52 protein-coding genes and 1 riboswitch (1 of these 53 running past the window's edge) are annotated in these 55571 nt (G+C 67.4%); of the genes, 30 read left to right on the forward strand and 22 right to left on the reverse strand.

The features are described from left to right. Positions 1-140: 140 nt before the first annotated feature. From ACSFBM_RS13475 to hppD, 5 genes are all read right to left on the reverse strand, one after another. Complete coding sequence (locus ACSFBM_RS13475; RefSeq protein WP_435484804.1) at positions 141-1076, reverse strand: MBL fold metallo-hydrolase; 936 nt, start codon at positions 1074-1076, stop codon at positions 141-143. Further along, the gene (locus ACSFBM_RS13480; RefSeq protein WP_435484805.1) at positions 1077-2768 is read right to left on the reverse strand and encodes an AMP-binding protein; all 1692 of its coding nucleotides are present in this window, start codon (positions 2766-2768) and stop codon (positions 1077-1079) included. A gap of 125 nt (positions 2769-2893) precedes the next feature. After that, entirely contained in the window at positions 2894-3769 is an 876-nt protein-coding gene (gene phhA, locus ACSFBM_RS13485) for a phenylalanine 4-monooxygenase (RefSeq protein WP_435484806.1), read from the reverse strand. A 23-nt stretch (positions 3770-3792) separates the two neighbouring features. Next, positions 3793-4617 (reverse strand): transporter substrate-binding domain-containing protein, encoded by an 825-nt coding sequence (locus tag ACSFBM_RS13490; RefSeq protein WP_435484807.1) that lies wholly within the window; start codon positions 4615-4617, stop codon positions 3793-3795. A gap of 32 nt (positions 4618-4649) precedes the next feature. Beyond that, entirely contained in the window at positions 4650-5777 is a 1128-nt protein-coding gene (gene hppD / locus ACSFBM_RS13495) for a 4-hydroxyphenylpyruvate dioxygenase (RefSeq protein WP_435484808.1), read from the reverse strand. Between the two features lie 156 nt (positions 5778-5933). Between hppD and ACSFBM_RS13500 the strand changes: the two genes are divergently transcribed. The 4 genes from ACSFBM_RS13500 (at position 5934) to lnt (ending at position 9820) form a co-directional block, all read left to right on the forward strand. Further along, positions 5934-6407, forward strand: a complete 474-nt coding sequence (locus tag ACSFBM_RS13500; RefSeq protein ID WP_435484809.1) for an Lrp/AsnC family transcriptional regulator — start codon at positions 5934-5936, stop codon at positions 6405-6407. A gap of 108 nt (positions 6408-6515) precedes the next feature. Beyond that, on the forward strand, positions 6516-7244 hold the full coding sequence (locus tag ACSFBM_RS13505; protein ID WP_435436713.1) for a GNAT family N-acetyltransferase: 729 nt from the start codon (positions 6516-6518) through the stop codon (positions 7242-7244). 99 nt (positions 7245-7343) lie between these two features. Next, positions 7344-8222, forward strand: a complete 879-nt coding sequence (locus tag ACSFBM_RS13510) for an HlyC/CorC family transporter (RefSeq protein ID WP_435436714.1) — start codon at positions 7344-7346, stop codon at positions 8220-8222. Further along, complete coding sequence (lnt, locus tag ACSFBM_RS13515; protein ID WP_435484810.1) at positions 8222-9820, forward strand: apolipoprotein N-acyltransferase; 1599 nt, start codon at positions 8222-8224, stop codon at positions 9818-9820. Before ACSFBM_RS13510 ends, lnt begins: the two co-directional genes overlap by 1 nt. A 3-nt stretch (positions 9821-9823) precedes the next feature. Here the strand turns inward: lnt and ACSFBM_RS13520 are convergent, their stop codons facing one another. From ACSFBM_RS13520 to ACSFBM_RS13555, 8 genes are all read right to left on the reverse strand, one after another. Then, positions 9824-11194 carry an FAD-binding oxidoreductase gene (locus ACSFBM_RS13520; protein ID WP_435484811.1) on the reverse strand — a complete coding sequence of 457 codons (1371 nt, stop codon included), beginning with the start codon at positions 11192-11194 and terminating at the stop codon, positions 9824-9826. A gap of 8 nt (positions 11195-11202) precedes the next feature. After that, complete coding sequence (locus tag ACSFBM_RS13525; protein WP_435436717.1) at positions 11203-12021, reverse strand: ABC transporter permease; 819 nt, start codon at positions 12019-12021, stop codon at positions 11203-11205. Beyond that, positions 12018-12854, reverse strand: a complete 837-nt coding sequence (locus ACSFBM_RS13530; protein WP_435484812.1) for an ABC transporter ATP-binding protein — start codon at positions 12852-12854, stop codon at positions 12018-12020. The genes ACSFBM_RS13525 and ACSFBM_RS13530 overlap by 4 nt, the downstream gene beginning before the upstream one ends. A 70-nt stretch (positions 12855-12924) precedes the next feature. Beyond that, positions 12925-13908, reverse strand: coding sequence for an ABC transporter substrate-binding protein (locus tag ACSFBM_RS13535; protein ID WP_435484813.1), 984 nt, complete (start codon positions 13906-13908; stop codon positions 12925-12927). Between the two features lie 72 nt (positions 13909-13980). Further along, positions 13981-14844: a creatininase family protein gene (locus ACSFBM_RS13540; RefSeq protein WP_435484814.1), complete on the reverse strand. Its 864-nt coding sequence runs from the start codon at positions 14842-14844 to the stop codon at positions 13981-13983. A 31-nt stretch (positions 14845-14875) separates the two neighbouring features. Continuing rightward, positions 14876-16189, reverse strand: coding sequence for an amidohydrolase family protein (locus ACSFBM_RS13545; RefSeq protein WP_435484815.1), 1314 nt, complete (start codon positions 16187-16189; stop codon positions 14876-14878). Next, a complete protein-coding gene (locus ACSFBM_RS13550; RefSeq protein WP_435436722.1) occupies positions 16186-16773 on the reverse strand; it encodes an NAD(P)H-dependent oxidoreductase in 588 nt (195 codons plus the stop codon). The genes ACSFBM_RS13545 and ACSFBM_RS13550 overlap by 4 nt, the downstream gene beginning before the upstream one ends. A gap of 156 nt (positions 16774-16929) precedes the next feature. Next, positions 16930-17517, reverse strand: coding sequence for a Dps family protein (locus ACSFBM_RS13555; protein WP_435484816.1), 588 nt, complete (start codon positions 17515-17517; stop codon positions 16930-16932). Between the two features lie 205 nt (positions 17518-17722). Here ACSFBM_RS13555 and ACSFBM_RS13560 point away from each other — a divergent pair, with 205 nt between their 5' ends. After that, a complete protein-coding gene (locus ACSFBM_RS13560; protein WP_435484817.1) occupies positions 17723-18058 on the forward strand; it encodes a hypothetical protein in 336 nt (111 codons plus the stop codon). A 14-nt stretch (positions 18059-18072) separates the two neighbouring features. Here ACSFBM_RS13560 and ACSFBM_RS13565 read toward each other — a convergent pair whose 3' ends face one another. Then, positions 18073-18750, reverse strand: coding sequence for a TetR family transcriptional regulator C-terminal domain-containing protein (locus ACSFBM_RS13565; RefSeq protein ID WP_435436725.1), 678 nt, complete (start codon positions 18748-18750; stop codon positions 18073-18075). A gap of 171 nt (positions 18751-18921) precedes the next feature. Here ACSFBM_RS13565 and ACSFBM_RS13570 point away from each other — a divergent pair, with 171 nt between their 5' ends. Beyond that, positions 18922-19992, forward strand: a complete 1071-nt coding sequence (locus ACSFBM_RS13570) for an asparaginase (protein WP_435484818.1) — start codon at positions 18922-18924, stop codon at positions 19990-19992. A 114-nt stretch (positions 19993-20106) separates the two neighbouring features. Here ACSFBM_RS13570 and ACSFBM_RS13575 read toward each other — a convergent pair whose 3' ends face one another. From ACSFBM_RS13575 to ACSFBM_RS13585, 3 genes are all read right to left on the reverse strand, one after another. Further along, positions 20107-20811 carry a phosphatase PAP2 family protein gene (locus ACSFBM_RS13575; RefSeq protein ID WP_435484819.1) on the reverse strand — a complete coding sequence of 235 codons (705 nt, stop codon included), beginning with the start codon at positions 20809-20811 and terminating at the stop codon, positions 20107-20109. A 148-nt stretch (positions 20812-20959) separates the two neighbouring features. After that, positions 20960-21781 (reverse strand): metallophosphoesterase family protein, encoded by an 822-nt coding sequence (locus ACSFBM_RS13580; RefSeq protein ID WP_435484820.1) that lies wholly within the window; start codon positions 21779-21781, stop codon positions 20960-20962. After that, a complete protein-coding gene (locus ACSFBM_RS13585) occupies positions 21778-22749 on the reverse strand; it encodes a diacylglycerol/lipid kinase family protein (RefSeq protein WP_435484821.1) in 972 nt (323 codons plus the stop codon). The genes ACSFBM_RS13580 and ACSFBM_RS13585 overlap by 4 nt, the downstream gene beginning before the upstream one ends. A gap of 225 nt (positions 22750-22974) precedes the next feature. Here ACSFBM_RS13585 and glyQ point away from each other — a divergent pair, with 225 nt between their 5' ends. The 6 genes from glyQ (at position 22975) to ACSFBM_RS13615 (ending at position 29052) form a co-directional block, all read left to right on the forward strand. After that, a complete protein-coding gene (glyQ, locus tag ACSFBM_RS13590) occupies positions 22975-23883 on the forward strand; it encodes a glycine--tRNA ligase subunit alpha (RefSeq protein WP_435436730.1) in 909 nt (302 codons plus the stop codon). Positions 23884-23904: 21 nt separating this feature from the next. Then, on the forward strand, positions 23905-24456 hold the full coding sequence (locus tag ACSFBM_RS13595; RefSeq protein ID WP_435484822.1) for a metal-dependent hydrolase: 552 nt from the start codon (positions 23905-23907) through the stop codon (positions 24454-24456). A gap of 95 nt (positions 24457-24551) precedes the next feature. Beyond that, on the forward strand, positions 24552-26684 hold the full coding sequence (gene glyS, locus ACSFBM_RS13600) for a glycine--tRNA ligase subunit beta (protein WP_435484823.1): 2133 nt from the start codon (positions 24552-24554) through the stop codon (positions 26682-26684). A 36-nt stretch (positions 26685-26720) separates the two neighbouring features. Further along, a complete protein-coding gene (gmhB, locus tag ACSFBM_RS13605) occupies positions 26721-27299 on the forward strand; it encodes a D-glycero-beta-D-manno-heptose 1,7-bisphosphate 7-phosphatase (RefSeq protein ID WP_435484824.1) in 579 nt (192 codons plus the stop codon). Beyond that, positions 27299-28066: a lysophospholipid acyltransferase family protein gene (locus tag ACSFBM_RS13610; RefSeq protein WP_435436734.1), complete on the forward strand. Its 768-nt coding sequence runs from the start codon at positions 27299-27301 to the stop codon at positions 28064-28066. Before gmhB ends, ACSFBM_RS13610 begins: the two co-directional genes overlap by 1 nt. 20 nt (positions 28067-28086) lie before the next feature. Next, positions 28087-29052 (forward strand): M48 family metallopeptidase, encoded by a 966-nt coding sequence (locus tag ACSFBM_RS13615; RefSeq protein ID WP_435484825.1) that lies wholly within the window; start codon positions 28087-28089, stop codon positions 29050-29052. 615 nt (positions 29053-29667) lie between these two features. Here ACSFBM_RS13615 and ACSFBM_RS13620 read toward each other — a convergent pair. From ACSFBM_RS13620 to ACSFBM_RS13635, 4 genes are all read right to left on the reverse strand, one after another. Then, the gene (locus ACSFBM_RS13620; protein WP_435436736.1) at positions 29668-30438 is read right to left on the reverse strand and encodes an SDR family oxidoreductase; all 771 of its coding nucleotides are present in this window, start codon (positions 30436-30438) and stop codon (positions 29668-29670) included. 68 nt (positions 30439-30506) lie between these two features. After that, entirely contained in the window at positions 30507-31427 is a 921-nt protein-coding gene (locus ACSFBM_RS13625; RefSeq protein ID WP_435436737.1) for a pseudouridine synthase, read from the reverse strand. Next, complete coding sequence (locus ACSFBM_RS13630; RefSeq protein ID WP_435484826.1) at positions 31424-32731, reverse strand: leucine-rich repeat-containing protein kinase family protein; 1308 nt, start codon at positions 32729-32731, stop codon at positions 31424-31426. Before ACSFBM_RS13630 ends, ACSFBM_RS13625 begins: the two co-directional genes overlap by 4 nt. 53 nt (positions 32732-32784) lie before the next feature. Then, on the reverse strand, positions 32785-33843 hold the full coding sequence (locus ACSFBM_RS13635; RefSeq protein WP_435484827.1) for an MBL fold metallo-hydrolase: 1059 nt from the start codon (positions 33841-33843) through the stop codon (positions 32785-32787). A gap of 128 nt (positions 33844-33971) precedes the next feature. Here ACSFBM_RS13635 and ACSFBM_RS13640 point away from each other — a divergent pair, with 128 nt between their 5' ends. The 10 genes from ACSFBM_RS13640 to ACSFBM_RS13685 all read left to right on the forward strand — a co-directional run bounded on the left by ACSFBM_RS13640 (position 33972) and on the right by ACSFBM_RS13685 (position 45207). Then, positions 33972-34409 carry a MerR family transcriptional regulator gene (locus ACSFBM_RS13640; protein WP_435484828.1) on the forward strand — a complete coding sequence of 146 codons (438 nt, stop codon included), beginning with the start codon at positions 33972-33974 and terminating at the stop codon, positions 34407-34409. Between the two features lie 29 nt (positions 34410-34438). Beyond that, complete coding sequence (can, locus tag ACSFBM_RS13645; protein ID WP_435484829.1) at positions 34439-35230, forward strand: carbonate dehydratase; 792 nt, start codon at positions 34439-34441, stop codon at positions 35228-35230. Positions 35231-35257: 27 nt separating this feature from the next. After that, complete coding sequence (gene aceK / locus ACSFBM_RS13650; RefSeq protein WP_435436742.1) at positions 35258-37078, forward strand: bifunctional isocitrate dehydrogenase kinase/phosphatase; 1821 nt, start codon at positions 35258-35260, stop codon at positions 37076-37078. Positions 37079-37134: 56 nt separating this feature from the next. After that, on the forward strand, positions 37135-38319 hold the full coding sequence (locus ACSFBM_RS13655) for an acetyl-CoA C-acyltransferase (RefSeq protein WP_435484830.1): 1185 nt from the start codon (positions 37135-37137) through the stop codon (positions 38317-38319). A gap of 91 nt (positions 38320-38410) precedes the next feature. After that, positions 38411-39667 (forward strand): glutamate carboxypeptidase, encoded by a 1257-nt coding sequence (locus ACSFBM_RS13660; RefSeq protein WP_435484831.1) that lies wholly within the window; start codon positions 38411-38413, stop codon positions 39665-39667. Positions 39668-39710: 43 nt separating this feature from the next. Next, positions 39711-40841 carry an acyl-CoA dehydrogenase family protein gene (locus ACSFBM_RS13665; RefSeq protein ID WP_435484832.1) on the forward strand — a complete coding sequence of 377 codons (1131 nt, stop codon included), beginning with the start codon at positions 39711-39713 and terminating at the stop codon, positions 40839-40841. 99 nt (positions 40842-40940) lie between these two features. After that, positions 40941-41372: a YchJ family protein gene (locus tag ACSFBM_RS13670; RefSeq protein WP_435484833.1), complete on the forward strand. Its 432-nt coding sequence runs from the start codon at positions 40941-40943 to the stop codon at positions 41370-41372. 26 nt (positions 41373-41398) lie between these two features. Further along, positions 41399-41504, forward strand: a riboswitch (TPP riboswitch). A gap of 93 nt (positions 41505-41597) precedes the next feature. Further along, on the forward strand, positions 41598-43484 hold the full coding sequence (gene thiC, locus ACSFBM_RS13675) for a phosphomethylpyrimidine synthase ThiC (RefSeq protein ID WP_435484834.1): 1887 nt from the start codon (positions 41598-41600) through the stop codon (positions 43482-43484). Between the two features lie 641 nt (positions 43485-44125). Next, entirely contained in the window at positions 44126-44818 is a 693-nt protein-coding gene (locus ACSFBM_RS13680; protein ID WP_435484835.1) for an HAD family hydrolase, read from the forward strand. Between the two features lie 62 nt (positions 44819-44880). Continuing rightward, entirely contained in the window at positions 44881-45207 is a 327-nt protein-coding gene (locus ACSFBM_RS13685; protein ID WP_435484836.1) for a thioredoxin family protein, read from the forward strand. Between the two features lie 4 nt (positions 45208-45211). On the opposite strand, the gene ACSFBM_RS13690 is transcribed toward ACSFBM_RS13685, so the two are convergent. Further along, on the reverse strand, positions 45212-46240 hold the full coding sequence (locus ACSFBM_RS13690) for an AraC family transcriptional regulator (protein WP_435484837.1): 1029 nt from the start codon (positions 46238-46240) through the stop codon (positions 45212-45214). A 139-nt stretch (positions 46241-46379) separates the two neighbouring features. Between ACSFBM_RS13690 and ACSFBM_RS13695 the strand changes: the two genes are divergently transcribed. The 8 genes from ACSFBM_RS13695 to ACSFBM_RS13730 all read left to right on the forward strand — a co-directional run. Continuing rightward, positions 46380-47552: an isovaleryl-CoA dehydrogenase gene (locus ACSFBM_RS13695; protein ID WP_435436751.1), complete on the forward strand. Its 1173-nt coding sequence runs from the start codon at positions 46380-46382 to the stop codon at positions 47550-47552. A 143-nt stretch (positions 47553-47695) separates the two neighbouring features. After that, positions 47696-49384, forward strand: a complete 1689-nt coding sequence (locus ACSFBM_RS13700; protein ID WP_435484838.1) for an AMP-binding protein — start codon at positions 47696-47698, stop codon at positions 49382-49384. Further along, the gene (locus ACSFBM_RS13705) at positions 49381-51015 is read left to right on the forward strand and encodes a carboxyl transferase domain-containing protein (RefSeq protein ID WP_435484839.1); all 1635 of its coding nucleotides are present in this window, start codon (positions 49381-49383) and stop codon (positions 51013-51015) included. The genes ACSFBM_RS13700 and ACSFBM_RS13705 overlap by 4 nt, the downstream gene beginning before the upstream one ends. 21 nt (positions 51016-51036) lie before the next feature. Next, positions 51037-51900, forward strand: coding sequence for an alpha/beta hydrolase family protein (locus tag ACSFBM_RS13710; protein WP_435484840.1), 864 nt, complete (start codon positions 51037-51039; stop codon positions 51898-51900). 22 nt (positions 51901-51922) lie between these two features. Continuing rightward, positions 51923-52726, forward strand: coding sequence for an enoyl-CoA hydratase/isomerase family protein (locus ACSFBM_RS13715; protein ID WP_435484841.1), 804 nt, complete (start codon positions 51923-51925; stop codon positions 52724-52726). Between the two features lie 5 nt (positions 52727-52731). Then, positions 52732-53232 (forward strand): SMI1/KNR4 family protein, encoded by a 501-nt coding sequence (locus ACSFBM_RS13720; RefSeq protein ID WP_435484842.1) that lies wholly within the window; start codon positions 52732-52734, stop codon positions 53230-53232. 9 nt (positions 53233-53241) lie between these two features. Beyond that, positions 53242-53916, forward strand: coding sequence for a DUF4126 domain-containing protein (locus ACSFBM_RS13725; protein ID WP_435484843.1), 675 nt, complete (start codon positions 53242-53244; stop codon positions 53914-53916). A 110-nt stretch (positions 53917-54026) separates the two neighbouring features. Beyond that, on the forward strand, positions 54027-55571 hold the 5' portion of the coding sequence (locus ACSFBM_RS13730) for an acetyl/propionyl/methylcrotonyl-CoA carboxylase subunit alpha (RefSeq protein WP_435484844.1). It continues 459 nt past the right edge of the window; the window shows 1545 of its 2004 coding nt (coding positions 1-1545); the start codon lies at positions 54027-54029; its stop codon lies beyond the right edge, outside the window.

Here is a 55571-nt window from a genome sequence, read left to right on the forward strand (position 1 = left end):
AGTGAAACGACTCAGCGCCGATGATAGTGCGGGTTCCCGTGTGAAAGTAGGTCATCGTCAGGCTCTTACAGCCCAGAAAACCCCAGTCAGCTTTGACTGGGGTTTTTTGCTTTGCGCCTCTGAAAGGCAATGCTGAGAACTCAGGCGTTATGAACAAATGAGTGGTCCATTGAAGCCGCACCAACGGCAATCAATTCACCCAGGATATCGCCTGTCAATAAATCCAATTCAACGCCGCTGAAAAAGCGCGCGTGAATGCTCGCAAGATAAGGCGTGCTTCTGAGCCAGCCGTTCCACTGCTCAAGACCGATTGACTGCAGTTCAAGCAACTTGAACTTCATCAGTACCTTGATGGCGTGGCGAGCGTGCTTCACAGGAGCCCGGCGCAGACCATCGAGTCGGCGACGAGCCACCGAGAGAGATCTTTCAACGTCACCGAAGATTGCGCCGTGCCCAGGAATGACCTGGCGCGGCGCCAAGGTCTCGATCAAATCCAGCGTGGCCGCCATATCCCCGAAAGAGGGCTCGCCGGCCAACTCCGGAAATGCCACCCCGAACCCGTTCTCCCACAAGGCATCTGCGGAAATCAGCGTCCGTGACACCGGCTCGAACAGAATGACCGAGTGAGGATCGTGTCCTGGCGCTGCATGAATCTGCCAGCGCCGGTCACCCAGCAAGCAATCCGTTCCCGGTTGCAGCAAGCCCGTCAGCTCAAAACGCGGACAAACCTGCCCGGTCGCCACAAAACTCAGGGCCTCTTCGTCCCACCGTTCGACGAGCTGCGCCTCTCCCGGAGGAATGTCGGTGCGAACGCCAGGGTAGCGCGCCTGCAATGCGGCGTTCCCGCCGCAGTGATCGCTGTGAAGGTGTGTGTTCAGGATGCGTTGGAGCGGCCTCTCGCCGAGCACCGACGCGACAAGTGCCACCGTTTGCTCGGCATGCGTCGAGTACCCGGTATCGACCACTGCCGTCTCCTCGCGCCCAACGAACAGCACATTGTTCGACGACAGCCAGCCCCGCTCGAGCACCACGACATTCGCCGGCAATCCGGCGCTCGCCGCTGGATGGCTGCTCATTCAGGCGCTCGCACTGGAGCGAAGTTCACGCCGCAGGATCTTCCCGACGTTGGTCTTCGGCAGAGACTCCCTGAACTCGATGTGCTTCGGTCGCTTGTAGCCAGTGAGTTGCGAGTGGCAATACTGAAGCACCGCATCTTCGGTGAGCGCGGGATCCCGTCGAACCACGAACACCTTGATGGCCTCGCCTTGCTTCTCGTCCGGCACACCGACGGCCGCGCATTCGACCACCCCGGGGCAGAGCGAAATCACATTCTCGAGCTCGTTCGGGAACACGTTGAAGCCGCTTACCAGGATCATGTCCTTCTTGCGGTCGACGATGCGGCTGTAGCCATCTTCCTGCATCACGGCGATATCACCAGTCCGCATGAAGCCATCAGCGGTGAACGCGGCTGCGGTCTCGGAAGGCTGGTTGTAGTAGCCCGTCATCACGTTGGGCCCCTTGATGCAGAGTTCGCCAGACTGACCCACGGGCACTGAATTCCCGTCGTCGTCCTTGATCGCGATCTCGATGCTCGGCAACGGCAGGCCGATGGTCCCGGTGAAGCTCGTGTTCGACACCGGGTTGTTGGTACCGATTGCGCAGGTCTCGCTCATGCCCCAGCCTTCGATCATCGGACAGCCCGTGGCCTCGAACCACTTTCGCGCAGTGCCTTCCGAGGCGGCCATGCCGCCCGCCTGCGAGACGAAGAGCGTGGAGAAGTCGATCGACTTGAACTCCGGGTGCATGAGCAGCGCATTGAACAGCGTGTTCACCGCCGGCAGCATGTGGAACGGCCGCTTCTTGAGCACCGCGATGAACTTGTCGAAGTCGCGCGGGTTCGGAATCAGCGTCATATGCGAGCCCTGGCGGATCACCAGCAGGCACAGGGTCAGCGCGAAGATGTGATACAGCGGCAGCGCCGCGATGCTGTTGACCTTTGCCAAATCCCCGGCACGTGCCAGAGCCGGCGTGAACCAGGCCTCGGCCTGCAGCGTGGCCGCGACGATGTTCCGGTGCGTCAGCACAGCGCCTTTCGACAGGCCGGTCGTTCCACCCGTGTACTGCAGGAACGCGATCGAATCGAGCGTGCTCTGGTCGGGACCCAGCGTGCGGCCGCGTCCTTCGGAGATCGCCTCGTTGAACGGCGTCACGGTGCGCCCGTCGCTCAACGGCAGCTTGTAGGCCGGCACCATCTTCGCCAGATGCCGCACGGCCGTCGTGATCCAGGCGCCATACAGCCCGCCCAGCAGGTCGCCCATCGAAGTCACGACCACATGCTTCAAGGGCGTGCGCTCGATGACCTTCTCGAGCGTCGACGCGAAGTTCTCCAGGATGACGATCGCCGTGGCGCCAGAGTCCTTCAACTGATGCTCCAGCTCGCGGGCCGTGTACAGCGGATTCACGTTCACACACGTGTAGCCCGCGCGCAGCACGCCGCACATGGTGACCGCGAACTGAGGGATGTTGGGCAGCATGATCGCCACCCGCGCGCCCGGCTCGAGCCCTTGCCCCTGCAGCCAGGCACCCAGCGCCTTCGACAGCGTGTCGAGCTCGCCGTACGACATCCAGCGCTCCATGCAGACCGAGAACGGCCGGTCGGCATAGCGGCCGAACGCCTCGTCGAACATGTGAGGCAGGGAACGGTACTGCTCGGGATCGATCTCGAGCGGTACGCCCGCCGGATAACTGTGTTGCGCCGATGTTTGCATGCAAGCTCCTTTGGCGCGGATTGTGGGAGGCACTGTGCCTCCCCCGCCAGCGGGCTTGTCCTAGGGACCGCGCATGGGATGTCGCGCTCGCGATAGCTGCGCCGCGACCACTCCCGGCAAAAGAATCAGGCCCTGCCCGACTCACCCGGCAGCAGCACCCCGGCCTCGATGTCGCTCGCGGCCTCCAGCGACCCGTACAGCGGCGTGAAATCGGGCGCCGTCAGGTCGAACAGCTGCGCGAAGCTGTCGATCACGAAGTAGTTGGCCTGGTACGTATCGATCTTGTAGCGCGTGCGCATGGTGCGCAGCAGGTCCAGCGGCAGCCGGCGCGGCTCGTCGCTGAGCACCGCATGCTTCAGCTCGCCCACCGAGCTCAGGATGCCGGCGCCATAGGCGCGCAGCCCGTCGGGCTGGCGAATCAGGCCGAACTCCACCGTGTACCAGTAGAGCCGCGCCAGCTTCTCGCCCGCGCCCAGTTCGTGCGCCTTGATGCCGCCCGCGCCGTAGCGCTGCACGTAGTCGGCGAAGGTCGGGTCGAACAGCATCGGCACGTGGCCGAAGAGGTCGTGGAACACGTCGGGCTCGACGATGTAGTCGAACTCCTCGGGCTTGCGGATCCAGTCGGTCACCGGGAACTTGCGGTTGGCCAGCAGCGTGAAGAAAGGCAGCTCCGGAATCAGCCCCGGCACCGCCACGATCTCCCAGCCGGTCGCGCGGTGCAGCCGCTCGTTGAGTTCGTCGAAGCGCGGGATGCGGTCTTTCACGCCGAGCGACGGCAGCGCCTTGATGAAGGCGTCGCATGCCAGCCCCGGCAGCTGCGCTGCCTGCCGCTCGTAGAGCCGCTTGTAGGTGTCATGGTCGGCCGGCGTGTAGCTCGCCCAGTCCTGCGGGCAGGTGTAGTCGGCCAGCACGGTGCCGCCGCGCGAGTAGTCGCCGCGCGGCGGGCGGTCCGAAGCGCCATAGACGGCAGGGGTGACAACGGCGGCGGCAGGGGTGTCCATGAATGAAAACGATCGCTAGAGAGTTATTTGAGCCAGCGGTCCATCGTGCGCTGGAAGTCACCGCCGGCCTGCTGCAGGTGCAGCCATTGGTCGACGTACGATTTGAAGGCCACGTCGTCGCGCGGCAGCATCCAGGCCATTTCGCCGTACTGCAGCGGCTTGTCGGGGTTGACCGCGCACAGGCCCGGCTTGAGCTTTTGCTGCGTGATGGCCTCGGCCGCTTCGGTCACGAACACGTCGGCGCGGTTGGCAAGGATCTCGTCGAAGATCGTCACGTTCTCGCCGTGCAGCGTGAGCTTGGCCTGCTTGAAGTTGGCGCGGGCGAAGCGTTCATTGCTGCCGCCCGGGTTGAAGATGACGCGCACCGACGGTTGGTCGATGGCCGCCACGCTCTGGTATTTGCCCACGTCGGCGCAGCGCGCAATGGGCGTCTTGCCGTTGACCATGTAGGGCGCGCTGAAGAAGGCGCGCTTCTGCCGCTCCGTGGTGACCGACACGCCTCCCACGGCGATGTCGCACTTGCCGGCGGCCAGGTCGGGCAGCAGGTTGGCCCAGGTGGTCTTGATCCAATCGGGCTTGGCGCCCAGGCTGGCGCTGAAGCCCGTCATCAGGTCGACGTCGATGCCTTCGAACGAGGCATCGGTTTTCTGGAAGCTGAAGGGCTTGTAGTCGCCCGGCGTGCAGATGCGAAGCACCGCGGCCTTCTGCACGGCATCGAGGTGCGAGCCGGCCACCAGCGGCATGGCCGCCGGTGCCACCGGCGCCGACGGCGACATGGCGCAGCCGGAAAGAACGGCGGCTGCCGCCGCGATGGAAGTCAGACCGATCGAAAACGTGCAGCTGCGCATGCCGGGCTCCTGGAGCAGTTAGGGAAGGAGCCTTATTTTGCGGCGCTCAGCACGCCACGGCGCATCTGGTCGAGCTCGATGCTCTCGAACAGCGCCTTGAAGTTGCCGTTGCCGAAGCCGTCGTCGCCTTTGCGCTGGATGAACTCGAAGAAGATCGGTCCGAGCTGGTTCTCGCTGAAGATCTGCAGCAGCAGCGCGTCCTTCTTGCCGTCGATCAGGATCTTGCGCTTCTGCAGCTCCGCCACGCTCTCGCCATGCTCGGGGATGCGCTTGTCGACCAGTTCGTAGTACGTGTCGATGGTGTCCAGCAGCGTGACGCCCTTGGCGCGCAGTTCGTCGACGGTCGCGTACAGGTCGTCCGAGCCCATGGCGATGTGCTGGATGCCTTCGCCCTTGTACATGTCCAGGTACTCCTGGATCTGGCCGGCCTGTTCCTTGCCCTCTTCGTTGATCGGGATGCGGATCTTGCCGCAGGGGCTGGTCATGGCCTTGCTCTTCACGCCTGTGACCTGGCCTTCGATGTCGAAGTACTTGATCTCGCGGAAGTTGAAGAGCTTTTCGTAGAAGCCGGCCCAGACGTTCATGCGGCCGCGGTAGACGTTGTGCGTCAGGTGGTCGATGTAGGTCAGTCCGTTGCCGAACGGCGACAGCGCCTGCTCCGGCGCGATGCCGGGCAAGGCCTCGAAGTCGACGTCGTAGAAGCCGATGTTGCCGATGTCGCCGGGCTTGGCGCCGTTCTTGCCGGGCCAGCGGTCCACCAGGTAGATCAGGCTGTCGCCGATGCCCTTGATGGCGGGGATGTTCAACTCGCCAGGGCCGGCCTTGTCGGCGAAGCCCCAGGCACCGAGCGAGGTGGCGCGCTCGTACGCCTGCTTGGCGTCCTGCACGCGGAACGCGATGGCGCACACGCTCGGGCCGTGCTCGCGCGCGAATTTCTGCGCGAAGGAGTCGGGCTCCGCGTTCAGGATGAAGTTGATCGTGCCCTGGCGGTACAGCAGCACATTCTTGTGGCGGTGCTTGGCCACGGCCGTGAAGCCCATGCGCTCGAAGACCTTGCCCATGGCGACCGGATCGGGTGCCGCGTACTCGATGAATTCGAAACCGTCGGTGCCCATGGGGTTCTCCCAGGGGGTGAAGGCGGGTGCGTCGGCATGGCTCATGTGCGGTCTCCGAAAGAGGTGGGGTTTCGATGAATAGGGCGCGACGTCGGGGCGAAGTCGGCCGGTCATGCAATGTAGGCCGAATGCCTCTCAGGTTTTCTGCGTTTCCGGGCGCTCAGCCTGGCCTTGGCGCAGTAAAACTGCAAAAATAGAAGAATGGAAGCACTAGACAAGATTGATCGGCTCATTTTGCGCATGCTGCAAGCAGACGGGCGCGCCACCTATGACCAGATCGCCGAGCAGGTCAGCCTGTCGCCCAGCGCGGTGCTGCGCCGCGTGAAGCGGCTCGAGGAGCAAAAGGTCATCGACCGCTACGTGGCGCTGGTCCAGCCCGAAGCCGTCGGCCTGGGGCTCACCGCCTACCTCAACGTGCGGCTCGAGAAGCACACCGAAAGCCACAAGCGCAACCCGATGGACCTGTTCCGCGCCAGCGTGCAGACCTGGCCCGAGGTGGTGGAGTGCGCCGCCCTCACCGGCGACATGGACTACCTGCTGCGCGTGGTGGTGGCCGACATGGCCCACTACAGCCGCTTCATCATGGACACCCTGCTCAAGCACCCCAGCGTGCAGGACTGCAAGACCAGCTTCGTGCTCGACCGTGTCAAGGCCACCACAGCTGTGCCGGTTTAGCCACATCCGGTTGCGCGAGCGCCACGCGCGTCGGCATTGGTTCACGAATGTGTCCGGCGATTGACCTTGCGGACTTGTTGATTAAGGGAAAACCCTTAAATTCGACCCATGCTCACCGCCAAGACCCTCCTCAAAGCGTCTCTCGGCCTCGGCTCTTTCCTCAGGGCGCCGATGGTTGAAGCGCAACCACGCGCCGCCAGCGCGCCTCAACCCGTGATGGTGCCGATCCGCTCGATCGGCCCGCGCGAACGCGAGCGCATCGCGCGCCACCTGCTCGACCTGACCCCGCACGACCGCTACCTGCGTTTCGGCTATGCGGCGGCCGACGAACAGGTGCAGCGCTACGTCGACGGCCTCGATTTCGAGCGCGACGAGCTCTTCGGCATCTACAACCGTCGACTCGACCTCATTGCGATGGCGCACCTGGCCTTCGCGCCCGGCGACCAGCACAGCGACTGCGCCGAGTTCGGCGTGTCCGTCTCGGCGCACGCCCGCGGCCGGGGCTACGGTGCGCGCCTGTTCGAGCGCGCCGTGGTGGTGGCCCGCAACGAAGGCGTGGGCATGCTCTTCATTCATGCGCTGAGCGAAAACGCCGCCATGCTGAAAATCGCCCGCAACGCCGGCGCGACCGTGGTGCGCAGCGGCGCCGAGGCCGAAGCCCACCTGCAACTGCCCAGCGCCACCTTCGACAGCCGCATGAGCGAAATTGCCCTGGCGCACTACGCCGCGGTCGACTTCGCCCTCAAGAGCCGCGCCAAGCAGTTCTGGTCCTTCCTGGCCAGCCTGCAGGAAGTGCGCAGCGGCATGCGCGCCGCACGCAGAAAATCGGGCTCCTGAGCCCGCGCAGGGGCGCCGAACGGCTTGTGACGCCCGTGCGATGGCGCCGGTCATGTGCAATCCGTTATCCTTGCCCCTCCTCAACTAAGCCCTCCCGCAGTGGCCGAACCTCACCCTGAACGCGCTCCCGTTGAACGGGAAGACAAACGCGGCTTTCTGCAGAAGCTCGCCGAATTCATCCACCCCGGACCAGACTCGCGCGACGAGCTGATCGAAACCCTGGCGGACGCCGAGGACAACGAGGTGATCGGCGCCGAGTCGCGCGTGATGCTCGAAGGCGTGCTGCGCATGGCCGACATGACCGCCGGCGACGTGATGGTCGCCGCGCCGCGCATGGACCTGGTGAACATCGATGCGCCCTACGACGCGTTGCTGCACCTCGTCATCGACACCGCGCACTCGCGCTTTCCGGTGTACGAGGGCGAAAAAGAAAACATCATCGGCATCCTGCTCGCGAAGGACCTGCTCAAGCTGCAGCGCGCGCCGGGCCTGAACATCCGCGCGTTGCTGCGCCCGGCCACCTTCGTGCCCGAGAGCAAGGGCCTGAACGACCTGTTGCGCGAGTTCCGCGGCAACCGCAACCACCTGGCCATCGTCATCGACGAATTCGGCCGCGTGGCCGGCCTCATCACCATCGAGGACGTGCTCGAGCAGATCGTCGGGGAGATCGAGGACGAGTTCGACATCGCCGAGGACGAGGGCGACATCTTCGGCCTGGCCGACCACACCTACCGGGTGTCGGGCGACACGCCCATCGAGCGCGTGGCCGAGGCCTTCGGCATCACCTTCGACGAAGAACAGCTCAGCGAAGACTTCGACACCATCGGCGGCCTCATCGCGCACGAGATGGGCCACGTGCCCAAGCGCGGCGAGCATCACGCCATGGGCGGCTTCGACTTCGTGGTGCTGCACACCAAAGGCGGCGCCGTGCGCTGGTTCAAGGTGTCGCCGGCCCGCGGCGGCGACGCGGCCGACTGATGCCGCTGCCCGCAGCAGCGACGGCGCGCGCGGCGCAAGCTGTGCCCGCCTCCCCCCAGGCGGCCTGGTTCCGCATCCTCGGTTTCGGGTTGGCCGGGCTGGCACAGGCGCTCTCCATCGCATGGCCGGCCGACGGCCGGCCGCTCTGGTGGCTGCAGCTCCTGTCGCTGGGCGCGCTGGTGTGGCTGCTCGACGGCCTGCGCGCGCAAGGCGCGGGCTGGCGCCGTGCCAGCCTGCACGGCTGGCTCTTCTCGACCACCTGGCTCACCGGCAGCTTCTGGTGGCTCTTCATTTCCCTGCACACCTACGGCGGGTTGCCGGCGCCCTTGGCCGTCATCGCCGTGGTGGCGCTGGCCGCGGCGCTCGGGCTCTACTACGCCGCGGCCGCCGCATGGTTCGTGGTGCGCGGCCCCAAGGGGCGGGTGACGGGCGCGCTCGTCTTCGCGGCGTTGTGGACACTGGCCGAACTGGTGCGCGGCAGCTGGTTCACGGGTTTTCCGTGGGGCGCCGGCGGCTATGCGCATGTCGAGGGGCCGCTGGCTGCGCTGGCGCCGTGGGTGGGCGTGTATGGCATCGGCGCGGCGGCGGCGCTGGTCGCGGCCCTGGTCGCGCTGCATCGGCCCGTTCGCACCGCCGAGTTCGCGCAAGGTCTGGTGCTCATCGCGCTGGTGTTCGCCGTGCCGCACCTGGTGCCTTCGCTGCGCAGCGACGTGCAAGGCGACAAGGGCGCGACCGGCAAGCTCCAGGTCGCGCTGCTGCAGGGCAACATCCCGCAGGACGAAAAATTCGTTCCCGGTGGCGGCATCGAGACCGCGCTGCGCTGGTATGGCGAACAGCTGCGCGACGCCAAGGCCTCGCTCGTGGTGACGCCCGAGACCGCCTTGCCGCTGTTGCCGCAGCAGTTGCCGGCGGGTTACCTCGAAGCCATCCAGGCGCGCTACAGCCAGGGCACGCAGGCCGCCATCGTCGGCCTGCCGATGGGCGGGCAGGGCACCTACAGCAACTCGGTGCTCGGCTTCCGGCCCGGCGCCGCGCAGGCCTACACGTACAGCAAGCACCACCTCGTGCCCTTCGGCGAATTCATTCCCATGGGTTTTCGCTGGTTCATCCAGATGATGAACATTCCGCTGGGCGACTTCTCGCGCGGCGGCCTCGCGCAGGCGCAGTTCCTGTGGCAGGGCCAGCGCATTGCGCCGAACATCTGCTACGAGGACTTGTTCGGCGACGAGATCGGCGCCAACTTCAAGGACGAGGCCACCGCCCCCACCATCCTGCTCAACGTGAGCAACATCGCGTGGTTCGGCGACTCGGTGGCCATCGACGAGCACCTGTCCATCTCGCGCATGCGCGCACTCGAATTCGCACGGCCCATGGTGCGTGCCACCAACACCGGCGCCACGGTCGTCATCGACGCCGAAGGCCGCGTGACGCACGCGCTGCCGCGCCTCACGCGCGGTGTGCTCGAGGCCAGCGTCGAAGGCCGGCGCGGGCTCACGCCGTATGCGCGCTGGGTGGCGCCCTTCGGCCTGTGGCCGCTGTGGATCCTCGCGCTGGCCATCGTGGCCGCGGCCTTCGTGCTCGGCCGCCGCCGGCGCTGAGGCTCAGGCGGGCTGCGCGGCCTTCACCGGCCAGTCGCGCAGCTTGCCCGGGTTCAGCAGCCCCATCGGGTCGAAGCGTTTCTTCACCTCGATGACTTCCGGCGGCAGCGGCCCGCCGGCCTTGCCGTCTTCCACGATGTTCACGTGCGGGTTGTTGATGTGCACGTTGTGCGCGCGGTGGATGTCGATGATCTCGTTCAGCCGCTCCTCGGTGCTGAAGCGAACCAGCTGCAGGCCGCTGCAGGTCAGCAGGCCGCCCACGTTGCGCAGGAACTCGACGTGCATCATCACCTCGCCGCCCAGCAGCTTTTCCATCTCGATGATCTGCTCGACATGCTTGCCGGGAATGAAGCCGCTCTGCAGGTAGGTCAGCGTCGGGTCGATCTTCAGTGCGTGCAGCGTGGTGTGGTTCCAGGTGAACTCCATCAGCGTGCGGTTGCTCTTTTGCACTTCGGCGGCCGTCTTGCGGTAGCCCACCGTGCCGCCGTGCGCTTCCACCAGCAGCATCATGGCGGGCTCGTTCGACTCGGCCACCAGCGAGAGCACCGTGTGGCAGCCCTTGGGCAGATGCGCTGCCAGTTGCGCCAGGTGGTCGGCGACCGGCGCCGCAAAGAAGGTGACACCGCGCTTCACGATGCCGGGCGCGTTCGCCAGCTTGTCCGCGAAGTTCAGCGCGTTCTCGAAGCTGTCGAAGGTCACCAGCGTCTCGAGCCACGGGTGCGCGGGTGCCAGCGCAATCTCCAGCTCCAGCACGAGGCCGTTGGTGCCCCACAGGTGGTGCATGCGCATGGCGTCGGGGCCGCGCAGCTCGACCATCTGCGGCTCCGCCTCGATGGTCATCGCGCGAATGCCGATCACGTTGCCCGGCGCGCTCAGCGGCCCGTAGTTGATGGAGCCCACGCCGCCGAAGCCGCCGCCGAACAGGCCGCCCAGCGTGGCGCTTCGGTAGGTGGAGGGCACGCAGCGCATCTCCTGCCCCGTAGGCCTGGTCTGTTTCTCGAGCTCGCCCAGGCGGATGCCGGCCTGTGCGCGCGCCACGCCGGGCCGCACCCACAGGCAGGCGTTGTAGCCCGTCATGTCGAGCACCACGCCGCCCGCCAGCGGCGTGGTCTGGCCGTAGTTGCCGGTGCCGCTGCCGCGGATGGTGATCGGCACGCCGCGGCGTGCGCAGGCGCCGACCACCGAACGGATTTCTTCTTCAGTGCGCGGGCGCACGACCACGTCGGCGCGCTTGTCCTTCAGCTGACGCGTGAGCACCGGGCTGAACCACGAGAAGTCTTGCGACAGCCGCGTGACGCGGCCTTCGTCGGTGATCCAGTCGAGGTCGGGGAGTTCGAGCAGCAGTTGCTCGATGACGGAAGCGGGAGCGTTCATGGTCTAGGTCAATCCTGGGAAAGTTCGCTCGCGTGCCACGAGCCCAGCGCCACCTTGGTGAGCCAGGCCATCAGCACGAAGAGCGCGACACCGGTGAGGGAAATCAGCAGCAGCGCGGCGAACATGCGCGGAATGTTCAGCTGGAAGCCCGCCTGCAGGATCTGGTACGCCAGCCCCGCGCCCGAGCCGCCCGTGCCGGCCACGAACTCGGCCACCACCGCGCCGATGAGCGCCAGCCCGCTCGAGATGCGCAGCCCGCCGAAGAAGTAGGGCAGCGCGCTCGGAATGCGCAGGCGCACCAGCTGCTGCCAGCGCGTGGCGCGGTTCAGCTTGAAGTAGCTCTGCAGGTCGGGGTCGATGCTGCGCAGGCCCAGCGTCGTGTTGCTGATGATGGGAAAGAGCGCCACCAGCGCCGCGCACACCGTCATGGCCGCCACCGGGTTCTTCACCCAGATGATGATCAGCGGCGCCACTGCCACGATGGGCGTCACCTGCAGCAGCACGGCGTACGGAAAGAGCGCGGTCTCGATGCGCTTGCTCTGCACGAACAGGAACGAGATCAGCACGCCCGCCACCGTGGCCAGCAGGAACGACAGCACCGTGATCTTCAGCGTGACCAGCAGCGCGTTGCCCAGCGGCGCCCAGTCGGTCACCAGCGTCTGCATCATCAGGTAGGGCGAGGGCACCAGGTAGGGCGGCAGCTCCATCGCCACCACCATCCATTGCCACAGCGCCACCAGCACCACGCCGATGAGCACCGGGTAGAGCACGCGCTGCACGCGCGGCTGGCTCAGCAGGGGGCGGCTCGGCTTCTTCGCGGGCTTCATGGCGCCGCCTCCTCTTCGGTGGTGCTGGCGCGCAGCAGGCTGTCCTGCAGTTTCTTGGCGTAGCGCGCGAACTCGGGCGTGACCATGAAGTCGGCGCTGCGCGGATAGGGCTCGTCGATCTGGAACTGCTCCACCACGCGGCCGGGCCGCGCGGCCATCATCACCACGCGGCTCGACAGGAACACCGCCTCGTGAATGGAGTGCGTCACGAAGATCACCGTGAGCTTCTTCTTGCGCCACAGGTCGAGCAGGTCGGCGTCGAGCTTGTGGCGCGTGATTTCGTCGAGCGCGCCGAAGGGCTCGTCCATCAGCAGCAGGTCGGGCTGCGTGACCAGGCCGCGCGCAATCGACACGCGCATCTGCATGCCACCCGAGAGCGCACGGGGAAGCGCATTCGCAAACTTCTCCAGCCCCACCAGCGCGAGCGATTCCGCGACGCGCGCATCGGCCTCCTTGCGCGGCACGCCGGCCAGGTCCAGCGGCAGGCGCACGTTGGTCTGCACGCTGGCCCAGGGCATCAGCGTGGCCGACTGGAACACGAACGACATCTTGCGTTGGCTGTCGTGCAGCTGGCTCACCGGCTTGCGCCACACCAGCAGGCGGCCGTCGCTGGGCTCGAGCATGCCCGCCACCATCTTCAGGAGCGTGCTCTTGCCGCAGCCCGAGGGCCCCAGCAAGGTGACGAACTCGCCCTCGGCGATCGACAGGTCCACCGGCAGCAGCGCCTGCGTGCCGTTGGGGTAGGTCTTCTCGGCCGAGAGAATTTCGACGGCGGGCACCGACGGCGCGAGTTCCGGCGGCGGTGCCAGCGTGTGGGGTTCGATGCGATTCATGCAAAGGGCCTTTCGAGAACGGCCGCAACGCGCGGCCGCCTGGTTTCAGGGCTGAACAAGGTCCAGGGTGTCAGGGCAGGACCTTGGCGTCCTTCACGAACTCGGTCGTGTAGGTCTTGGCCAGGTCCACCTTCGCGGGGTCGAGCAGCTTGGCCGTCACCAGGAAGTCGTAGCTCGCCTTGGCGCGCGCGTCGGTGATCACGCCGATGCCCAGCTTGGCTGCGTCGCCGCCGGTGATCATTCCCATCTCCTTGAGCTTGGCCACGCTGTAGGCCAGCTGGTCGTCGGTCATATTGGGGTTGTCCTTCTTGATCAGCGCGTTGGCGGGCGCCGGGTCGGCCAGATAGCTCTTCCAGCCTTCGGCCGAGGCCTTCACGAACGCGGCGACCTGCTTGTTGCGGTCCTTCAGCGTCTTCTCCATGCACGACACCGTGGTGGCGTACGCCGGGAAGCCGTGGTCGCTGAACATCAGCACCGTGCTCTTCACGCCGGCCTTTTGAATGGCGTAGGGCTCGGAGGTCAGGTAGCCCTGCTGCGCGGCGTTCTTGTCCGCCACGAAGGGCTGGATGTTGAAGGTGTAGGGGCGCGTCTGCTCGTCGGTGAAGCCGAACCTGGCCTTCAGCCAGGGCCAGTAGCCGCGCTGCGCCTGCGCGCCGATGAGCAGCGTCTTGCCCTTGAGGTCCTCGAACTTCTTCACGTCGTCGTGCGCGATCAGCACCTGCGGGTCCTTCTGGAAGAAGGCCGCCACGTTCACCACCGGCACGCCGCCTTCGCGCACCTGCATCATCTGGATGTCGCTCGAACCCATGATGCAGTCGGCCTGGCCGGCGGCCATCATCTGCGTGATGTTGACCTGCGGGCCGCCCATCTTGATGGTCACGTCCAGGCCGTACTTCTTGTAGATGCCCTGCGCCACCGCCTGGTAGAAGCCGCCGTGCTCGGCCTGCGCGTACCAGTTGGTCATGTAGGTGAACTTGTCTTCGGCCTGCGCGGGCGCCGCGGCAAGGAAGGCGATGGCGGCGGCGCCGGCCAGGGACAGTGCGAAGGAGCGCATGAAGTAGACCTCTCGAAGGCTGGGAACGTTGAAAAAGGGAAAACGGTGAAGGGGGCGATGCAAAAAGCGGGCTCAGGCCGGTTCGAAGTGCTGCTGGATGAAACCCTGCTGGTGGCCGCGCTCCCAGGTCGCCTCTTCGCGCACCACCCAGCGCAGCGCGTAGAGCTCGGTGAGCGCCTGAGCCCAGCTGTCGGAAAGCGTGTCCAGAATTTCCTCGCCCTGCTCGCGCGTGGCCGTGGTCGGGTCGCCGATGACGCCGCTCGGCCCGAAGTCGCGCGCGGTCCACGCGCAGGCCGGGCGGCCGTCGGCCGACAGCAGCTTGATGGGAAAGGGCGGCGGAAAGTTGGCCACCGCGCGCTCCATGTGCACCGTGTCGGGCGCCAGGGCCAGCATCAGCGCGGTTTCGGAGTGGCCCGCATGCATCGCGAGCTTCTTCTCCTGCTCGCTCACCTGCTTGCTCGCCGCGCTGGGCAGGCGCGACACGCCGTGCGGCACGATCACGAAGTCGCCGTGGCGCAGGCGCAGTTCGCGCGCCGCCATCTCCAGCACCTGCGGCTGGCCGCCGTGGCCGTTGGCGAACAGCAGCTTGCGAAAGCCCGAGCGGTAGACCGACTCGCCGATCTCGATCACCGTCGACAGCAGCGTGGTGCCGGTCAGCGTCATGGTGCCGGGAAAGTGCAGGTGCTCTTCCGACTTGCCGTAGGTGATGGTCGGCAGCGCAAAGGCGCGCACGTCGGCCGGCAGCTTCTCCAGCGCCTTGCCCATCACGCCGGAACTGATCACGCTGTCGACCGAGCACGGCAGGTGCGGGCCGTGCTGCTCGATGGCGCCGCAGGGCAGCACGATGACGGTGTTCTCGCGGTCGGGCAGTGCGGCGATCTCGGTCCAGCTCAGATAGGGCAGGAAGCGGTGGGGCGGAATGTAGCCGTGGAGCATGGGGGTCCTTGTCGGTGGTTCGTGTGTGGGGTCACTGAACGCAAAGTGCGTCGCCGGTGCGCTGCAGCCACGCCGCGGGCACGGCGCCGCGCGTCACGCGGCCGTCGCGCAGCACCACGCGGCTCGCGGTGCGCGAGGGCCAGCCGTGGCGGTCGGCGTCGGTGAAGAGCACCAGGTCGGCCGCCTGGCCGACCAGCGTGGGATGGGCCGGCGCCGGCGAGCGCCGCAGCCAGTCGCCGCGGCACAGCGCCTGCGACCAGGTGTCGAAGGGCTCGTCGAGCTGCGCCACCAGCGCGGCCGTGCCCAGCGCCTCCACCGGGTCGAAGCTGCCGAGCCGGCAGAAGGGGTCCTGCACGTTGTCGCTCGCGAACAGCAGTGGAATGCCGCGCTCGCGCGCTTCCTTCACCAGCGTGATGCCGCGCAGCCGCGGCGTGCGCCCGGTGACGGCGTCCTGCAGCAGCAGGTTGGTGGCGGGCAGGGAGACCACCGTGATCGGCGCGCGCGCCACCGCATCGAGCGTGGCGAGGGCCTGCGCCTCGGGCTGGGCCGCCAGCGCGCAGACGTGGCCGCAGACCACGCGGCCTTCGTAGCCGATCTCGCGCAGGATGCGTGCCGTGGTCTGCAGGCCGACCGCCGCGGCGTTGAGCTCCTCGTCCACGTGCAGGTCGATGTCCAGGTCGCAGGCCTGCGCCGACACCAGCAAATTGCGCAGCGCGTTCTCGCTCCAGTTGGTGGAGTGCACGAAGCCGCCCAGCAGCGCATGCGGCCCGGTGGCCTTGACCTGTCGGGCGAGCCGCAGGGCCTGCGCCGCGTCTTCGAACAGCGGCAGCTTGATGAGGCTCACCTGCTCCAGGCGCACCCTGCCGGCCCACTCCTGCGCCAGCTCGGCCATCACGGGCCAGGCCATGGGCAGCGCGTCGGGCTCCCACCAGTCGACGTGCGTGCGCACGTGCGTGGTGCCGCATTCCCAGGCCCACTGCAGTCCGCGCGCGGCGCGCTCGCGCACGTCGGCGGGCGTCCAGTGCACGCGGTCGGCCAGCATTGCGTCGATGGCGCCCAGCAGGCCGGGCTGCACCTGCTTCATGCGCGGCAGGGTGAAGGCCTTGTCCAGGTGCGTGTGGGCGTCGACGAAGCCGGGCAGGGCCAGCGTGCCGGCCACGTCCCAGCCCGAGGGGGTGTGGGTGTCTTCGTCGGCCACCGGGCGCACCGACTGCACGCGGCCGGCTTCGATGGCCACGCGCGCCAGCACCGGCACGCCGTCGCGCTGGGGCCAGTCGGTCGGCAGCAGCCAGCGCGGCAGCCGCACGTTGTTCAGCAGGGTGGGCGTGGGGCCTTGCGCGCTCATGCGAATCGCGCCATGGCCTGGCCCACGCGCGCCATGAAGCGCTTGAGCTGGGGCTCGGTCGCCACGTTCATGTGGTAGTGGGCGTGGTAGTCCACCTTGGCGCCCCAGCCGGTGAGCCGTTTCATGTACCGCGTCACGATCTTGCGCGGTGGGTCGCCCATGTACATGGCCACCCAGCGCGGCCGTCCGTAGGTGACCACGGCGCTGATGCGCTTGATGTGCGTGAGCATCGGCTTCACGTTGGCCGGGTCGCTGATGTCGAAGGCCACGCCCGGCATGAAGAGCCGGTCGAAGTAGCCCTTGAGCATGGCCGGCAGGCCGAAGCACCAGGTCGGAAAGCAGAACACGATGCCCTCGGCCCACTGCAGCCGGTCCACATAGGACTTCAGCGGCAGCTGGTTGGCCGGCACGTCGTGGTAGCCCAGGCGCTCCTCGCGCGACAGCACTGGGTTGAAGCCCTCGGCGTAGAGGTCGCAGTCGTCCACCTCGTGCCCGGCGGCGCGCAGGTTCTTCAGCACCTCCTGGTGCAGGGCGGCATGGAAGCTGGTTTCGACCGGGTGGCAGTAGACGACGAGCACGCGCATGGTGTGTTTGACCGCTTAATCAGAGCAAGTGGTCAGGTTATGCAAGCGACGTGCCAATCCGGGTGCACCGGCTTGGGGCGCGCAACGGGCCAGGGGTCCCTGCGCGAAAAAACACCATCCGGCGGGGCTGCTGCGCCCCGCCGGGCTCTCAGAGGATCAGGAGGTCACGGGCGAGGCCGCGACGAGATGCTCCGTCAGGAACCACACCTGCAGCTCGTTGGTGCGCAGCACATTGCTCACGAACACATCGTTGCTGCCCGGGTCGCCCGCCTCGTCGACCTCGTCGGCCGCCTTGCGCGCCTCGATGATGATGTGCTCGTGCGCTTCGGCCAGGCGGCGCAGCTGCACCGCGGCCGGTTCACGTCCGCGCGGGGGGCGCGCGATCTTCGTGGTCTCCGCGATGTCGCCCGCCATGGCCAGCGCAATGCCGCCCAGCAGCTGGATGCGTTCGGCCAGGATGTCGACCAGCAGCACCTGCGCTTCGAAGTGCTGGTCGTACATCAGGTGCAGCTGGTTGAAGGTCGGGCCCACCACCTGCCAGTGGTGCTTCTTGTACATGTCGCGCAGGGTGATGGTGTCGGCCAGGCATTGGTTCAGCAACGCCACGCTCTGCTTGCAGACCTTTTCGGACAGGCCGTTGGGCATCTTCACGATCTCGCCGTAGCGCTGGGTCTCGTGGCTGGGTTGCTTCAGGTCCGGCTGGACCTCGGCGCGCGCGGGTGTGGTTTTCGGTTTGCTGGCCATGGGAGTGCTCCTGGAAGGGACGTTGGAAACCTTCGGTTCTAGCCCCCGTATCGCGCCCCGTACGTAGGCCGCAGGGCCGGTTGCGATGACGCCGAACGCCTGCAGCGCGCGTCGGCAGCCTTCAACTTTCCCCCGCGCTGCCGATAGGCAAGAGCAGGGTGCCGTGGTGGCGCCCCTCACCTCTGGATTGACGGATCGGGCTTGCATGAAGGGAAGTCGGCTTCCAACCGGGCGCCGCTTTCATGGCGCGGCAGCCGCGCTGCTCCTTGCGCCGCTGGTGCTTGTGCCGCTGCCGTGCGCGGCGGAGTCCGGCAGCGGCGGTGAAGGCGCGAGCGCCCGGTTGCGCATCACCGTGGTCGTGCCGCCCGTGTTCCGGGTGCTGCAGGTCACGCCGACGGCCGAGGGCTACGACTACCGGGTGTGGACCAACATGAAATCGATCGTCATCGGTGGGCGCGCCTACCGGTTCGAGCGCATCGGCGAGACCACGCTCAAGCTGCCCGCATCGCCGGACGGGGCCTGGATCGTCTACGGGCTGTAGGCGGCAGCCTCTGCTCAAGGCTTGATGCCGCAGCCGCCCAGCACGAACGCCACGAGTTCGCGCGCGATCGGTTCGCGCTCGATGGGCGCGTCGGGCGGCAGGCCGAGCATCACGCGCGTTTGAATGGCGTAGTCGGCATAGCTCTGGGTCATGGCCCAGATGTGCATCAGCAGGATGCGCGCGTCCAGCGGTCGCATCTGCCCGCGCGCGATCCAGCCGTTGATGATGTCCACCTTCTTCTGCGTCCAGGCCCGCGCGTTGGGCCAGTAGCGGTCGAGGTTGCGCCCGCCGTCGAGAATTTCGCGCGTGAAGATGCGCGACATCTCGGGGCTGTCGATGGCGTGGTCGAGCTTCTTGCGGATGTAGTCGCCCAGCACCGTGGCCGGGTCGCTGGCGTCCTCGAACGAGAACACCACCTTCCACGCGTGCAGCACCTGCATCAGCAGCTCTTCGTAGAGCTCTTCCTTGCCGACGATGTAGTAGTGCAGCTGGGGCTTGGTCAGGCCCGCGCGCGCCGCGATGGCCTGGGTCGAGGTGCCCTTGAGCCCGTGCAGGCTGAACTCGGTGACCGCCGCGGTGCGGATCGCCGCCATGATCCGTTCGCGCCCGGGACGCGCACGCGAGAGCGGGCCGTCGGGGGCGGGCATTTCCTGGGCTGCGGAGGCGGGAAGGGCGGCGGAATCGGCGTTCATGACGGGCAAAGGCGGCTGGGTGCGCGGCGCTTGGAGTGGTCGCGCGCGGTCGATGGTAACCCTGGCGCATGGCCGCATGCCATGGCGGCATGAGCGCGCGGAGCGCGCGGGCATGGTTCATGTATCTTCCTCGCCGCCTCGAAAGAATCCACTTCAACACAGGAGCTCTCCATGTACCTTTCTCCCCGTTTCAGGGCCTTCGCGGCCGGCACCGCACTGCTGGCGGCCAGCGCGCTCGCGCAGGCCCAGCAGGCTCTACCCAATGTGGTGATCCTGGCCACCGGCGGCACCATCGCCGGCGCCGGCGCCTCGGCTGTCAACAGCGCCACCTACGCGGCGGCCAAGGTCGGTGTCGAGAAGCTGATTGCCGGCCTGCCGGAGCTCTCCAAGGTCGCCAACGTGCGCGGCGAGCAGGTGTTCCAGGTGGCGTCCGAAAGCCTCACCAACGACAACCTGCTGACGCTGGCCAAGCGCGTCTCGGCACTGTCGAAGCAGCCCGACGTGGACGGCATCGTCATCACGCACGGCACCGACACGCTCGAGGAAACCGCCTACTTCCTGACGCTCACCGTTCACACCGCCAAGCCGATCGTGGTGGTCGGTTCGATGCGCCCGGGCACGGCGCTGTCGGCCGACGGCGCGCTCAACCTGTACGACGCGGTGAACGTGGCGGGCAGCAAGGACGCGATGGGCAAGGGCGTGCTGGTGACGATGAACGACAACATCGACAGCGGCCGCGACGTGAGCAAGAACGTCAACATCAAGACCAGCGCCTTCTCCAGCCAGTGGGGCCCGCTGGGCATGATCGTCGAGGGCAAGAACTACTGGTTCCGCGCGCCGGTCAAGCGCCACACCATGAACTCGGAGTTCGACATCGACAGCATCAGCGCGCTGCCGCCGGTGGAAATTGCCATGGGTTATGAAGGCGTGTCTTCCGTCGCCATCGACGCCATTGCCAAAAGCGGCGTCAAGGCGCTGATCCACGGCGGCACGGGCAACGGCTCGGTGGCCGACCGCATCGTGCCGAATCTGCAGAAGGCGCGCGCCGACGGCGTGATCGTCATTCGCAGCTCGCGCGTGCCCGACGGCTTCGTGATCCGCAACGCCGAGCAGCCCGACGACAAGTACGACTGGGTGGTGGCGCACGACCTGCGCCCGCAGAAGGCGCGCATCCTGGCGATGGTCGCGCTGACCAAGACCAGCGACACCAAGGAACTGCAGCGCATCTTCTGGGAATATTGATCTCCCCCAGGCTTGCTCGCTTCGCGTAGCCTCCTTCCCCCTTCCGGGGGCAACACCTGCGGCCCGGCGAAGCCGGTTCCGCGGTGTTTCTGGCGAAGACCCGGAGCGCCAAGCTCAGGCCAGCGCGCGCCGCAGCTCCCGGTGTCGAGCGTATTCCAGGCTGCTCACGCACACGAGCAGCCAGGCCAGGCCGGTCAGCAGGCCGGCCGCCACGTCGCTTGCAAAGTGCACCTGCAAGAAGATGCGGCTGCAGGCGATGGTGACGATGGCCCCTGCGGCGGCCATCGCGCCGGGCACGTGCCAGCGCGGCGGCAGCGTGCGCAGCAGCAGGTACAGCAGCATCCCGTAGCTCACGATCGCGCCCGCGCTGTGGCCGCTGGGAAAGCTGTAGCTCGTCTCCAGCGCCAGGCCGTGGTCGTGCAGCGGCCTCGCCCGCGCAAAGATGTGCTTGAGGGCAGGGTTCAGCACCACGATGCCACCCAGGGCCAGCACCCAGCCCAGCGCCAGGGCGCGGTGCCTGTGCCACCACAGCGCGGCCGCCACCAGGACGCATACCGGTGCGAGGAAGGCCGCGTCACCCAGGTGCGTGACCCAGCTGAACACCACCAGCGCGGTCCACGGCAACTGCGCGGCGATGGTGTCGGTCAGCGCATGGTCAGCCTGGCCCAGCACGCGGCCGTCGGAAATGTTCGAGGCGATCCAGGCGAACAGGCTCGAGGCCAGAAGAATCAGCACGAAGCCCGACGCGAGCCCGAGCGCGACGCGCGGTTCGCTGGGCTCTTCGGTGTCCTGCGCCTTGAAGTGGCGCTTTTGCAGCACATGACAGACCGCGCCGGCACCGAGAACCGCAACCGCGAGGAGTGAGAGGAACCAGGGCAGCGCATGGGCGCCGAGCTGCTGGGCAGCGATGACAAGGGGGTGAGAAAGGGGGTGAGAAAGAGAGGCTTCGGTCGACATGCGGCGCACCCTAAGGCCGCGTCGCTTCACTGGCAAGGGAAAGCCCGAATACTTCGGCGCAGCCGAAGGCCTTGTCGCTCGCCACGTAGTCCCAGCGCTCCACCCGGCATGCGCGCTTGCCGCCGGCGATGTCCGCGCGCACCACGTTCACCGAATTGGGATGGCCCGCCCGCACGCGCGACGAGATGGCCGTGCCGGCCTGCACCGCCCATGCCGTGCGCGCGCAGCCCGAGAACGCGTCGTGCAGCGGCCGCACGAAGGGCAGGTGGATGTGCCCGCCCAGGATCAGGTCGGCGCCGGCCGCGCTCCAGCGCGCCACGGCCCGTTCGCGCCCGTGCAGGCGGTTGCCCAGGTCCTGCGTGCGCGTGACCATCACCGGCTGGTGCGTCACCACCACCCGCACCTGCGAAGGCGCGGCCGCTTCCAGCCGCTGCGCCACCCGCTCCACCTGCGCCGCCGAGATGGCCCCGTCTTCGTGCCGGTACCAGCGCGTGGTGTTGACCGCGACCACCAGCCACTCGGGCGATTCGAACACCGGCTCCAGCGTGTCGCCGAAGGCCTTGCAGTAGCGGGCGTAGGGCGCGAAGACGCGCGCCGCCAGCTGGTACAGCGGAATGTCGTGGTTGCCGGGAATCGCCAGCACCGGCGCGCCCAGCCGGTCGGCGAAGGCCCGCGCCGCCGCGAACTGCGCCGCGGTGGCGCGCTGGGTGATGTCGCCCGACAGCACGACCAGGCCGGGCGCCAACGCGAGCGACAGCCGTTCGAGCGCCTGCAGCACGTCGGGCCGCTCGGTGCCGAAGTGGGGGTCGGAAATCTGCAGCAGGCAGCTCATTCGCGGGCCGCTTCGAGCTCGGGCGCCGTTTCCTGCGGCCTGACCAGCCACAGCGGCTCGGGCGACACGCGAAACAGCAGGGGCATGTCGACCCAGCCGATCTCGCCGTCGGTCGCCACCTTGACGCGGCGCGGGCCGAGCCCTCGGCCTGTCTTCACGGTGAGCGACTCGAACGGAAAGCTCAGCACCTGGTCGGCATCGCCGAGCCGGCCCAGCGCCCCGCGCACCAGCAGCCCGGGCATCGACAGCGGCCCCACCGGCTTGAGCGCGATGGCGGCCAGCTGGCCCTGCTCGGGCACGTCGGCCTCGGGAATGCCGACCTGGTGAAGTTGCAACGGGTTGTTGCCGACGAACAGCGTGGGCGTGCGGATGTCGCGCTCCTTGCCGCGCCAGGCCATGCGCAGGTTCCAGTGCCGGTGGCGGCCGCGCAGCACCGTCAGCAGCCCGGCGCCGAAGGCGATCCAGCGGCTGCGGCCATAGCGTGCCTTGTAGGTTTCGCGCTCTTCCAGCAATTCGGCGTACAGGCCCATGCTGGCGTTGACCAGGAACACCCGGTCGTTCACCAGTCCCACCTGCACCGGCCGGGGCTGCTCGGTCAGCAAAATGTGCAGCGCCTGCGCCGTGTCGCGCGGGATGCCGTGGGTGCGGCTGAAGTAGTTGAAGGTGCCCTGCGGCAGCACACCGAAGGCGCAGCCGCTGCCCAGCGTGGCCTGCGCCACCGCGTTGATGGTGCCGTCGCCGCCCGCGGCCACCACCACGCCGCCGGCCGCGCGCGCCCGCTCGACCGCCTCGCGCGCCAGCGCCTGCACGCGGTCGGGGCCGTCGATCACGAAGATGCGGTGCCGGCGGCCTGCCGCGGCGCAGCCCTCCTCGATGACCCGGCGGGCCTCGGCCGCGTCCTCGCTGCCGGAGCCGGCGTTGAGCACGATGAACAGGGGGGCGTCGGGTGCGGTCTCGGGCACAGGCATGGCAGGGAAGGCGGGAGGTGGAACAGGGCGAAAAAGGCGGGGAAGCGCTTGCAGCGGACCCGTCGCACGCGGCGGGTTGGGTGTTGTCGCACCCGCCGGCCGGCCCGGCCAGCAGGCGACTTCCCGAGCCGCTGTGGGAGAGTTGCCCTCCGACCGTAAAATCGCCCGCTTTCGCGGTGCTTCGCCGCGCTACCGTCCAATGTCCGGCCCACGCCGGCCAGCTTCATGTTGACCTTCCAGCAAATCATTCTCAAACTGCAGTCGTACTGGGCCGACAAGGGCTGCGCGCTGCTGCAACCGTACGACATGGAAGTGGGCGCGGGCACCTCGCACACCGCCACCTTCCTTCGCGCCCTCGGCCCCGAACCCTGGAAGGCCGCCTACGTGCAGCCCAGCCGTCGCCCCAAGGACGGCCGCTACGGCGAGAACCCCAACCGCCTGCAGCACTACTACCAGTACCAGGTCGTGCTGAAGCCGGCGCCCAGCAACATCCTGGAGCTCTACCTCGGCAGCCTCGAGGCCCTGGGCTTCGACCTGAAGAAGAACGACATCCGCTTCGTGGAAGACGACTGGGAGAACCCCACGCTCGGCGCCTGGGGCCTGGGCTGGGAGGTCTGGCTCAACGGCATGGAGGTGACGCAGTTCACTTACTTCCAGCAGGTCGGCGGCATCGACTGCAAGCCGATCACCGGCGAGATCACCTATGGCCTGGAGCGCCTGGCGATGTACCTCCAGCAGAAGGAAAGCATCTATGAGCTGGAATGGGCGCCCGGTGTGACCTACGGCGACGTCTATCACCAGAACGAGGTCGAGCAGTCGGCCTACAACTTCGAGCACAGCGATGCCGAGTTCCTGTTCACCGCCTTCAACGCGCACGAGAAGCAGGCCAAGCACCTCATGACCGAGCAGCTCGCACTGCCGGCCTACGAGCAGGTGCTCAAGGCCGCGCACAGCTTCAACCTGCTGGACGCGCGCGGCGCCATCAGCGTGACGGAGCGCGCCGCCTACATCGGTCGCATCCGCAACCTCGCGCGCAGCGTGGCGCAGAGCTACTACGAAAGCCGCGAGCGCCTGGGCTTTCCGATGGCGCCGCGCGAATGGGTCGCGCAGATCCCGCCGAAGAAGGCCGCCTGACCGTCTGCACGCACAGCCGCCATGCCAACCGTCTTCACCCACGTCGCCGTTCCCGTCTGCGCAGCCATTGCGCTGGGCACGCGGCGCGTGCCGGTGTCGGCGCTGCTCGCGGGCATGCTGGCGTCCATCGCGCCCGATTTCGACGGCCTGGCCTTCAAGCTCGGCATCGCCTATGGCGGCATGACGGGGCATCGCGGCTTCACGCACACGCTGGCGTTCGCGCTGCTGCTGGGCCTTGCCGGATGGTGGCTCGCGCCGCGCTGGGGCATGCGCCGGGCGGTCGGCTGGGCATGGATCGCGCTGTGCACCCTGTCGCATGCGCTGCTGGACATGCTGACCAACGGCGGCATCGGCATCGCCATCTTCTGGCCGTTCAGCGACGTGCGGTACTTCAGCCCGTGGCGCCCCATCGAGGTGTCGCCGATCGCGCTGAAGCGCTTCTTCTCGCCGCGCGGCGCGGCGGTGCTGCTCAACGAGATGGTCGTCGTGTGGGCACCTTTGCTGGTGGCCTCGGTGGCCGTGCTGGTTGCGCGCCACACGGTGGAGCGGCGCAGCGGCGCCGTGGCCGCATGAATTCGATTCTTTCTTCTTTCCCCTCCACGGCGCCGCTTTCCTGCGCGGCCGTGACCGGTGCCGCTTGCGGCCCCTCTCCAACAACGCTTTGAGCCATGTCGTCTGCCAGCCTTCTTGTCGAACTGTTTGTCGAGGAATTGCCACCCAAGGCGCTGAAGAAGCTCGGTGACGCCTTTGCCGGCGTCCTGCGCGACCAGCTGGTGGCGCAGGGCCTGGCCGAAGCCGGTTCCGTGCTCACCGCCTATGCCTCCCCGCGCCGCCTGGCCGCGCACCTCAGCCACGTGGCCGAGCGCGCTGCCGACAAGGCCGTGTCGCAAAAGCTCATGCCCGTGGCTGTGGGGCTCGACGCCGCCGGCCAGCCCACGCCCGCGCTGCTCAAGCGCCTGGGCGCGCTGGGCGCCGACGCCTCGGCCGTGCCCGGCCTGAAGCGCGCGATGGACGGCAAGGCCGAAGCCCTGTTCTACGAAAGCACCGCCAAGGGCGCCACGCTGGCCGAAGGCCTGCAGAAGGCGCTGGCCGAAGCCATCGCCAAGCTGCCGATTCCGAAGGTCATGAGCTACCAGCTCGAAAGCGGCTGCGAGCTGCCGGGCTGGAGCAGCGTGAGCTTCGTGCGCCCCGCGCACGGCCTGGTGGCGCTGCACGGCGGCACCGTGGTGCCCATCGAGGCGCTGGGCCTGAAGGCCGGGCGCGACACGCACGGCCACCGCTTCGAGGCGGCGGTCGATCCGGTCGTGCTGCGCGACGCCGACAGCTATGCGCTGCAGCTGCAGGAAGAAGGCGCGGTCATCGCGAGCTTCGAGGCCCGCCGTGCCGAAATCGCACGCCAGCTCGCGGCGGCGGCCGTCAAGGTCGGCGGCGGCTCCGTGCCCATCCACGACGATGCGCTGCTCGACGAAGTGACCGCGCTGGTCGAACGCCCCAACGTGCTGGTCTGCAGCTTCGAGCGCGAGTTTCTCGAGGTGCCGCAGGAATGCCTGATCCTCACGATGAAGGCCAACCAGAAGTACTTTCCGCTGCTCGACGCGTCGAACAAGCTGACCAACAAGTTTCTTGTCGTCAGCAACATCACGCCCGACGACGCGAGCGCGGTCGTGCAAGGCAACGAGCGCGTGGTGCGCCCGCGCCTGGCCGACGCCAAGTTCTTCTTCGACCAGGACCGCAAGAAGTCGCTGGCTTCGCGCGTCGAGTCGCTGGGCAAGGTGGTCTATCACAACAAGCTGGGCACGCAGGGCGAACGCGTGCAGCGCGTGATGCACATCGCGCGCGGCATCGCGGAGAAGCTCGGCAACAGCACCGTTGCCGCGCAGGCCACGCAAGCCGCCCAGCTGGCCAAGGCCGACCTCGTGACCGACATGGTCGGCGAGTTCCCCGAGCTGCAGGGCACCATGGGCCGCTACTACGCGCTGCACGACGGGCTCGATGCCGCGGTGGCCGACGCCATCGAAGACCACTACAAGCCGCGCTTTGCCGGCGATGAACTGCCGCGCAACACCGTGGGCCTGGTGGTGGCGCTGGCCGACAAGCTGGAAACGCTGGTCGGCATGTTCGGCATCGGCAACCTGCCCACCGGCGACCGCGACCCGTTCGCGCTGCGCCGGCATGCGCTGGGCGTGATCCGCATGCTGATCGAGAAAGACCTCGCGCTGGGGCTCGACGCGCTGCTGCAGGACGCTGCCGCGCAGTTCAAGGACATTGCGGGTTTCGACAGCGGCAAGGCCACGGTCGAGCTGCAGGACTTCATTCTCGACCGCCTTGCCGGCAGCCTGCGCGAGCAGGGCGCGAGCGCGCAGGAAGTCGACGCCGTGCTGGCCCCGCGCCCGCAGCGCCTGGGCGAAGTGCCCAAGCTGCTGGCTGCGGTGCGCGCCTTTGCCGCACTGCCCGCCGCCGCGGCGCTGGCGGCTGCCAACAAGCGCATCGGCAACATCCTGAAGAAGGCCCCTGAAGCCGACGCGCATGTCAGCGAGCTGCTGCTGCAGGAGCCCGCCGAGCGCGCACTGCACGCGGCCATGGCGCAGGTCGTGCCCGCCGCCAACGCCCAGTTCGACGCCGGCGACTACACCGCCTCGCTGCAGACGCTGGCCGCGCTGCGCGAGCCGGTCGACGCCTTCTTCGACGGCGTGATGGTCAACGCCGAGCAGGCCGATCTGCGGCTGAACCGCCTGGGCCTGCTGATGTCGCTGCACGCCGCGATGAACCGCGTGGCGCAGCTCGAGCGGCTGGCTGTCTGATCCTCTCCTGACGACTCCACCACGGGCGACACAGCCATGAAACTCGTCATCCTCGACCGCAACGGCACCATCAACGTGCACCGCGAAGACTTCGTCAAGAGCGACATCGAGTGGACCCCGCTGCCCGGCGCGCTCGAGGCCGTGGCGCGGCTGAACCATGCGGGCTGGCACGTGGTGATCGCGTCCAACCAGTCGGGCCTGGGCCGCGGCCTGTTCGACATGGCCTCGCTCAATGCCATGCACGCCAAGATGCACAAGATGCTCGCGGCCGTGGGCGGCAAGGTGGACGCGGTGTTCTATTGCCCGCACAGCCCCGACGAGGACTGCGAATGCCGCAAGCCGAAGCCGGGCCTGTTCCTGCAGATCGGCGACCGCTACGGCATCGACCTGAAGGGCGTCCCGACCTGCGGCGACAGCCTGCGCGACCTGCAGGCCGGCGCGGCCGCCGGCTGCGAGCCGCATCTGCTGCTCACGGGCATGGGCGCGGCCTGCCGCGGCGTCGATCCGCTGCCTTCCGAATACCCGGCGAACACGGTGGTCCACAACGACCTCCCCGCCTTTGTCGATTTCTTGCTTGCGCGCGAAGCGCGGGCTGCACTGCAGGTGGCTGTCTGATGGCGTTTCTTCGTTCCGTTCTCCATGCACTCTGGATGCTCGTCACCGTGGTGCCCTGGGGCATCATCATGTGCGTCAGCTCGATCTGGAAGCGCGGCATTCCGCTGTACTGGATGGCCGAGCGCTGGCTCGGCTGGGCCATCGGCGGCGCGCGCGTGCTGCTGGGCATCAAGACCCGCGTGAGCGGCATGGAAAACCTGCCCACCGACGCGCTCGCCGGCGCGGTGCTGCTGGTGAAGCACCAGTCCACGCTCGAGACCTTCCTGATGCCCACGCTGATGCCGCATCCGCTGGCCTACGTGTTTAAGAAGGAGCTGATCTACGTGCCCTTCTTCGGCTGGGCGATGGCGCGGCTGGACATGATCCACATCGACCGCAGCCAGCGCGCGCAGGCTTTCAACAAGGTGGTCAACCAGGGCCGCAAGCTGCTCGCGCAGGGCATCTGGATCATCATGTTCCCCGAGGGAACGCGCATTCCGCGCGGGCAGAAGGGCACCTACAAGAGCGGCGGCACGCGGCTCGCGTGCGAGACCGGCGTGCCGGTGATTCCCATTGCCGTCACCTCGGCCAAGGTGTGGCCGCGCAAGGCTTTCATCAAGCGCCCCGGCGTGGTCGACGTGTCCATCGGCCCGGCGATCCCGAGCGTGGGGCGCAAGCCCGACGAGTTGATGCGCGAGGTCGAGGCCTGGATCGAGGCCGAGATGCGCCGCCTCGACCCCGAGGCCTACGTCGACAGCCCCAAGCCCGTGCAGGAAGCGGTGCGCTGAGGGCCGCCGGAGAACGCGACATGGCGGGACTGCTTCAGTTCACGTTGGATCTGTTCGAGGGACTGGGGAGTGAGCTTGCGCCGCCGGCGCCCGCACCGGCGCGGCCGCCGCGCGTGAAGAAGCCCAGGCTGGTGGCGCCCCCCGCCATGCCTTTCGTTGCGCCCACGCCGCCCGAACCTGTGGACCCGCACGCACCGCCCGCGGTGCCGCTGGCCGACACCCTGACGCTCGCGCGCTTCGCGCATCCGCAGGCCTCGCGCGAGGTGGTGATCGGCGCCGCGCGCGTGGCCTACGAGTTCAAGCGCGGCAAGCGCAAGACCATCGGTTTCCTCGTCGGCGCCGAGGGGCTGTCGGTGCGCGCGCCGCGCTGGGTCACGCTGCGCGATGTCGATGCGGCCATTCATGAGAAGGCCGACTGGATCCTGCGCAAGCTGACCGAAACGCAGCAGCGGCATGCGCGCGTCGAGGCCACGCGCATCGACTGGCGCGACGGCGCGCAGTTTCCGTTCATGGGCGAGGCGGTGGTGATCCGGCTCGACCCGAAGCACGGGTTCGCGAGCGTCGGCGGCACGCTCGATGCGGCCGAAGCCGACGGTCCGCGCGTGCTGCGGCTCGCCGTTGCCCAGAACGCGGAGCCTTCGCAGATTCGCGATGCGGCGCAGGCTTGGCTCATGCGGCAGGCGCGGCGGCTGTTCATCGAGCGCCTGGACCACTTCGCGCCCTTGCTGGGGGTGCGGTGGGTGAAGCTGTCGTTGTCGAATGCGGCCACGCGGTGGGGGAGTGCCAGTGCGGATGGGTCGATCCGGTTGAACTGGCGGCTGATTCATTTCGGGCCGCGGGTGATCGACTACGTGGTCGCGCATGAGCTGGCGCATCTGCGGGTGATGGACCACTCGCACCGGTTCTGGGAGACGGTCGAGAGCGTCATGCCTGATTACGACCTGCTGCGGCGGCGGCTGAAGGATGAGGCTGTTCCTCGGTGGTGAGGGGGGCTTTGTTTTTTCCCGGGGCCGGGACTCGCTCCGGCGGGCGACTTACTTTCTTTTGCTTCGCCAAAAGAAAGTAAGCAAAGAAAAGGCGACCCCACTGTCTGCGACCCCTGCGCTGCGCTACGGGGCAACCTGCGGTGCTCGCGTTTCGCGGGGTCTCGCAGAACTCGCTTCGCTCAAACAGCTGCGAGCCCTGATCCGCGAAACGCTCCGCTCCTCGGCGCAGCCAGAGGGGGTGGGAACCACCCGGGCCATTGCTTCGCTCGGCCACCAAGTCGCCGCTGGCGCTGCGCGCCAGCGGCGGTTGGTATTGGCTCTTTGGGGTTGGCTGCTGGATGTTTGCTGTTGGGAGCCGAGCGCAGCGAAGGCGTGTCGGTGTCCCAACCCCTTCTGGATGCGCCGAGGAGCGCAGCGTTTCGCGGATCAGGGCTCGCCCTTGTTTGAGCGAAGCGAGTTTGGGCGAGACCCCGCGAAACGTGAGCACCGCAGGTTGCCCGCAGCGAAGCGAAGGGACGCAGCCAGTAGGGGTCGCCTTTCTTTGCTTACTTTCTTTGGCGAAGCAAAGAAAGTAAGTCGCCTGCCGGGGCGAGACCCGGCCCCGGAAAGCAAATTTCACCGAGCGTGCGTAACCCCCCCATCCACCACCAACGTAGACCCCATCACATAGTCCCCCGCACGCGAGGCCAGGTAGATGGCAGCCCCGGCCATGTCCTCAGGCACCCCGATGCGCCCCGCCGGAATGCGGTCCTTCACCACGTCGCCGTGATCCCGCGCATCCTTGTTCATGTCCGAAGCAAACGCCCCGGGCGCGATCGCGCTCACCACGATCCGGTCCTGCGCCAGCCGCAGCGCCATGCGGCGCGTCAGCTGGATCAGTCCCGCCTTGCTGGCCGCATACGAGTACGTCTCCTGCGGGTTCACCGAGATCCCGTCGATCGATGCGATGTTGATCACCTTCGACAGATGGTCCGTCGCCGCCTTCTTCAGCATCGGCGTCAGCGCCTGCGTCAGGAAGAAGGGCGTCTTCAGGTTCAGGTCCACCACCTTGTCCCAGCCGCTCTCCGGAAACTCTTCATACGGCGCGCCCCAGGCGGCACCGGCGTTGTTCACCAAAATGTCGAGCGAGTCTTCGTGCTTCGCATAGGCCGCGACCAGCGCCTGCGCGCCTTCCAGCGTCGACACGTCGGCCGGCAGCGACACGCAGTGGCCGAAGGCCGACAGCTCCTTCGCCGTCTGGTCGCAGGCCGCGGCCTTGCGCGCCGAGATGTACACGCGCGCGCCCTGGGCCAGGTAGCCCTCGGCGATCATGCGGCCGATGCCGCGCGAGCCGCCGGTGATCAGGGCGGTGCGGCCCTTCAGCGAGAAGAGTTGGGTGGTGTCCATGGTGCGGGTGTCTCCTGAATGAAATATTTTCAGGAAACGAGCTTAGTGCGCGCACCGCCGCGCGCGCGTCACCTCGGTGTCAGCGACAGGCTCCGCGGGCTCTCAAAGCTGCGCAGCGCACCGGTGAGCGGGTCGACGAACGAGAGCGACTTCGCCAGCAGCTGCAAGGGCTTGCCGAAATCGTCCGCGCCCTCGGGCAGCAGCACGGGGTAGATCGGGTCGTTCACGATCGGCATGCCCAGCGCCTGGCAGTGCACGCGCAGCTGGTGCTTGCGGCCCGTGACCGGCGACAGCCTCAGCAGCGCGCGGCCGTCGCGCACCTCCTGCACCTCGATGCGGGTCTCGGAGTTGGGCTCGCCGGGTTCTTCGCGCACGCGCATGAAGTGGTCGTCGTCGACCAGCCGGCTGCGGTAGACCTCGGGCACCGACGACACGCCCTCCTGCCAGGGCACGACCGCCTCGTAGTGCTTGTCGATGCGGCGCTCCGGAAACATCGCCTGGTAGGCGCCGCGCGTGGCTTGGCGCACCGAGAACAGCACCAGCCCCGAGGTGCTGCGGTCGATGCGGTGCATCGGCACGAGCTCGTCGATCTGCAGCTTGCGCTTCAGGCGCACCAGCAGGCTCTGCTGCAGGTACTTGCCGGTGGGCGTGACGGGCACGAAGGGCGGCTTATCGACCACCAGCAGCTCGTCGTCCTGGAACACGATGTGCTCCTCGAACGGAATGCGCACTTCGTTGTCGAGCGCGCGGTAGTAGTACACCCGCAGCGGCGACTGGTAGCGCCGCGCCACGGTCACGGGCACGTGGTGCTCGTCGACGACGTCGTTGGCTTCGATGCGTTCGATCCAGGCCTCGCGCGTGATGGCGGGAAAGCGCTCGATCAGGAACTCGGCGATGGTGGGCCAGGGGCCGTACGGAAGGCCGACGCAGCTCGGGCCGACGCCGTCGCGCGTGGGCAGCGGCAGTTGGGGCGGCGGGCGTCGGCTCATGGCGAGGAAGACGCCTGCTGCAGCAACCGCAGCGCCTCTGCGAACGACGGTCGCGCGGTCGCGTCGGGCTGCAGGCAGCGGTCTTTCAGCGCCGCCACCGAGGCCGGCACGGCGTCGGTGCAGCGTTCGATCAACTCCTCCAGCAGGCAGCCGAAGGCGCGCATCTCCAGGCCCTGGAACGCGCGCGCCTGCGCGGCGGCCAGCGCGCCGGTCATCCAGGCCGCGCCGAAGTCGCCGAGCCGGCCGCCGCGCTGCGCATGCCACAGGATGTTGTGCGCGTAGAGGTCGCCGTGAAGAATGCCGCGCGCATGCAGATGCTGCATGGCCGAGGCGATGTCGCGTGCGATGCGCAGGGCCACGTCGCACGGCCAGCGCGCGTCGCCCGCGTAGACGTCGCGCGTGCACGACGCCAGGCTCGGCGGCCCCGCGAGCGTGACGAAGGCCGGATCGACCAGGCCCATCACCAGGCCTTGCGTGCCCTCGGGATGCCCGTCGATGCGGCTTTGCGCGGCGATCAGCGTGGGGTGCGCGCCGGCCGCGATGCAGGCCGCCATTTCGCTGTGCGGCCAGCCGTCGCTGGTGACGGCCCCCTTGAACAGCTTGACGGCCACCTGCTGCGCCTTGCCGAGCGTGGCCTGGTGGATCACGCCCGAGGCGCCTTCACCGAGCTTGCGGCCCAGCGTCAGCTCGCGCCAGCCGACGTGCGGCACCGACTGCGCGGCGATCGCCGCGTCTTCGGCCCGCGTGTCGAAGGGGTTGCCCGCGCAGGCGAGCCACGACAGGCGCGGCAGCGACAGCAGCCAGGCGGGCAGCGTTTCGAAGCGGTTGGCCGAGATGCGCAGCAGTTCGAGCTGCCCGAAGCCGGCCATCGAAGGCGGCAGCGCACGCAGCCGGTTGCCCGCCAGCATCAGCTTCTGCATGCCTGTGCAGTGGCCGAGCGAATTGGGCAGTTCCTCGATGAGGTTGTCGGTCAGGATCAGCCAGCGCAGCGACGCAGGCAGCGAGGCCTCCGGCACGGTGCGGATCCGGTTGGCCTTGAAGCCGACGATGTCGAGGCCGCGGCACCGGCCGAGGGCTTCGGGCAGCGTGGTGAAGCGGTTGTCCGAGCAGAACAACACGCGCAGGCGGTGCAGCCGGTGCAGGTCGTCGGGCAGCGTGGCCAGCGCGTTGCCCGACAGGTTCAGCACCTCGAGGGAATCGGCAAGGTCGAAAATTTCGCGCGGGAACTCGGTGAGCCCGCACGAGAGATCGATTCGTTGTGCGCCTGCCAGCTGGCCCGCGCGGAGCTCAGCCAGCGTGTTCATGCGGGGAGTCTAAATGGCCTGCAATGTCCGCCGGCGGTGCCCTGGTTGGCGCCTTAGCTGGCGCCGAAACGGTAGATGCCGTCCTTGCCCAGCTCGCGCTTCACCTGGCCCGCGAACCACAGCAGGTGCAGGTGGGCGACGGACTCGCCCATGGCAAAGGTCATCTGGTGCAGGTCGAGCGCGCGCTTGAACAGGATCGGCAGGCCTTCGGCCGCGGTCATCGGGCTCGCCGTGCAGGCTTCGAGCAGCTCGGCGAGCCGGTCGCGATGGTGCTCCTGCAGCTGGTCGACGCGGCGGTGGATGCCGGTGAACGGCTTGCCGTGCGAAGGCAGGCCGAGCGTGTCGGCGGGCAGCGCCTTGAACTTGTCGATGCTGTCCAGGAACAGGCGCAGCGAGTTCGCCTCGGGCTCGCCCGCGTGCACGCTCACGTTGGTGGAAATGCGCGGCAGCATCATGTCGCCGCCCAGCAGCAGCTTGAGTTCGTCGCAGTACAGCGCGATGTGCTCGGGCGCGTGGCCGTAGCCGACGATGCAGCGCCAGGCGTGGCCGTCGATGGTGACGGTGTCGCCGTCTAGCATGCGCACGAAGGTGTCCGGCACCGAGGGCACCAGTTCGGCGTAGTAGTTGGTGCGCCCGCGGATCTTGGCGATGGCCTCGGGGTCGGTCATGCCGTGCGAGGCGAAGAAGCGCGCCGCCTGCTCGCCGCCCGCCAGGGTGTCGCCGTTGGCGCTCAGCACGCGGGCCACGTTGTAGTCGGTGGCGCTGATCCACATCGGCGCGTTCCAGCGTTCGCACAGCCAGTGGGCCAGGCCGATGTGGTCGGGGTGCATGTGGGTGACGATCACGCGCAGGATCGGCAGGCCCTGCAGCTGGGTCTCGAAGATCTGCTCCCATTGCGCGCGCGACTCGTCGTGGGCAATGCAGCAATCCACCACCGTCCAGCCGGCCACGCCGTCGAGGGTGTCGCGCAGCAGCCAGAGGTTGATGTGGTCGAGCGCAAAGGGCAGCCGCATGCGGATCCAGCGCACGCCGGGCGCCACTTCCATCGCTTCGCCGGGCTGGGGCAGCGTGTCGCCCAGGGGGTAGTGGAGTTCGCGTTCGAGAAGGTTCATGTAAGATTGACGTTTACGTAAACGTCATGGGTTAAGGGCACCATTGTAGGGATCGCCGCATGAATCTGCTGTCGCCCCCGCAACGCCCCTTCTGCAACGCCCTTTTGCCACCACCGCTGCTCGCTGCCATGCCCGCGTCCACCTTCACCATCAGCCAGCTCGCGAAGGAGTTCGACCTCACGACGCGGGCCATCCGCTTCTATGAAGACATGGGCCTGCTCACGCCCGAGCGCGCCGGGCTGCAGCGCGTGTACAGCGCGCGCGACCGGGCGCGGCTCACGCTCACGCTGCGCGCCAAGCGCCTCGGCCTGAGCCTGACGGAGGCCAAGGACATCCTCGACATGTACGACAGCCCGCGCGACACGGTCCCGCAGCTGGAAAAATTCCTCGGCGTGCTGGGTACCCACCGGGCACAGCTCGAGGCGCAGTTGGCCGAACTGCAGGCCAACCTCGCGGAAGTGCGCGAGCACGAGAAAAAGGGACAGGCCACGCTGGCCAAGGCCCAGAAGGCGAACAAGGCAGGCAAGGCGACGCGATCCGCAAAGCTTGCCGGCGCCAGGACCTGAACACACGACTCATCGACAATAGACCCACTATGGCCGACAACACTGACAACCTCGACGACCTCTTTGCCCACAACCGTGCGTGGTCCGCGCAAATGGAGCGCGACCGCCCCGGTTTCTTCACCAGCCTGGTCAAGCAGCAGACGCCACGCTACATGTGGATCGGCTGCTCCGACAGCCGCGTGCCCGCCAACCAGATCACCGGGCTGGAGCCCGGCGAGGTGTTCGTGCACCGCAACGTTGCCAACATCGTGGTGCACTCCGACCTGAATGCGCTCTCGGCGATCCAGTTCGCCGTGGAGCACCTGAAGGTCGAGCACATCATGGTGGTGGGCCACTACGGCTGCGCCGGCGTGAAGGCCGCGCTGAGCGGCAAGCGCATCGGCCTGGCCGACAACTGGATCCGCCACATCCAGGACGTGCGCGACCGCCACCACGTCATGCTCGAGAGCCTGCCCGACGAAGAGGCGCGCGTCGATGCGCTGTGCGAACTGAACGTGGCCGAGCAGGTGGTCAACGTGGCCGTGAGCACCGTGATGGTCGACGCCTGGGCGCGCGGCCAGAAGGTGCGCATCCACGGCTGGACCTTCGGCGTGCACGACGGCCTGCTGCAGGACCTGGGCCTGAGCGTCGACGGCGCCAAGCCGCTGGACTCCGTCTACAAGGCCGCGGTGCAGCGCATCCGCTACAAGTGGAGCCGCCCGGGCGAGGTGATGCAGGCGCTGACCACGCAGGGCGCGCAGGTGAACCAGGCCGTGCAGGAAGCACAGGCCATGACGCCGCAGCCCGAGGCGGGTGGCACGGGCGCTGCCGCCGCAACCTGACCCAGCGGTTTCCCTTTCGGCCCGTCCATGTTCCCGCAGCGCCTCGACTCGCCGCTGGCCTATGAGATCGCCAAGGCGATGATGGACGGCTTCAACCGCCACTACCGGCTGTTTCGCGCCGAGTCGGCGCGCGCCAAGCACCGCTTCGAAACCGCCGACTGGCACGGCCAGCAGCGCGCGCAGCGCGAGCGCATCGAGTTCTACGACCTGCGCGTGAGCGAGGCCGTGGCCCGGCTCGAAAAGGAGTTCAAGGCCGGCGAGCAGCCGATGGACGTGTGGCACCAGGTCAAGCTGCACTACATCGGGCTGCTGGTGGACCACCACCAGCCCGAGCTGGCCGAGAGCTTCTTCAACTCGGTGACCACCAAGATCCTGCACCGCGCGTACTTCCAGAACGACTTCATCTTCGTGCGCCCGGCCATCAGCACCGAGTACATCGAGCCGCGCGGCGCGCCCACCTACCGGCCGTACTACCCCAAGCCCGAGACGCTGGCCGACACCGTCGAGCAGATGCTCGACGACTTCGCGCTGCTGGGCACCTTCGCCAACAAGCGGCGCGACGCCGAGCGCGTGGCGCAGGTCATCCTGAACCGCTTTCACCAGGTGAAGCTGCGCGCCAACTTCCAGCTGCAGGTGCTCTCGGGGCTGTTCTTTCGCAACAAGGGCGCGTACGTGGTCGGCAGGATCATGAACGGCTTCGTCGAGATCCCGTTCTCGCTGCCCGTGCTGCACGACAGCCGCGGCAGGTTCTACATCGACGCGGCGCTGTTCGGCGAAGACGACCTGCAGATGCTGTTCAGCTTTGCGCGCGCGTACTTCATGGTCGACATGGAGGTGCCTTCGGCATGGGTGCAGTTCCTGCGCTCGCTCATGCCGCGCAAGCCGCGCGCCGAGATCTACAACGCGCTCGGCCTGGCCAAGCAGGGCAAGACGCTGTTCTACCGCGACTTCCTGTCGCACCTGAACTATTCGAGCGACCGCTTCCGCATCGCGCCTGGCATCAAGGGCATGGTCATGCTGGTGTTCGACCTGCCGTCGTTCCCGTTCGTGTTCAAGCTCATCAAGGACTTCTATCCGCCGCAGAAGGACACCACGCGCGAGCAGATCAAGGGCAAGTACATGCTCGTGAAGCAGCACGACCGCGTGGGCCGCATGGCCGACACGCTGGAGTACAGCGACGTGGGTTTTCCGCTCGACCGCTTCGAGCCCGGGCTGATCGAGGAGATCCAGAAGTTCGCGCCCAGCCAGCTCGAGATCGGCGACCGCGACGGCAACGGGGAGATGGAGGTGGTGCTACGGCACGTCTACATCGAACGCCGCATGATCCCGCTGAACATCTACCTGCAGGAAGCCTTCGACACGCTGGCCGCCCCCGAGAGCCCGGCGCATGCGAAGCGCGCGAAAGACCAGCTGGAGCATGCGGTGGTCGAATACGGCAACGCCATCAAGGACATGGTCGCGGCCAACATCTTTCCCGGCGACATGCTGTGGAAGAACTTCGGCGTCACGCGCGGCGGCAAGGTGGTGTTCTACGACTACGACGAGATCGAATACGTCACCGACTGCAAGTTTCGCAAGGTGCCCGCGCCGCGCAACGAGGAAGAAGAAATGAGCGGCGAGGTCTGGTACTCGGTGGGCCCGAAGGACGTGTTCCCCGAAACCTTCGAGCCCTTCCTGCTGGGCAACCCCGATGTGCGCGCCGCCTTCATGGCGCACCATGCCGACCTGCTCGACGCCGCCTTCTGGCAGCACCACAAGGAACGCATCCAGGCCGGGCAGATGCTCGATGTGTTCCCGTACGAAGAATCGCAGCGCTTCCAGCATGAAGGCCACGCAACGCATTTCTGAGCAACCGGTTTTTTTGTTTTTTGCTTCGCTTCCACATTCCTGAAGGAGACCTCCACATGTCCGAATCCATCGTCATCGTCGGCCTGGCCCGCACCCCCATGGGCAGCTTCCAGGGCGACTTCTCTTCGCTTTCCGCGCACGACCTGGGCGGCGCCGCCATCAAGGCCGCTGTGGAGCGCGCCGGCATCGCGCCCGACAGCGTGGGCGAAGTGCTGTTCGGCAACTGCCTGATGGCCGGCCAGGGCCAGGCACCGGCGCGCCAGGCGGCCTACAAGGGCGGCCTGCCCGACAGCGCGGGGGCCGTCACGCTCAGCAAGATGTGCGGATCGGCCATGAAGGCCGCCATGCTGTCGCACGACCTGCTGCTGGCCGGCACGCACGACGTGATGGTGGCAGGCGGCATGGAAAGCATGACCAACGCGCCCTACCTGATGCTCAAGGGCCGCGGCGGCTACCGCATGGGCCACGACCGCATCTTCGACCACATGATGCTCGACGGCCTGGAAGACGCCTACCAGCCGGGCCGCTCCATGGGCACCTTCGGCGAAGACTGCGCCGCCAAGTACAAGTTCACGCGCGAACAGCAGGATGCGTTCGCCATCGCCAGCGTGGAGCGCGCCAAGAAGGCGACCGAAACGGGCCTGTTCAAGGACGAGATCACCCCCGTCACGGTCAAGGGCCGCAGCGGCGACACCGTGATCTCCATCGACGAAGGCCCGGGCAAGGTCAAGCTCGACAAGATCCCCACGCTCAAGCCCGCGTTCAAGAAAGAGAACGGCACCATCACCGCCGCCTCGAGTTCGTCGATCAACGATGGCGCGGCCGCGTTGGTCATGATGACCGAGTCGCACGCGAAGAAGATCGGCGCCAGGCCCATTGCGCGCATCGTCGGCCACGCCACGCACGCCCAGCAGCCCGAGTGGTTCTCGACCGCGCCCGTGGGGGCCGTCGCCAAGCTGTTCAAGAAGACCGGCTGGGCGGTGAAGGACGTGGACCTGTGGGAAGTGAACGAAGCCTTCGCGGTGGTCCCGATGGCGCTGATGCACGAACTCGACGTGTCGCACGAGATCGTCAACGTGCACGGCGGCGCCTGCGCGCTGGGCCACCCGATCGGCGCGAGCGGCGCGCGCATCATGGTCACGCTGATCCATGCGCTGAAGGCGCGCGGCAAGAAGCGCGGCGTGGCCACGCTGTGCATCGGCGGGGGCGAAGGCACGGCGGTGGCACTCGAATTGCTATAACGACCAAGGGTCGGCGGGCGTCCGGACAACGGGCGCCCGCCGGCTTTTTCTTTTTCGGATACTTCAAAACATGCGTAGAGCAGGAGATTTCATGCGCCCATCCATCCACCGTACCGCCGTTACCGCCATCAGCGCCATGCTGGCCGCTGCCTTCATGGCACCCGCCGCCTGGGCCCAGAAGCGCGACAACGTGCTGTTCCAGGCTGCCACCGACGAGCAGCCCGCGGTGATCAAGACGCTGGAGAAACTCGTCAACATCGAGACCGGCACCGGTGACGCCGAAGGCATCGCCGCCGCCGGCAACTACCTCGAGGGCGAGCTCAAGAGCCTGGGCTTCACCGTCACGCGCAGCAAGTCGGCCGGCATCGTGGTGGGCGACAACATCGTGGGCAAGCTCAAGGGCCGCGGCGGCAAGAACCTGCTGCTGATGTCGCACATGGACACCGTGTACCTGAAGGGCACGCTCGCCAAGGCGCCGTTCAAGGTCGAGGGCGACAAGGCCTACGGCCCCGGCATCGCCGACGACAAGGGCGGCAACGCCGTCATCCTGCACACGCTCAAGCTGCTGAAGGACTACGGCGTGCGCGACTACGGCACCATCACCGTGCTGTTCAACACCGACGAGGAAAAGGGTTCCTTCGGTTCGCGCGACCTGATCCAGGAAGAGGCCAAGCTGGCCGACTACGTGCTCTCCTTCGAGCCCACCGGCGCCGGCGACGAGAAGCTCTCGCTGGGCACCTCGGGCATCGCCTACGTGCAGGTCAACATCACCGGCAAGGCCTCGCACGCGGGCGCCGCGCCCGAACTGGGCGTGAATGCGCTGGTCGAGGCGTCCGACCTCGTGCTGCGCACGATGAACATCGACGACAAGGCCAAGAACCTGCGCTTCAACTGGACCATTGCCAAGGCCGGCAACGTGTCGAACATCATCCCCGCCAGCGCCACGCTGAACGCCGACGTGCGCTACGCGCGCAACGAAGACTTCGACGCCGCCATGAAGACGCTCGAAGAGCGCGCGCAGCAGAAGAAGCTGCCCGAGGCCGACGTCAAGGTGCTCATCACGCGCGGCCGCCCGGCCTTCAATGCCGGCGAAGGCGGCAAGAAGCTGGTCGACAAGGCCGTGGGTTTCTACAAGGAAGCCGGCGGCACCCTGGGCGTGGAAGAGCGCACCGGCGGCGGCACCGACGCGGCCTACGCGGCGCTCTCGGGCAAGCCGGTGATCGAAAGCCTGGGCCTGCCGGGCTTCGGTTACCACAGCGACAAGGCCGAGTACGTGGACATCAGCGCCATTCCGCGCCGCCTGTACATGGCCGCGCGGCTGATCATGGACCTGGGCGCCGGCAAGTAAGCAAGCAATCCCCGAACCGAAAACAAAGACAGGAGACAACGCCATGCTGCTCAGCGCCGACCAGGAAGCCATTCGCGACGCGGTACGCGATTTTTCGCAAGCCGAGCTGTGGCCCCACGCCCCCACGTGGGACCGCGAACACAGCTTCCCCAAGGAGGCCCACCAGGGTCTGGCCGCGCTGGGCGCCTACGGCATCTGCGTGCCGGAAGAGCACGGCGGCGCCGGCCTCGACTACCTCACGCTGGCGCTGGTGCTGGAAGAAATCGCGGCCGGCGACGGCGGCACCAGCACCGCCATCAGCGTGACCAACTGCCCGGTCAACGCCATCCTGATGCGCTACGGCAATGCCGCACAGAAGAAGCAATGGCTGGAGCCGCTGGCGCAAGGGCAGATGCTCGGCGCCTTCTGCCTCACCGAGCCGCAGGCCGGCAGCGACGCATCGAGCCTGCGCACCACGGCGCGCAAGGACGGCGACGGCTACGTCATCGACGGCGTGAAGCAGTTCATCACCAGCGGCAAGAACGGCCAGGTGGCCATCGTCATCGCCGTGACCGACAAGGGCGCGGGCAAGCGCGGCATGAGCGCGTTCATCGTGCCGACCGATGCGCCCGGCTACCACGTGGCGCGGCTGGAAGACAAGCTGGGCCAGCACAGCAGCGACACCGCGCAGATCAACTTCGACGGCTGCCGCATCCTGCGCGAGAACCTCATCGGCGCGGAAGGCGAGGGCTACAAGATTGCGCTCGGCGCGCTCGAGGGCGGGCGCATCGGCATCGCCGCGCAGAGCGTGGGCATGGCGCGCAGCGCCTTCGATGTGGCGCTGGCCTATGCCAAGGAGCGCCAGGCCTTCGGCGGCGCGATCTTCGACCAGCAGGCCGTGGGCTTCCGCCTGGCCGACTGCGCGACGCAGATCGAGGCTGCGCGTCAACTGATCTGGCACGCCGCCAGCCTGCGCGACGCCGGCCGGCCGTGCCTGAAGGAGGCAGCCATGGCCAAGCTCTTCGCGAGCGAGATGGCCGAGCGCGTGTGCAGCGCCGCCATCCAGACGCTGGGCGGCTACGGCTACGTGAACGACTTTCCGCTGGAGCGCATCTACCGCGACGTGCGCGTGTGCCAGATCTACGAAGGCACGTCGGACATCCAGAAGCTGCTGATTCAACGCGCGCTGGCCTGAACGAAGGGCGGCAGGCCGGGGCTGCGGGGGGGCTTCCCGGGCGGCTTCGGGCTTGCCCTCTCGGCCCGGGGCCCGCGAGGTGTTCCAATAGCGGTCTTCATGAGCGCCATCGACCCTCCCACCGGACCTTGCCCCTGCGGCCGCGCCGACCGCCGCGACAAGCCCATCGGCTATGCCCTGTGCTGCGGCCGCTATCTCGACGATTTCGAGAACACCCCCGCGCCGGACGCCGAATCGCTGATGCGTTCGCGCTATTCGGCCTTCGTGCTGGAACGCGCCGAGTACCTGCTCGCCACCTGGGACGCCGCCAAACGGCCGGCCTCGATCGAGTTCGAGCCGGGCGTCAAATGGCTGGGGCTGGACATCCGTTCGCGCTCGGTGCTCGACTCCGACCATGCCGAGGTCGAATTCGTCGCCCGCCAGCGCAGCAGCACCGGCACGGCCACCCGCCTGCACGAGCGCAGTCGCTTCGTGCGCGAAGGCGACCGTTGGTACTACCTCGACGGCGACCTGCAGCAGCCTGCGGGTTGACGCGCCGGGCCAGGGCTCGCACAATCAGCCCCGCTCCGGGGTGCACACATGTGGTGTGCTGAGATGGCAAAGCTGCCGACCCGCGAACTTGATCCGGGTCATACCGGCGTAAGAAGAGCTGCACTCCCTGACTTCGGTCCGTCACTCCCCTTCCGTGACGGGCTTTTGCCGAAGTCCATCGAGCGATTGCGGAGCACCCTTTCCCTCAACAAGGAGTGCCCCCCGATGAATGCGCCCGACAAGTTCACCTCCCTGCTTTCGCTCACGCGAGAGCCTTTCCCCGCCTCCCACAAGTGCCTGATTCCGGGCAGCCGGCCCGACCTCAACGTGCCGGTGCGCGACGTGCTGCTGACCAACGGCGAGACGGTGTCGCTCTACGACACCTCGGGCCCGTACACCGACGCCAAGGTCGACATCGACGTGCGCCGCGGCCTGCCCGACGTGCGCGGCGCATGGATCGCCGAGCGCAACGACACCGAAAGTTACGAAGGCCGCTCGCACCAGGCGCTCGACGAGGGCCTGAAGCACGCCCACGACCATGACGCCCTGCGCCTGGCCGAGCTGCGCGCCGCCGCCTCGGCCTTGCAGCGCACGCCGCGCCGCGCAAAGTCGGGCGCCAACGTCACGCAGATGCACTACGCACGCCGAGGCATCGTCACCCCCGAGATGGAATACGTGGCACTGCGCGAGAACGGCAAGCGCGAATGGATGGCCGAGTACCTCGCCAACGAGGAGCGTGCGAAGCGCGTGGCCGGCAACCCGATGGGCGCCAGCATTCCGCGCATCATCACGCCCGAGTTCGTGCGCGACGAGGTGGCCCGGGGCCGCGCGATCATTCCGGCCAACATCAACCATCCCGAAGTCGAGCCGATGGCGATCGGGCGCAACTTCAAGGTGAAGATCAACGCCAACATCGGCAACTCGGCCGTCACCTCGAGCATCGAGGAAGAGGTCGAGAAGCTGGTGTGGGCCATTCGCTGGGGCGCCGACAACGTGATGGACCTGTCGACCGGCAAGAACATCCACACCACGCGCGACTGGATCGTGCGCAACTCGCCGGTGCCCATCGGCACCGTGCCGATCTACCAGGCGCTGGAGAAGGTGGGCGGCGTGGCCGAAGACCTGACCTGGGAGATCTTCCGCGACACGCTGATCGAGCAGGCGGAGCAGGGCATCGACTACTTCACCATCCACGCCGGTGTGCGGCTGCCGTTCATTCACCTGACGGCCGACCGCATGACGGGCATCGTGTCGCGCGGCGGCTCGATCATGGCCAAGTGGTGCATTGCGCATCACAAGGAGAGCTTCCTGTACGAGCGCTTCGAGGACATCTGCGACATCATGAAGGCGTACGACGTGAGCTTCTCGCTGGGCGACGGGCTGCGTCCGGGCTCGGGCGCGGACGCCAACGACGAGGCGCAGTTCGCCGAGCTGCGCACGCTGGGCGAGCTCACCCAGGTCGCGTGGAAGCACGACGTGCAGACCATGATCGAAGGGCCGGGCCATGTGCCGATGCACATGATCCAGGCCAACATGGACGAGCAGATCAAGCACTGCCACGAGGCGCCGTTCTACACGCTCGGGCCGCTGACCATCGACATTGCGCCGGGCTACGACCACATCTCCAGTGCCATCGGGGCCGCGATGATCGGCTGGGCCGGCACTGCGATGCTTTGCTACGTGACGCCCAAGGAGCATCTCGGGTTGCCTGATCGTGATGACGTGAAGCAGGGGATCATTGCCTACAAGATCGCGGCGCATGCGGCGGACGTGGCCAAGGGGCATCCGGGGGCTCGGTCGCGTGACGATGCGCTGAGCAAGGCGCGTTTCGAGTTTCGCTGGCAGGACCAGTTCAACCTGGGCCTGGACCCGGACACTGCGCGCGAGTTCCATGACGAGACGCTGCCCAAGGACTCCAGCAAGGTGGCGCACTTCTGCTCTATGTGCGGGCCGAAGTTCTGCTCCATGAAGATCACGCAGGAGGTGCGGGAGTACGCGGCCAAGAAGGGAGTGGCTGAGGCTGCTGCTGTGGCTGAGGGGATGGAGCAGAAGTCCAAGGAGTTCATGGCGGGGGGGGGAGAGATCTACATTCCTATTCGGGCTGTGTCTTAGTTTTTTTCCCGGGGCCGGGACTCGCTCCGGCGGGCGACTTACTTTCTTTTGCTTCGCCAAAAGAAAGTAAGCAAAGAAAAGGCGACCCCACTGTCTGCGACCCCTGCGCTGCGCTACGGGGCAACCTGCGGTGCTCGCGTTTCGCGGGGTCTCGCAGAACTCGCTTCGCTCAAACAGCTGCGAGCCCTGATCCGCGAAACACTGCGCTCCTCGGCGCAGCCAGAGGGGGTGCAGACCAATCGGGCCATTGCTTCGCTCGGCCAAGCCGCCGCAGGCGCTGCGCGCCTGCGGCGGTTGGTATGGGGTCTTTAGGGTTGGCTGTTGGCAATTCGGAAGCCGAGCGCAGCGACGGCCCGCTGGTATCCCCACCCCTTCTGGATGCGCCGAGGAGCGCAGCGTTTCGCGGATCAGGGCTCGCCCTTGTCTGAGCGAAGCGAGTTTGGGCGAGACCCCGCGAAACGTGAGCACCGCAGGTTGCCCGTAGCGAAGCGAAGGGACGCAGCCAGCAGGGGTCGCCTTTCTTTGCTTACTTTCTTTGGCGAAGCAAAGAAAGTAAGTCGCCCGCCGGGGCGAGACCCGGCCCCGGGAAAAAACCAATTGCTACCATCCCCCCAAGCCATTAGCCAAGCCAAGAACCCCAAATGCCCCAATTCCCTTTCACCGCAGTCCTCTTCGACTGCGACGGCGTCCTGGTCGACTCCGAACCCATCACCAACCGCGTGCTCGCCGACATGCTCGGCGAACTCGGCTGGCACCTCACCACCGAAGAGTCGATGAACACCTTCACCGGCAAGGCCGTGAAGGACGAAGCCGCGCTCATCGAGTCGAAGACCGGCGTGAAGATCACCGACGAGTGGCTCAAGCGCTTTCGCGCGCGCCGCAACGAGGCGCTGGAGCGCGACCTCGTCGCCATCCCGCACGCCCCCGCGGCAATCCGCCAGATCCACACCCTGCTCAAGGGCCGCATCGCCTGCGCCTCGGGCGCCGACCGCCACAAGGTCGAATTGCAGCTCGCCAAGGTCGGCCTGCTCGACTGCTTCCAGGGCCGCATCTTCAGCGGCCATGAAATGCCCCGTTCCAAGCCGCACCCCGACGTGTACCTTGCCGCGGCCGAAGCCCTCGGCGTGGACCCGAAGCGTTGCGCGGTGGTCGAGGACACGGTCACCGGCGCGATGGCCGGCGTGGCCGCGGGCGCCACGGTGTTCGGCTACAGCACCGGCGAGTCGGGCCACAGCGGCCCCGGCCCGCTGCTGAGCGTGGGCGTGGCGCGGGTGTTCAGCGACATGGCCGAATTGCCCGCGCTGCTTTCGGGCTACGGGCTGCAGGCGGCCTGAGTTTCTGATGCAATGAGGGGCTCGACCGCCGCGCCACAAGGCACACAGCAAGGAACGCCCCCATGACCTCCGAATACAAGACCGAGCAACCCGAACGCACCGAGATCGACGCACGCACCGGCCCCGCCGTGGTCGAGTTCGGCACCAACTGGTGCGGCATCTGCAAGGCCGCGCAGCCCCATATTGCCGAGGCCTTTGCCAAGTACCCGGACGTGCCCCGCATCAAGGTGGAAGACGGCAGCGGCCGGCCGCTGGGCCGCTCGTTCAACGTGCGGCTCTGGCCCACGCTGGTGTTCATGCGCGATGGCAAGGAGATCGCGAAGCTGGTGCGTCCGGAAGACAGCCAGTCGATCGCCGACGCGCTGGCGAAAATCGCCCAACCCGGCTGACGCGCTACAGCCCCTGCTGGCGGAAATCGCGCGGCGCATGCCCCGTCCACTGCAGGAACGCACGCGAAAAACTCTTCTCGTTGCGAAATCCCACGGCCAGCGCCACCTGCTTGATCGGCCGCGTCGTGCGCCGCAGCTGGTCGACCGCCATCGCGTGGCGCACTTCGTTCTTCAGCGCCTGCAGCGAGGTGCCTTCCTCGTGCAGTTGCCGGTGCAGCGTGCGGCTCGATACGTTGAGCAGGCCGGCCAGCGCCTCGGCCGTGGTCGCCTCGCTGGCGCGTGAACGCAGCAGCTCGCGCACGCGCTGGCCCAGCAGCCGGTCGCGCCGATACTGCAGGATCGTCAGCGGCAGTGCGCGCTTGAGCATCGTGCGCAGCGCACGCTCGTCGCGCTGCAGCGGCAGGGCGAGGTAGCGCTCGTCGAAGCTGATGCTTGCCTGCGGCGCATCGAAGCGCACGTCGGGCGTGAACATCGGCGCATAGGCGTCGGCATGCGCCGGCGCGGCGAACGGAAAGCTCGCGTGGCGCAGCGAAATGCGCGAGTCGATCGCCCAGCACATGTAGCCGTGCATGAAGCGCAGGCTGGTTACCAGGCAGAACTCGCGAAAGTCATCGTCCAGCGGGCGGTTCTCGGTGATGCGCAGCGTGGCCACGCCGCCCGCCACGTCGAGCGCCAAGCCGATGTCCTCCGTCAGCAGCCGGTGGTGTCGGCACCAGCGCTTGATGGCCACGCCCAGGTCGGGCGAACTCAGCGAGGCGCGGCACAGCATGCCGTAGCTGCCCCAGGGCAGGCGCCGCGAGAACCAGCCGAGCGCCTCGTCGTCGAGCTCCTGCATGGCATGGTCCGACAGCGCCTCGAACTGCGCGGCCGTCACCCGCGCACCGGGCCGGGCCAGTTCACGCGGCGTGATCTGTGCCGCCTTCAGCGCCTCGGACGGGTCCTTGTCATAGCGCGCGTAGCCCTGCACGATGGCTCTCACGAAGGCCATCGGCGTGACGGCACGGGCGGGTCTGAGGAACGACGGGGACGACATGGTTTGGCGGGCCGGGCGTGGCGCAATTTGCAACCATTGTGGCGCCAATTGCGGCGCTACCGGGCGTAAGCTGTGTTGTTCCAAGCGCCATACCGCGTGGGCAGCCCTGCGCGCCGACCCCTCAGAGGAGACAAGACACATGCACGATCCCGGCCTGAACTTCGACCTGGGCGACACCATCGACGCGCTGCGCAGCGCCATCCAGGACTTTGCGGCGAACGAAATCGCGCCGCGCGCTGCCGACATCGACCGCGACAACCTGTTCCCGCACGACCTCTGGCAGAAGCTCGGCGAGCTCGGCCTGCACGGCATGACGGTGAAGGAAGAGTTCGGCGGCACCGAGCTGGGCTACCTGGCGCACATCGTGGCCATGGAAGAAGTCTCGCGTGCCTCGGCCTCGGTGGGCCTGTCGTACGGCGCGCACTCCAACCTGTGCGTGAACCAGATCCACCGCAACGGCAGCGACGCGCAGAAGAAGAAATACCTGCCCAAGCTGGTGAGCGGCGAGCACGTCGGCGCGCTGGCCATGAGCGAGCCCAACGCCGGCTCCGACGTGGTGAGCATGAAGCTCAAGGCCGAGAAGAAGAACGGCTTCTACGTGCTCAACGGCGGCAAGATGTGGATCACCAACGGCGGCGACGCCGACACGCTGGTCATCTACGCCAAGACCGAGCCCGAGATGGGCGCGCGCGGCATGACGGCCTTCATCGTCGAGAAGAACTTCAAGGGCTTCTCGGCCGGCACCAAGCTCGACAAGCTGGGCATGCGCGGCTCCAACACCTATCCGCTGTTCTTCGACAACTGCGAGGTGCCCGAAGAAAACGTGCTGGGCGGCGAAGGTCTGGGCGCCAAGGTGCTGATGAGTGGGCTCGATTACGAACGCGCGGTGCTGTCCGGCGGCCCGCTGGGCATCATGGCCGCGTGCATGGACGCGGTGCTGCCCTTCGTGCACGAGCGCAAGCAGTTCGGCCAGAGCATCGGCGAGTTCCAACTGATGCAGGGCAAGCTGGCCGACATGTACTCGACGTGGCAGGCCACACGGGCCTACGTGTACGCCGTGGGCAAGGCCTGCGACCGCAACGACCATGCGCGCACCTTCCGCAAGGACGCGGCCGGCGCGATCCTGTACTCGGCCGAGAAGGCGACGTGGATGGCCGGCGAGGCGATCCAGGCGCTGGGCGGCGTGGGGTACACGAAGGACTTTCCGGTGGAGCGGCTGTGGCGCGATGCCAAGCTGTACGAGATCGGTGCGGGCACGAGCGAGATTCGCCGGATGCTGATCGGTCGCGAGCTGTTCGCGGAAACGGCGTAGGCTGCTTTCTCCCTCCCCTTTCGGGGGAGGGCAGGGGTGGGGGCACGCGGCCTTCGACGAGGCGCAGCGCCGAACAGACGCCGCTTGCCCCCATCCCAACCTTCCCCCAAAGGGGGAAGGAGCCAGACAAAGGAGACAAGGACATGAACATGACTGTTTCGTTGACCGAGAGCTACGGCAAGGGCGCCACCGACGTCCCCCTCATCGAACAACCCATCGGCGACTTCTTCGACGACATGGTCGAGAAGCACCCCGACCGTGAAGCGCTCATCAGCCGCCACCAAGGCCAGCGCTACACCTACCGCGAGTTGCAGGCCGAGTCGAACAAGCTCGCGAGCGCCTTGCTGAACCTCGGCCTCGCCCCCGGCGACCGCGTGGGCATCTGGTCGCACAACAACGTGCCGTGGGTGCTGATGCAGATCGCCACCGCCAAGGTCGGCCTGATCCTCGTCAACATCAACCCGGCCTACCGCACCTCCGAGCTCGAGTACGCGCTCAACAAGGTCGGCTGCAAGGCGCTGGTGACGATGGCGCAGTTCAAGACCAGCGACTACCTCGGCATGCTGCGCGAGCTGGGCCCGGCGAAGCTGCCGCAGCTGCTGCACACGTTCTGGATCGACAAGCCCGGGCAGAGCCATGCGGAAGATGAGCAGCCCGGCATGCAGCGCTTCTCGCAGCTGCTTGCGAGCGGTGACGCGACCGACGCGCGCATCGCGCAGGTCCAGAAGACGCTGAAGGCCACCGACCCCATCAACATCCAGTTCACCAGCGGCACCACGGGCTTTCCCAAGGGTGCGACGCTCACGCACCGCAACATCCTGAACAACGGCTTCTTCATCGGCGAGTGCATGAAGCTCTCGCCCGTCGACAAGCTGTGCATTCCCGTGCCGCTGTACCACTGCTTCGGCATGGTGCTGGGCAACCTGGCCTGCCTCACGCACGGCTCGGCCATCGTCTACCCGAACGACGGCTTCGATCCGCTCACCGTGCTGGAGACCGTGCAGGCCGAGAAGTGCACCGGGCTGCACGGCGTGCCCACGATGTTCATCGCCGAGCTCGACCATCCGCGCTTCAAGGAGTTCGACCTCTCGACATTGCGCACCGGCATCATGGCCGGCTCGCCGTGCCCCACCGAGGTGATGAAGCGCGTGGTCGACCAGATGCACCTGGGCGAGATCACCATCGCCTACGGCATGACCGAGACCAGCCCCGTGAGCTGCCAGAGCAGCACCGACACGCCGCTGGACAAGCGCGTGTCCACCGTGGGCACGGTGCAGCCGCACCTGGAGGTGAAGATCATCGACCCCGAGACCGGCGCGATCGTGCCGACCGGCCAATCGGGCGAGCTCTGCACCCGCGGCTACTCGGTGATGCACGGCTACTGGGAAGACGAGCCGCGCACGCGCGAAGCCATCGACGCCGAGCACTGGATGCACACGGGCGACCTGGCAACGATGGACGCCGAGGGCTACGTCAACATCGTCGGGCGCATCAAGGACCTGGTGATCCGCGGCGGCGAGAACATCTACCCGCGCGAGATCGAGGAGTTCCTGTACCGCCACCCGAAGGTGCAGGACGTGCAGGTCGTCGGCCTGCCCGACAGGAAGTACGGCGAGGAGCTGTGCGCCTGGATCATCGTCAAGCCCGGCCAGAGCGCGACGGACACCGAGATCCGCGACTTCTGCAAGGGCCAGATCGCGCACTACAAGGTGCCGAAGTACATCCAGTTCGTCACCGAGTTCCCGATGACGGTGACCGGCAAGATCCAGAAATTCAAGATCCGCGACGCCATGACCGAGCAGCTCGGCCTGACGAAAGAAAAGACAGCATGAGCAAACTCGAAACCAAACTGAATGCGCGTTCGGCCGATTTCCAGGCGAACGCCGCGGCGATGCGCGCGTTGGTCGATGACCTGCAGGCGCAGTTCGCCAAGGTGGAGCAGGGTGGCGGCGAGGCCGCACGCGCCAAGCACACGGCACGCGGCAAGCTGCTGCCGCGCGACCGCGTGGCCGAGCTGCTGGACCCGGGCACGCCCTTCCTGGAGATCGCGCCGCTGGCCGCGCATGCGATGTACCTCGACGCCAAGGGGGCCGAGTCGGCGCCCGGCGCGGGCCTCATCGCGGGCATTGGCCGGGTGAACGGCGTCGACTGCATGGTCGTCTGCAACGACGCCACGGTGAAGGGCGGCACCTACTACCCGATGACGGTGAAGAAGCACCTGCGCGCGCAGGAAATCGCCGAGCAAAACCGCCTGCCCTGCATCTACCTCGTGGACTCGGGCGGCGCCAACCTGCCGAACCAGGACGAGGTGTTTCCCGACCGCGACCACTTCGGCCGCATCTTCTACAACCAGGCCAACATGAGCGCCCAGGGCATCCCGCAGATCGCGGTGGTCATGGGCTCGTGCACGGCAGGCGGCGCCTACGTGCCGGCGATGAGCGACGAATCGATCATCGTGAAGAACCAGGGCACCATCTTCCTGGGCGGCCCGCCGCTCGTGAAGGCGGCCACCGGCGAGGTGGTCACGGCCGAAGACCTGGGCGGCGGCGACGTGCACACGCGCCTGTCGGGCGTGGCCGACCACCTGGCGCAGAACGACCTGCATGCGCTGGCGCTGGCGCGCACCGCGGTGGCCAACCTCAATGCGAAGGCGGCCGAGGCGCCGGCAGCAGCCAAGGGCGGTGCCGAGGTGCGCCAGCCCGCGTTCCCGCGCGAAGAGCTCTACGGCGTGATCCCCACCGACACGCGCAAGCCCTTCGACGTGCGCGAGATCATTGCGCGCATCGTCGACGGCAGCGAGTTCCACGAGTTCAAGGCCCGCTTCGGCGCCACGCTGGTCTGCGGCTTTGCCGAGATCGAAGGCATGCCCGTGGGCATCATCGCCAACAACGGCATCCTGTTCAGCGAGTCGGCGCAGAAGGGCGCGCACTTCATCGAGCTGTGCTGCCACCGCAAGATCCCGCTGGTGTTCCTGCAGAACATCACCGGCTTCATGGTGGGCCGCAAGTACGAGAACGAAGGCATCGCGCGCCACGGCGCCAAGATGGTGACGGCGGTGGCCACAGCCAACGTGCCCAAGTTCACCATCATCATCGGCGGCAGCTTCGGCGCCGGCAACTACGGCATGTGCGGGCGTGCGTACAGCCCGCGCTTTCTCTGGATGTGGCCCAACGCGCGCATCAGCGTCATGGGCGGCGAGCAGGCCGCGAGCGTGCTGGCCACGGTGAAGCGCGACGGCATCGAGCTGAAGGGCGGCAGCTGGAGCAAGGAAGAGGAAGAAGCCTTCAAGGCCCCCATCCGCCAGCAGTACGAAGACCAGGGCCACCCCTACTACGCCACCGCGCGCATCTGGGACGACGGCATCATCGATCCGGCCGACACGCGCCGCGTGCTGGCGCTGGGCCTGGCGGCGTCGCGCAATGCACCGATTCCCGAGCCCAAGTTCGGCATCTTCCGCATGTAGGAACCGCACGGAGACGCTTTCATGACGCTGCGCCGCCTCTCGCTCATCACCGCCTTGCTTTGCATGTCGCTGGGCGCGCACGCGCAGAACGTGGCGCGCCGCGACGTCGAGATACCGATGGCGGTCAAGGGCTTCTTCGGCGAGTCGCACATCAAGCTCGCCGCCACCGAATACAGGCCCGAGGGCGACGGCCCGTTTCCGGTGCTGGTGATCAACCACGGCACGCCGCGCTCGCCCACCGACTTTCCGAAGATGCAGGACCGCTATGCGCGGCAGGCCGAGTTCTTCGCGAAGCGTGGCTTCCTGGTCATCAACCCGCTGCGCCGCGGCTACGGAAAGTCCGACGGGCCGTGGGCCGAGAACTACTTCAGCTGCGCCAACCCCGACTACGTGCACGCCGGGCTCGAAACCGCGAAGGACATCGGCGCGGCGCTCGACTACGCGCGCTCGCTGCCGTATGCCGATGCGCAGCACATGGTGCTGCTGGGCAAGTCGGCCGGCGGCTTCGGCGTGCTGGCGCTGTCGAGCCTGAACCCGGCCGGCGTGGTCGGCACCATCAACTTCGCGGGCGGACGCGGCTCGCGCGGGCCGGACGACGTGTGCAACGAAGCGAAGCTGGTCGATGCCTTCGGCCGCTACGCCTCGACCACGAAGGTACCGATGCTGTGGGTCTATTCCGAGAACGATCATTTCTTCGGGCCCGCGCTGGCGAGCCGCCTGCTGGCGGCGTACAAGGCCCAGGGCGTCGACGTGCGCTTCGAGGGCGTGCCGCCCTACGGCAACGACGGCCACGCCTTCTTCGAAGGCCGCGACAACACCGCGATCTGGGTGCCCATGGTGGACCAGTTCCTCGCGAAGCTGGGCCTGGCCCGGCAGGTGCAATGAAGACAGACAAGACACAACGGACATGAGCGACTACACCAAGCTGAAACTTTCCATCGACGGCGAAAGCCCCGTCGCGCGCATCTGGCTCGACCAGCCCGACGCACGCAACGCCTTCGACGATGTCGTCATCGCCGAGCTGACGCGGGCCTTCACCGAAGCCGGCGCCGCCGCGCAGGTGAAAGCCATCGTGCTCGGCGCGAGCGGCCCGGCCTTCTGCGCGGGCGCCAACCTCAACTGGATGCGCCGCATGGCCGACTACACGCGCGACGAGAACATCGCCGACGCGGGCAAGCTGGCCGCCATGCTGCGCACCATCGCCGAGTGCCCCAAGCCCACCATCGCGCGCGTGCAGGGCGATGTGTATGCGGGCGGCATGGGGCTGGTCGCGGCCTGCGACATGGCGGTAAGCGTGGACACCGCCTGGTACTGTCTGAGCGAAGTGAAGATCGGCCTCGTGCCCGCGACCATCAGCCCCTACGTGCTTCGCGCCATGGGCACGCGCGCCTCGCAGCGCTACTTCCTCACGGCCGAGCGCTTCACGGCCGCCGAGGCGCACCGCATCGGCTTCGTGCACGAAGTGGTCGCCGCCGACGCGCTCGATGCCAAGGTCGACGAACTCGTCAAGGCACTCACCGGCGCGAGCCCGGCCGCCGTGCGCGCCTGCAAACAGCTGATTGCCGAGGTGGACGGCCGCGAGATCGACGACGCCTTGATCGCCAAGACCGTCGAGGGCATCGCCGACATCCGCGCGAGCGACGAAGGCCGCGAGGGCGTGCAGGCCTTCCTGCAGAAGCGCAAGCCGTCATGGCTGGCAGCCAAGGCCTGACGCCCATGCCGCACACACTCATCGAACGCATGGACGCGTGGCTGTCCGCCCACCGCGCGGACTACCACGCGTCGCTGCGGCCCGGCGTGGGCGATGACGACCTCGATGCCTTCGAGGCGAAGTTTTCGCTCAAGCTGCCCGAGGCTTTCCGCGCGCTCTACCGCTGGCGCGACGGCCAGCCGAACAGCAACTTCGACAGCCTGCAGCACAACCGCATGTTCAGCGCGCTCGGGGACATCGCCGACACCAAGGAGATGCTGGACGACATGATCGGCACCGACTTCGAAGACCCTGCCACCTGGCGGCGCGGCTGGGTGCCTTTTCTGTCGAACGGCGGTGGCAGCTACCTGTGCGTGGACATCGATGCGGAAGGCGGCGGCCAGCCGGGGCAACTCGTCGCCTTCTGGAAAGCCGACGAAGACCGCCCCGTGGAGCATGCGTCCGTCGATGCATGGCTCGCGGACCTCGTGGCTTCCATGGAAGCCGGCACGATCGAATTCGACTGAGGGCCGCCCATGAACACCAGCCTCGACATGCCCCAACTGCTCGCACTGGCCGCCGCCATCGGCTGGGCCAGCGGCGTGCGGCTCTACCTGGTCGTGCTGCTGACGGGCGTGGTCGGCTACTTCGGCTGGGTGCCGCTGCCCAGCGGGCTGCAGCTGCTGGCGCATCCGGTGGTCATCGCGGCCAGCGGTTTCATGGTGTTCATCGAGTTCTTCGCCGACAAGATTCCCGGCCTCGATTCGCTGTGGGACATGGTGCACACCGCCATCCGCATCCCGGCCGGCGCAGCGCTCGCGGCCAGCGTGTTCGGCGCCGACCACGGCGTGCTGGCCGTCGTCGCCGCACTGGTGGGCGGCGGCTTCGCGGCCACCGCGCATGCGGCCAAGGCCACCACGCGCGCGGCCATCAACACCTCGCCCGAGCCGTTCTCCAACGTGGGCGCTTCGCTGGTCGAGGACACGATGGTGCCGGCGGGGCTGTGGCTCGCGGTGGCGCACCCCTTCGTCTTTCTGGTGCTGTTCGTGCTGGTGCTTGTGGCGAGCGTGTGGCTCATTCGCAAGAGCTGGCGTTTCCTCAAGGCGCTGTTCGCCCGCGTGGCCCGCATCTTCAGCGGCCGATCCGATCCAGGCGTGGTGCCCGCGTTTCAACTGAAAAAGAATCCTCCGGGAGACACTCCGAATGTTTAAGAAGATCCTGATCGCCAATCGCGGTGACCAGCCGCGAAGCGGCGCAGCGGCGAAGCCAAATTGCATGGCACGCGCAGCGTGCGCAGGCGATTTCACCGCGAAAGCACTCCATGTTTAAGAAGATCCTGATCGCCAATCGCGGTGAAATCGCGTGCCGCGTTGCCGCCACCGCACGCCGCATGGCCATTCGCACCGTGGCCGTGTATTCCGATGCCGACGCGCATGCCAACCATGTGCGCGCCTGCGACGAGTCGGTCCACATCGGCGGCAGCGCGCCCAAGGACAGCTACCTGCGCTGGGAGCGCATCCTCGAAGCCGCCAAGGCCACGGGCGCCGAGGCGGTGCACCCGGGCTACGGCTTCCTGAGCGAGAACGAAGAGTTCGCGCAGGCCTGCGCCGACGCGGGCCTGGTCTTCATCGGCCCGCCGCCCTCGGCCATCAAGGCCATGGGCCTGAAGGCCGAGTCGAAGCAGCTGATGGAAAAGGCCGGCGTGCCGCTGGTGCCCGGCTACCACGGCCATGACCAGAACCCGCAACTGCTGCAGCGCGAGGCCGACCGCATCGGCTACCCGGTGCTCATCAAGGCCAGCGCCGGCGGCGGCGGCAAGGGCATGCGTGCGGTCGACAAGGCGCAAGACTTCGCCGCCGCGCTGGCGTCGTGCCAACGCGAAGCGATCAACAGCTTCGGCGACGACGCGGTGCTGATCGAGAAGTACGTGCAGCGCCCGCGCCACATCGAGATCCAGGTGTTCGGCGACACGCAGGGCAACTACGTCTACCTGTTCGAGCGCGACTGCTCGGTGCAGCGGCGCCACCAGAAGGTGCTGGAGGAAGCGCCCGCGCCCGGCATGACCGAGGCCATGCGCAAGCAGATGGGCGACGCCGCCGTGTCGGCAGCACGCGCGGTGAACTACGTGGGCGCGGGCACGGTGGAGTTCATCGTCGAGCAGCGCGACGGCGGAGAGATGAATTTCTTCTTCATGGAGATGAACACCCGCCTGCAGGTGGAGCACCCTGTCACCGAAGCCATCACCGGGCTGGACCTCGTCGAGTGGCAACTGCGCGTGGCATCGGGCGAACCGTTGCCTGCGAAGCAGGCGGACCTGAAGATTCACGGCCACGCCATCGAGGCGCGCATCTGCGCCGAGAACCCCGACAACAACTTCCTGCCCGCCACCGGCACCTTGCGCGTGTACCGCAAGCCGCAAGCCACCGCATTCCAGCGCAGCCGCGTACGCATTGACGATGGCGTGCGCGAGGGCGGCGAGATCTCGCCCTTCTACGACTCGATGATCGCCAAGCTCATCGTGCACGGCGCCACGCGCGACGAGGCGCTGGCCCGGCTCGACGCCGCGCTGGCGCAGGTGCAGATCGTGGGCGTGCAGACCAACGTGCAGTTCCTGCGCGGCATCCTGGCCACCGAATCGTTCGCGAAGGCCAACCTCGACACCGCGCTGATCGAGCGCGAACGCGCCGTGCTGTTCGACCGGGAGGCCCTGGGCCTGCCGCTGGCCGCCGCGGCGGCCATCACGCGAACGCTCGTCACCGAATGGCCCGGCAAGTTGCCCGACCCCTTCGCGCGCCGCGACGGCTGGCGCTCGCACGGCGAGTACCTGCGTCGCTTCGACTTCGAGTTTCGCGGCGCCGAGCAGATT

Origin of the sequence: Variovorax pasteuri (assembly GCF_051216435.1) — a bacterium.
Classification (GTDB): domain Bacteria; phylum Pseudomonadota; class Gammaproteobacteria; order Burkholderiales; family Burkholderiaceae_C; genus Variovorax.

Coding starts and splice junctions, on each gene's coding strand:
- ACSFBM_RS13725 (WP_435484843.1), top strand. CDS start 53,242: ATGAACACCAGCCTCGACATGCCCCAACTGCTCGCACTGGCCGCCGCC.
- glyQ (WP_435436730.1), top strand. CDS start 22,975: ATGTTGACCTTCCAGCAAATCATTCTCAAACTGCAGTCGTACTGGGCC.
- ACSFBM_RS13670 (WP_435484833.1), top strand. CDS start 40,941: ATGAGCGCCATCGACCCTCCCACCGGACCTTGCCCCTGCGGCCGCGCC.
- ACSFBM_RS13635 (WP_435484827.1), bottom strand. CDS start 33,843: ATGAACCTTCTCGAACGCGAACTCCACTACCCCCTGGGCGACACGCTG.
- ACSFBM_RS13555 (WP_435484816.1), bottom strand. CDS start 17,517: ATGGCCAGCAAACCGAAAACCACACCCGCGCGCGCCGAGGTCCAGCCG.
- ACSFBM_RS13615 (WP_435484825.1), top strand. CDS start 28,087: ATGGCGGGACTGCTTCAGTTCACGTTGGATCTGTTCGAGGGACTGGGG.
- ACSFBM_RS13610 (WP_435436734.1), top strand. CDS start 27,299: ATGGCGTTTCTTCGTTCCGTTCTCCATGCACTCTGGATGCTCGTCACC.
- ACSFBM_RS13715 (WP_435484841.1), top strand. CDS start 51,923: ATGAGCGACTACACCAAGCTGAAACTTTCCATCGACGGCGAAAGCCCC.
- ACSFBM_RS13685 (WP_435484836.1), top strand. CDS start 44,881: ATGACCTCCGAATACAAGACCGAGCAACCCGAACGCACCGAGATCGAC.
- ACSFBM_RS13535 (WP_435484813.1), bottom strand. CDS start 13,908: ATGCGCTCCTTCGCACTGTCCCTGGCCGGCGCCGCCGCCATCGCCTTC.
- ACSFBM_RS13720 (WP_435484842.1), top strand. CDS start 52,732: ATGCCGCACACACTCATCGAACGCATGGACGCGTGGCTGTCCGCCCAC.
- ACSFBM_RS13705 (WP_435484839.1), top strand. CDS start 49,381: ATGAGCAAACTCGAAACCAAACTGAATGCGCGTTCGGCCGATTTCCAG.
- ACSFBM_RS13655 (WP_435484830.1), top strand. CDS start 37,135: ATGTCCGAATCCATCGTCATCGTCGGCCTGGCCCGCACCCCCATGGGC.
- ACSFBM_RS13505 (WP_435436713.1), top strand. CDS start 6,516: ATGCTCACCGCCAAGACCCTCCTCAAAGCGTCTCTCGGCCTCGGCTCT.
- ACSFBM_RS13625 (WP_435436737.1), bottom strand. CDS start 31,427: ATGAGCCGACGCCCGCCGCCCCAACTGCCGCTGCCCACGCGCGACGGC.
- ACSFBM_RS13580 (WP_435484820.1), bottom strand. CDS start 21,781: ATGAGCTGCCTGCTGCAGATTTCCGACCCCCACTTCGGCACCGAGCGG.
- ACSFBM_RS13695 (WP_435436751.1), top strand. CDS start 46,380: ATGCACGATCCCGGCCTGAACTTCGACCTGGGCGACACCATCGACGCG.
- ACSFBM_RS13595 (WP_435484822.1), top strand. CDS start 23,905: ATGCCAACCGTCTTCACCCACGTCGCCGTTCCCGTCTGCGCAGCCATT.
- ACSFBM_RS13630 (WP_435484826.1), bottom strand. CDS start 32,731: ATGAACACGCTGGCTGAGCTCCGCGCGGGCCAGCTGGCAGGCGCACAA.
- ACSFBM_RS13620 (WP_435436736.1), bottom strand. CDS start 30,438: ATGGACACCACCCAACTCTTCTCGCTGAAGGGCCGCACCGCCCTGATC.
- ACSFBM_RS13525 (WP_435436717.1), bottom strand. CDS start 12,021: ATGAAGCCCGCGAAGAAGCCGAGCCGCCCCCTGCTGAGCCAGCCGCGC.
- ACSFBM_RS13665 (WP_435484832.1), top strand. CDS start 39,711: ATGCTGCTCAGCGCCGACCAGGAAGCCATTCGCGACGCGGTACGCGAT.
- ACSFBM_RS13585 (WP_435484821.1), bottom strand. CDS start 22,749: ATGCCTGTGCCCGAGACCGCACCCGACGCCCCCCTGTTCATCGTGCTC.
- ACSFBM_RS13570 (WP_435484818.1), top strand. CDS start 18,922: ATGTACCTTTCTCCCCGTTTCAGGGCCTTCGCGGCCGGCACCGCACTG.
- aceK (WP_435436742.1), top strand. CDS start 35,258: ATGTTCCCGCAGCGCCTCGACTCGCCGCTGGCCTATGAGATCGCCAAG.
- ACSFBM_RS13545 (WP_435484815.1), bottom strand. CDS start 16,189: ATGAGCGCGCAAGGCCCCACGCCCACCCTGCTGAACAACGTGCGGCTG.
- ACSFBM_RS13660 (WP_435484831.1), top strand. CDS start 38,411: ATGCGCCCATCCATCCACCGTACCGCCGTTACCGCCATCAGCGCCATG.
- ACSFBM_RS13480 (WP_435484805.1), bottom strand. CDS start 2,768: ATGCAAACATCGGCGCAACACAGTTATCCGGCGGGCGTACCGCTCGAG.
- ACSFBM_RS13530 (WP_435484812.1), bottom strand. CDS start 12,854: ATGAATCGCATCGAACCCCACACGCTGGCACCGCCGCCGGAACTCGCG.
- ACSFBM_RS13565 (WP_435436725.1), bottom strand. CDS start 18,750: ATGAACGCCGATTCCGCCGCCCTTCCCGCCTCCGCAGCCCAGGAAATG.
- glyS (WP_435484823.1), top strand. CDS start 24,552: ATGTCGTCTGCCAGCCTTCTTGTCGAACTGTTTGTCGAGGAATTGCCA.
- ACSFBM_RS13475 (WP_435484804.1), bottom strand. CDS start 1,076: ATGAGCAGCCATCCAGCGGCGAGCGCCGGATTGCCGGCGAATGTCGTG.
- ACSFBM_RS13700 (WP_435484838.1), top strand. CDS start 47,696: ATGAACATGACTGTTTCGTTGACCGAGAGCTACGGCAAGGGCGCCACC.
- ACSFBM_RS13560 (WP_435484817.1), top strand. CDS start 17,723: ATGAAGGGAAGTCGGCTTCCAACCGGGCGCCGCTTTCATGGCGCGGCA.
- ACSFBM_RS13550 (WP_435436722.1), bottom strand. CDS start 16,773: ATGCGCGTGCTCGTCGTCTACTGCCACCCGGTCGAAACCAGCTTCCAT.
- ACSFBM_RS13680 (WP_435484835.1), top strand. CDS start 44,126: ATGCCCCAATTCCCTTTCACCGCAGTCCTCTTCGACTGCGACGGCGTC.
- can (WP_435484829.1), top strand. CDS start 34,439: ATGGCCGACAACACTGACAACCTCGACGACCTCTTTGCCCACAACCGT.
- thiC (WP_435484834.1), top strand. CDS start 41,598: ATGAATGCGCCCGACAAGTTCACCTCCCTGCTTTCGCTCACGCGAGAG.
- ACSFBM_RS13490 (WP_435484807.1), bottom strand. CDS start 4,617: ATGCGCAGCTGCACGTTTTCGATCGGTCTGACTTCCATCGCGGCGGCA.
- ACSFBM_RS13540 (WP_435484814.1), bottom strand. CDS start 14,844: ATGCTCCACGGCTACATTCCGCCCCACCGCTTCCTGCCCTATCTGAGC.
- ACSFBM_RS13690 (WP_435484837.1), bottom strand. CDS start 46,240: ATGTCGTCCCCGTCGTTCCTCAGACCCGCCCGTGCCGTCACGCCGATG.
- hppD (WP_435484808.1), bottom strand. CDS start 5,777: ATGAGCCATGCCGACGCACCCGCCTTCACCCCCTGGGAGAACCCCATG.
- gmhB (WP_435484824.1), top strand. CDS start 26,721: ATGAAACTCGTCATCCTCGACCGCAACGGCACCATCAACGTGCACCGC.
- lnt (WP_435484810.1), top strand. CDS start 8,222: ATGCCGCTGCCCGCAGCAGCGACGGCGCGCGCGGCGCAAGCTGTGCCC.
- ACSFBM_RS13710 (WP_435484840.1), top strand. CDS start 51,037: ATGACGCTGCGCCGCCTCTCGCTCATCACCGCCTTGCTTTGCATGTCG.
- ACSFBM_RS13500 (WP_435484809.1), top strand. CDS start 5,934: ATGGAAGCACTAGACAAGATTGATCGGCTCATTTTGCGCATGCTGCAA.
- phhA (WP_435484806.1), bottom strand. CDS start 3,769: ATGGACACCCCTGCCGCCGCCGTTGTCACCCCTGCCGTCTATGGCGCT.
- ACSFBM_RS13520 (WP_435484811.1), bottom strand. CDS start 11,194: ATGAACGCTCCCGCTTCCGTCATCGAGCAACTGCTGCTCGAACTCCCC.
- ACSFBM_RS13640 (WP_435484828.1), top strand. CDS start 33,972: ATGCCCGCGTCCACCTTCACCATCAGCCAGCTCGCGAAGGAGTTCGAC.